This window comes from Dyella sp. SG609, from assembly GCF_012275375.1.
GTDB lineage: Bacteria > Pseudomonadota > Gammaproteobacteria > Xanthomonadales > Rhodanobacteraceae > Dyella_D > Dyella_D marensis.
In genome coordinates this window covers 57672-113856 of the sequence record NZ_JAAZQJ010000010.1, presented here as the reverse complement: position 1 = coordinate 113856, position 56185 = coordinate 57672, and the positions used below count along the sequence as shown (strand labels likewise).

51 protein-coding genes and 3 tRNA genes (1 of these 54 running past the window's edge) are annotated in these 56185 nt (G+C 67.0%); 16 read left to right on the top strand and 38 right to left on the bottom strand.

Annotated elements, in window-relative coordinates:
• Positions 1–609 precede the first annotated feature (609 nt).
• The 5 genes from FHW85_RS17255 to FHW85_RS17235 all read right to left on the bottom strand — a co-directional run bounded on the left by FHW85_RS17255 (position 610) and on the right by FHW85_RS17235 (position 5370).
• The gene (locus FHW85_RS17255; RefSeq protein WP_167252179.1) at positions 610–1212 is read right to left on the bottom strand and encodes a response regulator transcription factor; all 603 of its coding nucleotides are present in this window, start codon (positions 1210–1212) and stop codon (positions 610–612) included.
• Positions 1209–2369, bottom strand: coding sequence for a sensor histidine kinase (locus FHW85_RS17250; RefSeq protein ID WP_168649063.1), 1161 nt, complete (start codon positions 2367–2369; stop codon positions 1209–1211). Before FHW85_RS17250 ends, FHW85_RS17255 begins: the two co-directional genes overlap by 4 nt.
• Complete coding sequence (locus tag FHW85_RS17245) at positions 2369–3556, bottom strand: sensor histidine kinase (protein WP_167252181.1); 1188 nt, start codon at positions 3554–3556, stop codon at positions 2369–2371. The genes FHW85_RS17250 and FHW85_RS17245 overlap by 1 nt, the downstream gene beginning before the upstream one ends.
• 93 nt (positions 3557–3649) lie before the next feature.
• Entirely contained in the window at positions 3650–4444 is a 795-nt protein-coding gene (locus FHW85_RS17240; RefSeq protein ID WP_168649062.1) for an ABC transporter permease, read from the bottom strand.
• On the bottom strand, positions 4444–5370 hold the full coding sequence (locus FHW85_RS17235) for an ABC transporter ATP-binding protein (RefSeq protein ID WP_168649061.1): 927 nt from the start codon (positions 5368–5370) through the stop codon (positions 4444–4446). The genes FHW85_RS17240 and FHW85_RS17235 overlap by 1 nt, the downstream gene beginning before the upstream one ends.
• Positions 5371–5668: 298 nt before the next feature.
• Between FHW85_RS17235 and FHW85_RS17230 the strand changes: the two genes are divergently transcribed.
• The 4 genes from FHW85_RS17230 to FHW85_RS17215 all read left to right on the top strand — a co-directional run bounded on the left by FHW85_RS17230 (position 5669) and on the right by FHW85_RS17215 (position 11740).
• Positions 5669–7165, top strand: a complete 1497-nt coding sequence (locus tag FHW85_RS17230; RefSeq protein ID WP_167252184.1) for an aminotransferase class III-fold pyridoxal phosphate-dependent enzyme — start codon at positions 5669–5671, stop codon at positions 7163–7165.
• Between the two features lie 116 nt (positions 7166–7281).
• Positions 7282–7617, top strand: a complete 336-nt coding sequence (locus FHW85_RS17225) for a PsiF family protein (RefSeq protein WP_168649060.1) — start codon at positions 7282–7284, stop codon at positions 7615–7617.
• Between the two features lie 123 nt (positions 7618–7740).
• A complete protein-coding gene (gene upp / locus FHW85_RS17220) occupies positions 7741–8382 on the top strand; it encodes a uracil phosphoribosyltransferase (protein WP_167252186.1) in 642 nt (213 codons plus the stop codon).
• Between the two features lie 541 nt (positions 8383–8923).
• Positions 8924–11740 carry a lamin tail domain-containing protein gene (locus FHW85_RS17215; protein WP_168649059.1) on the top strand — a complete coding sequence of 939 codons (2817 nt, stop codon included), beginning with the start codon at positions 8924–8926 and terminating at the stop codon, positions 11738–11740.
• A 337-nt stretch (positions 11741–12077) separates the two neighbouring features.
• Here the strand turns inward: FHW85_RS17215 and pip are convergent, their stop codons facing one another.
• The gene (gene pip, locus FHW85_RS17210; protein WP_168649058.1) at positions 12078–13034 is read right to left on the bottom strand and encodes a prolyl aminopeptidase; all 957 of its coding nucleotides are present in this window, start codon (positions 13032–13034) and stop codon (positions 12078–12080) included.
• 45 nt (positions 13035–13079) lie between these two features.
• Positions 13080–14462, bottom strand: a complete 1383-nt coding sequence (locus FHW85_RS17205; RefSeq protein WP_168649057.1) for an FAD-binding oxidoreductase — start codon at positions 14460–14462, stop codon at positions 13080–13082.
• Between the two features lie 209 nt (positions 14463–14671).
• Between FHW85_RS17205 and serA the strand changes: the two genes are divergently transcribed.
• Together serA and FHW85_RS17195 are read left to right on the top strand one after the other, a co-directional pair.
• A complete protein-coding gene (serA, locus tag FHW85_RS17200; RefSeq protein ID WP_167252190.1) occupies positions 14672–15904 on the top strand; it encodes a phosphoglycerate dehydrogenase in 1233 nt (410 codons plus the stop codon).
• Positions 15905–16004: 100 nt separating this feature from the next.
• Positions 16005–17012, top strand: a complete 1008-nt coding sequence (locus tag FHW85_RS17195) for an NAD(P)H-quinone oxidoreductase (RefSeq protein ID WP_246866803.1) — start codon at positions 16005–16007, stop codon at positions 17010–17012.
• Here the strand turns inward: FHW85_RS17195 and FHW85_RS17190 are convergent.
• Complete coding sequence (locus tag FHW85_RS17190) at positions 17009–17764, bottom strand: hypothetical protein (protein ID WP_168649056.1); 756 nt, start codon at positions 17762–17764, stop codon at positions 17009–17011. The two genes, FHW85_RS17195 and FHW85_RS17190, sit on opposite strands and share 4 nt — an antisense overlap.
• Before the next feature lie 144 nt (positions 17765–17908).
• Here FHW85_RS17190 and FHW85_RS17185 point away from each other — a divergent pair, with 144 nt between their 5' ends.
• A complete protein-coding gene (locus FHW85_RS17185) occupies positions 17909–18223 on the top strand; it encodes a UBP-type zinc finger domain-containing protein (RefSeq protein WP_167252192.1) in 315 nt (104 codons plus the stop codon).
• An 80-nt stretch (positions 18224–18303) separates the two neighbouring features.
• Here FHW85_RS17185 and FHW85_RS17180 read toward each other — a convergent pair.
• The 9 genes from FHW85_RS17180 to thrS form a co-directional block, all read right to left on the bottom strand.
• A tRNA-Pro gene (locus FHW85_RS17180) sits at positions 18304–18380 on the bottom strand.
• Positions 18381–18446: 66 nt separating this feature from the next.
• Positions 18447–18803 (bottom strand): MerR family transcriptional regulator, encoded by a 357-nt coding sequence (locus tag FHW85_RS17175; RefSeq protein ID WP_026635112.1) that lies wholly within the window; start codon positions 18801–18803, stop codon positions 18447–18449.
• Complete coding sequence (gene ihfA / locus FHW85_RS17170) at positions 18784–19083, bottom strand: integration host factor subunit alpha (protein WP_026635111.1); 300 nt, start codon at positions 19081–19083, stop codon at positions 18784–18786. Before ihfA ends, FHW85_RS17175 begins: the two co-directional genes overlap by 20 nt.
• Before the next feature lies 1 nt (position 19084).
• Positions 19085–21475, bottom strand: a complete 2391-nt coding sequence (pheT, locus tag FHW85_RS17165) for a phenylalanine--tRNA ligase subunit beta (RefSeq protein ID WP_168649055.1) — start codon at positions 21473–21475, stop codon at positions 19085–19087.
• A 21-nt stretch (positions 21476–21496) separates the two neighbouring features.
• A complete protein-coding gene (pheS, locus tag FHW85_RS17160; protein ID WP_168649054.1) occupies positions 21497–22492 on the bottom strand; it encodes a phenylalanine--tRNA ligase subunit alpha in 996 nt (331 codons plus the stop codon).
• 146 nt (positions 22493–22638) lie between these two features.
• Positions 22639–22998, bottom strand: a complete 360-nt coding sequence (gene rplT, locus FHW85_RS17155; protein WP_026635108.1) for a 50S ribosomal protein L20 — start codon at positions 22996–22998, stop codon at positions 22639–22641.
• 16 nt (positions 22999–23014) lie between these two features.
• Positions 23015–23212, bottom strand: coding sequence for a 50S ribosomal protein L35 (gene rpmI, locus FHW85_RS17150; protein ID WP_167252195.1), 198 nt, complete (start codon positions 23210–23212; stop codon positions 23015–23017).
• 229 nt (positions 23213–23441) lie between these two features.
• Positions 23442–23966 (bottom strand): translation initiation factor IF-3, encoded by a 525-nt coding sequence (gene infC / locus FHW85_RS17145; RefSeq protein ID WP_343203554.1) that lies wholly within the window; start codon positions 23964–23966, stop codon positions 23442–23444.
• Positions 23967–24008: 42 nt separating this feature from the next.
• On the bottom strand, positions 24009–25910 hold the full coding sequence (gene thrS, locus FHW85_RS17140) for a threonine--tRNA ligase (protein WP_167252196.1): 1902 nt from the start codon (positions 25908–25910) through the stop codon (positions 24009–24011).
• A 319-nt stretch (positions 25911–26229) separates the two neighbouring features.
• Between thrS and FHW85_RS17135 the strand changes: the two genes are divergently transcribed.
• Positions 26230–27240 (top strand): NAD-dependent epimerase, encoded by a 1011-nt coding sequence (locus FHW85_RS17135; RefSeq protein WP_168649053.1) that lies wholly within the window; start codon positions 26230–26232, stop codon positions 27238–27240.
• Positions 27241–27261: 21 nt separating this feature from the next.
• Here the strand turns inward: FHW85_RS17135 and FHW85_RS17130 are convergent, their stop codons facing one another.
• The 5 genes from FHW85_RS17130 to uvrB form a co-directional block, all read right to left on the bottom strand.
• Positions 27262–27708: a CopD family protein gene (locus FHW85_RS17130; protein WP_168649052.1), complete on the bottom strand. Its 447-nt coding sequence runs from the start codon at positions 27706–27708 to the stop codon at positions 27262–27264.
• 55 nt (positions 27709–27763) lie between these two features.
• Positions 27764–27976, bottom strand: coding sequence for a hypothetical protein (locus tag FHW85_RS17125; protein ID WP_168649051.1), 213 nt, complete (start codon positions 27974–27976; stop codon positions 27764–27766).
• The gene (locus FHW85_RS17120) at positions 27961–29556 is read right to left on the bottom strand and encodes a hypothetical protein (RefSeq protein WP_168649050.1); all 1596 of its coding nucleotides are present in this window, start codon (positions 29554–29556) and stop codon (positions 27961–27963) included. The genes FHW85_RS17125 and FHW85_RS17120 overlap by 16 nt, the downstream gene beginning before the upstream one ends.
• A 209-nt stretch (positions 29557–29765) precedes the next feature.
• Positions 29766–29840, bottom strand: a tRNA-Val gene (locus FHW85_RS17115).
• Positions 29841–29925: 85 nt separating this feature from the next.
• The gene (uvrB, locus tag FHW85_RS17110; protein WP_168649049.1) at positions 29926–31947 is read right to left on the bottom strand and encodes an excinuclease ABC subunit UvrB; all 2022 of its coding nucleotides are present in this window, start codon (positions 31945–31947) and stop codon (positions 29926–29928) included.
• A gap of 151 nt (positions 31948–32098) precedes the next feature.
• Between uvrB and FHW85_RS17105 the strand changes: the two genes are divergently transcribed.
• Both FHW85_RS17105 and FHW85_RS17100 read left to right on the top strand, forming a co-directional pair.
• The gene (locus FHW85_RS17105) at positions 32099–32650 is read left to right on the top strand and encodes a GspH/FimT family pseudopilin (RefSeq protein WP_168649048.1); all 552 of its coding nucleotides are present in this window, start codon (positions 32099–32101) and stop codon (positions 32648–32650) included.
• Positions 32651–32693: 43 nt separating this feature from the next.
• A complete protein-coding gene (locus FHW85_RS17100; protein ID WP_168649047.1) occupies positions 32694–33095 on the top strand; it encodes a hypothetical protein in 402 nt (133 codons plus the stop codon).
• 233 nt (positions 33096–33328) lie between these two features.
• Here the strand turns inward: FHW85_RS17100 and FHW85_RS17095 are convergent, their stop codons facing one another.
• The 8 genes from FHW85_RS17095 to grxD form a co-directional block, all read right to left on the bottom strand.
• Complete coding sequence (locus FHW85_RS17095) at positions 33329–34315, bottom strand: alpha/beta hydrolase (protein ID WP_246866802.1); 987 nt, start codon at positions 34313–34315, stop codon at positions 33329–33331.
• Between the two features lie 173 nt (positions 34316–34488).
• Positions 34489–34565 (bottom strand) — tRNA-Asn (locus tag FHW85_RS17090).
• A 74-nt stretch (positions 34566–34639) separates the two neighbouring features.
• Complete coding sequence (gene ppnN, locus FHW85_RS17085; protein WP_167252205.1) at positions 34640–36040, bottom strand: nucleotide 5'-monophosphate nucleosidase PpnN; 1401 nt, start codon at positions 36038–36040, stop codon at positions 34640–34642.
• A 170-nt stretch (positions 36041–36210) separates the two neighbouring features.
• Positions 36211–39561, bottom strand: coding sequence for a carboxypeptidase regulatory-like domain-containing protein (locus FHW85_RS17080; protein ID WP_168649046.1), 3351 nt, complete (start codon positions 39559–39561; stop codon positions 36211–36213).
• Between the two features lie 435 nt (positions 39562–39996).
• A complete protein-coding gene (locus FHW85_RS17075) occupies positions 39997–41709 on the bottom strand; it encodes a lysophospholipid acyltransferase family protein (RefSeq protein ID WP_167252207.1) in 1713 nt (570 codons plus the stop codon).
• Between the two features lie 131 nt (positions 41710–41840).
• Positions 41841–42440, bottom strand: coding sequence for a YhgN family NAAT transporter (locus FHW85_RS17070; RefSeq protein WP_167252208.1), 600 nt, complete (start codon positions 42438–42440; stop codon positions 41841–41843).
• Positions 42441–42481: 41 nt separating this feature from the next.
• On the bottom strand, positions 42482–43249 hold the full coding sequence (locus FHW85_RS17065) for an SDR family NAD(P)-dependent oxidoreductase (RefSeq protein WP_168649045.1): 768 nt from the start codon (positions 43247–43249) through the stop codon (positions 42482–42484).
• A complete protein-coding gene (grxD, locus tag FHW85_RS17060) occupies positions 43246–43572 on the bottom strand; it encodes a Grx4 family monothiol glutaredoxin (protein WP_026633449.1) in 327 nt (108 codons plus the stop codon). Before grxD ends, FHW85_RS17065 begins: the two co-directional genes overlap by 4 nt.
• A gap of 117 nt (positions 43573–43689) precedes the next feature.
• Here grxD and sodB point away from each other — a divergent pair, with 117 nt between their 5' ends.
• Positions 43690–44268 carry a superoxide dismutase [Fe] gene (gene sodB, locus FHW85_RS17055; RefSeq protein WP_167252210.1) on the top strand — a complete coding sequence of 193 codons (579 nt, stop codon included), beginning with the start codon at positions 43690–43692 and terminating at the stop codon, positions 44266–44268.
• Between the two features lie 73 nt (positions 44269–44341).
• Here sodB and FHW85_RS17050 read toward each other — a convergent pair whose 3' ends face one another.
• Entirely contained in the window at positions 44342–45496 is a 1155-nt protein-coding gene (locus FHW85_RS17050; RefSeq protein WP_168649044.1) for a 5-(carboxyamino)imidazole ribonucleotide synthase, read from the bottom strand.
• Positions 45493–45996: a 5-(carboxyamino)imidazole ribonucleotide mutase gene (gene purE, locus FHW85_RS17045; RefSeq protein ID WP_167252212.1), complete on the bottom strand. Its 504-nt coding sequence runs from the start codon at positions 45994–45996 to the stop codon at positions 45493–45495. Before purE ends, FHW85_RS17050 begins: the two co-directional genes overlap by 4 nt.
• A gap of 62 nt (positions 45997–46058) precedes the next feature.
• On the opposite strand from purE, the gene FHW85_RS17040 reads away from it, so the two are divergent.
• The 4 genes from FHW85_RS17040 to FHW85_RS17025 all read left to right on the top strand — a co-directional run bounded on the left by FHW85_RS17040 (position 46059) and on the right by FHW85_RS17025 (position 50151).
• Positions 46059–46331 (top strand): Trm112 family protein, encoded by a 273-nt coding sequence (locus FHW85_RS17040; protein ID WP_167252213.1) that lies wholly within the window; start codon positions 46059–46061, stop codon positions 46329–46331.
• A 153-nt stretch (positions 46332–46484) separates the two neighbouring features.
• The gene (locus tag FHW85_RS17035) at positions 46485–48758 is read left to right on the top strand and encodes a DUF1631 domain-containing protein (protein WP_168649043.1); all 2274 of its coding nucleotides are present in this window, start codon (positions 46485–46487) and stop codon (positions 48756–48758) included.
• 38 nt (positions 48759–48796) lie between these two features.
• On the top strand, positions 48797–49654 hold the full coding sequence (nadC, locus tag FHW85_RS17030) for a carboxylating nicotinate-nucleotide diphosphorylase (RefSeq protein WP_167252215.1): 858 nt from the start codon (positions 48797–48799) through the stop codon (positions 49652–49654).
• An 86-nt stretch (positions 49655–49740) separates the two neighbouring features.
• Positions 49741–50151 carry a DUF3301 domain-containing protein gene (locus FHW85_RS17025; RefSeq protein WP_167252216.1) on the top strand — a complete coding sequence of 137 codons (411 nt, stop codon included), beginning with the start codon at positions 49741–49743 and terminating at the stop codon, positions 50149–50151.
• Positions 50152–50200: 49 nt separating this feature from the next.
• Here the strand turns inward: FHW85_RS17025 and FHW85_RS17020 are convergent, their stop codons facing one another.
• The 5 genes from FHW85_RS17020 to petA all read right to left on the bottom strand — a co-directional run bounded on the left by FHW85_RS17020 (position 50201) and on the right by petA (position 54035).
• On the bottom strand, positions 50201–50626 hold the full coding sequence (locus tag FHW85_RS17020; protein WP_167252217.1) for a ClpXP protease specificity-enhancing factor: 426 nt from the start codon (positions 50624–50626) through the stop codon (positions 50201–50203).
• Between the two features lie 53 nt (positions 50627–50679).
• Positions 50680–51303, bottom strand: coding sequence for a glutathione S-transferase N-terminal domain-containing protein (locus FHW85_RS17015; protein WP_167252218.1), 624 nt, complete (start codon positions 51301–51303; stop codon positions 50680–50682).
• Positions 51304–51374: 71 nt separating this feature from the next.
• Positions 51375–52112 carry a cytochrome c1 gene (locus FHW85_RS17010; RefSeq protein WP_168649042.1) on the bottom strand — a complete coding sequence of 246 codons (738 nt, stop codon included), beginning with the start codon at positions 52110–52112 and terminating at the stop codon, positions 51375–51377.
• 13 nt (positions 52113–52125) lie between these two features.
• A complete protein-coding gene (locus tag FHW85_RS17005; protein WP_168649041.1) occupies positions 52126–53430 on the bottom strand; it encodes a cytochrome bc complex cytochrome b subunit in 1305 nt (434 codons plus the stop codon).
• Positions 53430–54035, bottom strand: coding sequence for a ubiquinol-cytochrome c reductase iron-sulfur subunit (gene petA / locus FHW85_RS17000; protein ID WP_168649040.1), 606 nt, complete (start codon positions 54033–54035; stop codon positions 53430–53432). The genes FHW85_RS17005 and petA overlap by 1 nt, the downstream gene beginning before the upstream one ends.
• A 181-nt stretch (positions 54036–54216) precedes the next feature.
• On the opposite strand from petA, the gene FHW85_RS16995 reads away from it, so the two are divergent.
• The gene (locus FHW85_RS16995) at positions 54217–55404 is read left to right on the top strand and encodes a trypsin-like peptidase domain-containing protein (protein WP_167252222.1); all 1188 of its coding nucleotides are present in this window, start codon (positions 54217–54219) and stop codon (positions 55402–55404) included.
• A gap of 4 nt (positions 55405–55408) precedes the next feature.
• Here FHW85_RS16995 and FHW85_RS16990 read toward each other — a convergent pair whose 3' ends face one another.
• Positions 55409–56185, bottom strand: partial view of a lytic transglycosylase domain-containing protein gene (locus tag FHW85_RS16990; RefSeq protein ID WP_246866801.1) — the 3' portion only. Its footprint extends 288 nt past the window's final position; the window shows 777 of its 1065 coding nt (coding positions 289–1065); its start codon lies off the right edge, out of view; the stop codon is at positions 55409–55411.

The following is a 56185-nucleotide window of genomic DNA, read 5'->3' as shown; positions in this document are numbered from 1 at the left end:
GGCATAGCCGCGCGCACCGGACGGGGCTTGGAACCCGTACCGCTGGAGCCTGTCGTGGCGATGCTTCGTATGGCCGGCTGTCGCCAACCGGTCATGCGTGTGGGTGCCACGCACCCGAATGCTGTTGAGACCTTGCCGATCACCCGTCCGCCCGTGCCGAAGCATCAAGGCACAGCGCATCCTGAGCGCCGCTCGCGGCCGCCCCTGCCTCGGCCGGGGCGCGGCCGGATGCTTCAGGGCGGAAGTGGTCTTCCGATGATCAGTGCCGTCATCACCTTTCGGTGCATGAACGCTTCCTTGCGAACGCCGAAAACAAAACGCCCCCGGGTATGGACCCGAGGGCGTTCGCCTTGCCTCGGGAGATCGGGGTGACCGATCTCCGCGCAAGCGTGGGATCAGTCGGTGTGGATGAAACGGCCTTCCTTCGTCCGCACGCACGGCAGCGCGCCGCGGCGATCGCGCGAGGGCAGCTGGCGGTGAATGACGTGGAACGACATGGTTTGATCCTGGCCTTTTCAGTTAATGCTTGTCGCCGGTATTGGCGAGGCGCGAACATTACGCGAGCAAGATTATTCGTGCAAGCACTTTTTTAATGCGTACGAATAATTCTTACAGCCAGCCTTTCTGGCGCGCGAGGCGATACGCCTCGATGCGATTGGCCACGCCTAATTTGCCGATCGCTTCGGAAAGATAATTGCGCACCGTGCCGTGCGAGAGATTCAGCTGCGCGGCGATCTCGCTCGCCGACTGCCCCTCGCCCGCCAGGCGCAGCACCTGCCGCTCGCGGTCGTTCAAGGGATCCGCTTCGGACCACGCTTCCAGCGCCAGCTGCGGATCGATCGCGCGGCCGCCGCGGTGAACCATGCGCAGCGCCTCGGCGAGGTTTTCCGCCGGCGCGTCCTTCAGCAGATAACCGGACACACCCGCATCCAGCGCGCGGCGCAGAAAGCCCGGACGCGCAAAGGTGGTCACGATGATCACCTTCATCGGCAGCTCGTGGCGCTGGATGCGCTGCGCCAGTTCCAGGCCGGTGATGCCGGGCATCTCGATATCGGTGACCAGCACGTCGGGCTTCAGGCGCTGCACTTCGCGCCACGCCGCCTCGCCGTCCGGGGCGGAACCGAGCACCTCGATATCCGATTCCAGATTCAAGAGCGCCGTCAGCGCGCCGCGCACCATCGCCTGGTCTTCGGCCAGCAGCACGCGGATCATGCGGCGCCCTCCGGCAGGCCCCGCGGGGCGGCCACGGCGGCTTTCGCCAGCGGCACGTCGATGCGCAAGGTGGTGCCGTGCCGCCGCGGCGAGTCGATCTCCAGGCTGCCGCCCAGTGACCGCACGCGCTCGCGCATGCCGCTGACGCCGTTGCCGTGCGCGGCGAGTCCGCCGCAACCGTTGTCGCTGATCTGCATCTGGAACCTTGCCTTGTCATGGACGAAACGCACGCTCGCCGCGGTGGCGCGGGCGTGGCGATGGATATTGGTGACCGCCTCGCGCAGCACCAGGGACAGCGGCGCCTCGACGGCGGCAGGCAGCGCGATGCCTTCCGGCCACTCGCCTTCGAAGCTGACGCCGGAGGCTTCCAGCATCAGCCGCGCGGAAATGATTTCCGAGGCCAGGTCGCTGCGGCGCATGCCGGTGACGGCCGCGCGCACTTCGGCCAGCGCGTGGCGCGCGACGCGCTCCACTTCGCTCATTTCCTGCTGGGCGCGCGGCGGATCTTCCAGCGCCAGGCGGCGCGCCAGCTCGGACTTGATCGCCACCAGCGACAAGGTATGGCCGAGCAGGTCGTGCAGGTCGCGGCCGATGCGTTCGCGCTCGGCCAGGGTGGCCAGGCGGCGTACTTCGATCTGCGACAGGCGCAGGTCGGCGTCCTTGCGCAGGTTGTTGATGTAGTGAAAGTTGCTGAGGCCGCCGAGCACGCCGGCCACGACCACCACCAGCATGATCCACAGCGGTGCATCCACCCATAGCCACGCCATCGTCATGGACAGCACGGTCAACAGCGCGACGCCGCGCAGCCACAGGCGGAAGTTCGGCGTGGCCGACAAGGCCGTGCAGGCGGTGATCACATAGCCGAAGCCCATGGGATTGACCATCCACAGGCCCAGCCCCATCGCCGCCATGCCCGCCACGTACCAGGACAGGCGCTGCGGCGGCCCGAAATACACGTGCAGGTGCAGATAGAGAAAGACCAGCACGCTCAGCAGCGTGGGCGCGAACCACGACCAGGCGAAGCCCAGCAGGCCCAGCGGGATCAGCGGCAGCATCACGATCCACGCCGCCTGGCCCAGCGCCGAGCGCGCGATGAATACCGGCGAGCGCAGCTGCACGTACAGCGAATCCGGCGCGGGCTGGAACGGCAGGCGCATCACACGCGCGTCGGCTGGCGCGGCGCCGTTTCCGGCGCGGCGGTGGGCAGCAGCTTCGGCTGCGGCAGGGGCACGGTGACCAGCAGCACGGTACCGCGGCCGCGCGGCGATTCGATGGTCAGATGCCCGGCCAGCGCGCGCACGCGCTCGCGCATGCCGCACAGGCCGTTGCCGTCCTCGCCCACGCCGCCGCGGCCGTCGTCGCTCACGCGCAGGCGCAAGGTGTAGGCGTCGCGTTCGAACTCGATCCGCGCCTTGCTCGCATGCGCATGCCGGGCGATATTGGTGGCCGCCTCGCGCAGGACCAGCGACAGGCCGCGCTCGATCTCCGTCGGCAGATCGGCCGGCGGCGCCACGTAATCCAGGTGCACGCGGGAGGACTCCAGCAGCAGGCGCGCCGAGGCCAGTTCCGCGGCCAGGTCGGTGGCGCGGATGCCGGTGACCGCTGAGCGCACTTCGGCCAGGGCATGGCGCGCGACGCGCTCGGCTTCCGCTACTTCGCGCTTGGCCGCGTCCGCATCGCGGTCGAACAGCTTGCGCGACAGCTCCAGCTTCAGCGTGATCAGCGAAAGCGTATGCCCGAGCAGGTCGTGCAGGTCGCGGCCGATGCGCTCGCGTTCGGCGGTGGCGGCCAGCCGGCGCACTTCTTCCTGCGACAGCTTGAGCGCTGCGTCCTTCTCGTGCGCGATGCGTTCGACGTGGGTGATGATGGCGATGATGATGGTCATGCACGGCACCGACACCAGCGCCTGCCACGGATAACCCACGGTGCTGGCCACCGCGACATAGACCACGTTGACCAGCATCAGGCGCAGCAGCAGCGGCCCCACCCGCTTGGCGCTGGCCATGCTGTACGACACGCAGCCGTAGATGAAATACGCCATGCCGCTGGGGTACCACGGCGCCAGCGCGATGCTCATCGCCACCAGCCCGAGCGCGTAGCGCGGGGCGACCCGGCGCGAGGCGAGCATCGACTTGGCGAACATCAGCAGGAACAGCGGATACGACAGCAGGGTCAGCAGCACCCACCGGAGGTCGTAGTGGCTGCCCATGGCCGGCGTGATGAACACCCACACCGACCACAGCAGGTGCACGCCCTCGGCCCACACCGACTTGCCCTGGCGCTGGATCGCGGCGACGCGCGAATCCGGCGCCGGCGTCAGCCAGGAGCGGAGCAGTTGGAGCATGGCGGTGACCCTCCCCGCAGGTCGCGTGACAACGAACGTCTTCATGGCATCCGGCTGCGCAACCGGCGGTTGCGCAGCCCTTCGCATGCTACTTCAACCGTGGCGCCGCAGGCGGCGCACGGCGATGGCCAGGAACACCGCCGTGAAGGCCGCCAGCGCCGCCACGTGCGGCCACACCGGTTCCTGCCCCAGCCCTACCACGTTCAGCGCCACCTGGTTGAGGTGATACGGCGGCAGCACCAGCGCGATCTGCTGCACCGCCTTGGGCATCAGCGACAGCGGAAACCACAGGCCCGACATGAAAGCCATCGGCAGGTAGATCAGGTTGACGATGCCAGGCCCGCCGGTGCCCTTGATGAACATGCCCAGCATCAGGCCCATCGCGCAGAACGGCAGCGCGCCGAACAGGTTGGTGGCGAACAGCCCGGCCGTCTGCGCCGCCGACAGCTGCACATGGGCCACCAGCGTGGCCAGCAGCACCAGGATGCAGGACACCACCGCCGCCGCGAAAATCGACATCACCACCTTGCCCAGCAGATACGCGCCCGGCGGCATCGGCAAGGCGCGCTTCAAGGTCAGCAGACCGTTGTCGCGCTCCATCGACAAGGCCACGCCGAAGCCGAACAGGCCAGGCGACATCACGCCGAAGGTGCCATATGCGGCGAGCAGATAGCGCGGTGCATCGGGACCGTTGGCGCGGCCGATCAGAATGCCGAACATCAGATAGAACGCGGTGGGCAGGATCAGGGTCGGGATCATGAAGCCCGGGTTGCGCAGATAGCGCAGGCATTCGGCGCGCGCTTCCTGCAGGTAGGCGCCGAGCACCCGGCTGAAACCCATCTCGCGCGAGGCGGATGCGGCAGGCATGGCGGAAGAGACGGCGTTCATCAGGCGGCCTCGCGGTTGTCTTCGGTGGGCGCCTCGGCGGCGCGAGTCAGCTCGGTAAAGGCTTCGGCCAGGCCGGCGCGCTGGACTTCCAGTTCGCCCAGCTGCGCGTCGGCGTCGAGCAGGCGGCGCACCACGATCTCCGCGCTGTCGGTGGACAGCCACAGGCGTTCGCCTTCGTCGCGCGCTTCGGCCACTTCCGGCCAGGCGGCGACGTCGGCCGCGCGCAGGCGGGTGATGCAGCGGATGCGCTTGAGCGCCACGCGTGCGCGCAGGTCGTCCACGCTGCCTTCGCTCAGCACGCGTCCGCGCGCCATCACGCAGACGCGGCTGGCCAGCGCTTCGGCTTCTTCCAGGTAATGCGTGGTGAGCACCACGCCGGCGCCCTCGGCGACCAGGTGGCGCACCGCGGTCCACAGCTTCTGGCGCGCTTCCAGGTCCATGCCGACGGTGGGTTCGTCCAGGAACAGCAGCTCCGGGCGGCCGCACAGCGCGAGCGCGAACTGCACGCGGCGCTGCTGTCCGCCCGAAAGCGCGGCGTAAGGACGCTTCAGCAAGTCGGTGACGCCGGCCAGTTCCGCCGTTTCGTGCAGGTCGCGCGGCGCCGGGTAATAGCTGCCGGTCAGCCGCAGCAGCTCACCGACGCGCAAGGTCGGCGGCAGCGCCGCGCTCTGCAGCATCACGCCGATGCGGCGGCGCGCCACGAGCTGCTGCGGATCTTCGCCGAACAGTTCGACGCGGCCCGCATCGGGCCGCACCAGGCCGAGCAGCATCGAAATGGTGGTGCTCTTGCCGGCGCCGTTGGGGCCGAGCAGCGCGAAAATTTCGCCGCGATGCAGCATCAGATCCAGGCCGTCGACGGCGGTGTGATTGCCGTAGCGTTTCACCACGGACGACAGGCGTGCGATGGGTGAAGCATTCGTGTTCATGGGTTTCCCTCCTTTGCCCGGAATGCTAGGCATCGCAAGGGCTGGCGGGCATTCGCCAACGTCAGCCCGCGCACGTGACAGCCGTCATCCGGCCCCTCCCCCCGGGGTTACGGCGCTGACGAAGGCGGGTTATCCTCGGTGAATCGCTGGCGCAGAAACATGCGCGGCGCGCTCGACTGAGCGGGAGTTTCCGATCGCCGCAAGATGATCGTCATCGGCTCCCGCCAAAGCATTCATCGCGATGTTGGCAGGAAGCGCCATCCCCAACGGCGCTTGCGTACCTTGAGGAGGAGTCATCATGGGTGTGATCGATCAGCTGCGCGAATTGCGCGATTTCGGCGGCGCGCCGCAGACCACCGGCCTGGACGACGCCACCGTCGAACGCTTCGCCGCCAGCCACCCCGAACTGGCGCAGGCCATCGGCGAAGCGCTCGAACAGCATCGCGCGCTGCGCGCGGAGCTGGCCGACTTCCTCAAGCTCGACGAAGCCGAGCAGCTGCAGGTGGCGCAGGCGGGCTTCGTCAATTTCTATCCCGACGACGGCATCAACCGCTATCTGCCCGCCGCCGCGCGCGGCCCGTGGGTGGTCACGCTGAAGGGCGCGGTGATCCACGACAACGGCGGCTACGGCATGCTCGGTTTCGGCCACAACAACGAGGCGATCCGCACGGCGATGAGCCGTCCGCAGGTGATGGCCAACGTGATGACGCCGAACGTCTCGCAGATGCGCTTTGCCAAGGCGCTGGACCGCGAGCTCGGCCGCCACCGCGGCGGCAATCCGTATGCGCGCTACCTGTGCCTGAACTCCGGTTCCGAGTCCGTTTCGCTGGCCTGCCGCATCGCCGACGTCAACGCCAAGGCGATGACCGAGCCGGGCGCACGCTACGCCGGGCGCACCATCAAGCGCCTCGCGGTGAAGGGCGCCTTCCACGGCCGTACTGAGAAACCCGCGCTGTATTCGGATTCCACCCGCAAGACCTACCAGCAGCACCTGGCCAGCTATCGCCACGAGGACACGCTGATCACGGTGGCGCCGTACGACGTGGCGCAGCTGGAAGCCGCGTTCGCCGATGCCGACCGCCACGGCTGGTTCATCGAGGCGATGTTCCTGGAACCGGTGATGGGCGAAGGCGATCCCGGCCGCGCCGTGACGCCGGAGTTCTACAAGGCCGCGCGCGAACTCACCGAAGCGCACGGCTCGATGCTGCTGATCGATTCGATCCAGGCCGGCCTGCGCGCGCATGGCGTGCTGTCGCTCACCGACTATCCCGGCTTCGAGAAGCTGCCGGCGCCGGACATGGAAACCTTCTCCAAGGCGCTCAACGCCGGCCAGTATCCGCTGTCGGTGCTGGCGGTGAACGAGCGCGCCGCCGGCCTGTACCGCAAGGGCATCTACGGCAACACCATGACTGCCAACCCGCGCGCGCTGGACGTGGCGCTGGCCACGCTGCACGAGCTCAACGACGAGGTGCGCGCCAACATCCGCGAGCGCGGCAAGGAATTCGTCGACAAGCTCAACGCGCTGAAGGGCGAACTCGGCGGCCTGATCACCAAGGTGCAGGGCACCGGCCTGCTGTTCTCCTGCGAGCTGTCGGCGGAGTTCAAGTGCTACGGCGCGGGTTCGATCGAGGAATACATGCGCGAGCGCGGCGTCGGCGTGATCCACGGCGGCGTCAACTCGCTGCGCTTCACCCCGCACTTCAAGGTGACCAGCGCCGAGGTGGACCTGGTGGTCGCCCACGTGCGCCAGGCGCTGCAGCAGGGCCCACGCAAGCTGAAGGCCGAAGCGGCCTGAGCTTGCCGCATGAACGCCGGGCGCGGAGCCCGGCGTTCCCCCTCTACCCAAGCGCGGCAAGCGGCATAGACTTGCGCCCACCGGCACTCGCCGGTCCATTCCAGGAGGGTACCCGCATGTTCTTGCGTTTCAGCCTGACCGCCGCCAGCCTCGCCCTGGCCCTCGCCGTTTCCGCCACCGCTTTCGCCGCCCCGCAGGCCAAGAAGGAACTGACCCCGCAGCAGCAGCGCATGGCCGACTGCAACAAGCAGGCGACCGGCAAGAAGGGCGACGAGCGCAAGGCCTTCATGAGCAGCTGCCTGAAGGGCGAAGCCGCTGCACCGGCGAAGATGACCCAGCAGGAAAAGATGAAGGCCTGCAATGCGGATACGAAAGCCAAGACCCTGAAGGGCGACGACCGCAAAAAGTTCATGAGCTCGTGTCTGAGCGGCGGCGCCGCGGCGAGCCCGTAAAACTCCTGCACCGGTGTATCGCCGCAAGGCGCCGCTTCGAGGAAGCGGCGCCTTTGCTTTTTGGGGGAAACGAATCATTCCCGCTGCGCCATAATCCCCGCATTCCGCCAAGCAGGACGCCCCATGAAGCTCGTCGAAGTCCGCCACCCGCTCATCCAGCACAAGCTCGGCCTGATGCGCCGCGCCGGCATCAGCACCAAGGAATTCCGCGAACTCGCCTCCGAAGTCGCCGCCCTGCTCACCTACGAGGCGACCAAGGACCTGGAGACGGTGGACAAGCACATCGACGGTTGGGCGGGTCCGCTGACTGTGCATCAGATCAAGGGCAAGAAGATCACCATCGTGCCGATCCTGCGCGCGGGCCTTGGCATGCTGCCCGGCGTGCTCGACCTGATCCCCGCGGCGAAGGTGAGCGTGGTCGGCCTGCAGCGCGACGAGGAAACCCTCAAGCCCATCGCCTACTACGAAAAACTGACCGGCCGCATGGACGAACGCATCGCCCTGATCGTCGACCCCATGCTCGCCACCGCCGGCACGCTGGTCGCCACGGTAGACATGCTCAAGGCCGCCGGCTGCAAACGCATCAAAGGCCTGTTCCTGGTCGCGGCACCGGAAGGCCTGAAGCGCATCGAGGCCGCCCACCCCGACATCGAGATCTACACCGCCGCCATCGACGACCACCTCAACGAACACGGCTACATCCTGCCGGGCCTGGGCGATGCGGGCGACAAGATTTTCGGCACCAAGCAGCTGCCAGCGGGTTGAAAGGAAAACCGCGAACGCTTTTGCTCAATAAAAATCTGGGCGAGCCCCGGCCCCTCACCCTGCCCTCTCCCCGGAGGGGAGAGGGGTGTAGTGGTGAGGTAGGCAGGAACGAAGAGCCAAAGCTGGCCTCGTTCCTTGAACGTCCTCTCGGCCACGGCACGTTGAAGTACGCGTTACGTAAACGCACTGTGGTTTCGTGTAGACCCAGGTTAATCAAGTTACCGCAGCCGCCCACCGCTCCTTCTAGTCGCGTCGCGAGCCTTTGACTTGAGGCCATTTCTCTTTGGTTACTTTCTCTTTGGGCCAGCAAAGAGAAAGTGACTCGGGCGCCGGCAGGCGTCCGAAATGCCCGCTGCATAAGCGGCCAAGTCGCGACAACCACACCTAGTCGCTACTGGATCCCGGCCTACGCCGGGATGACGAGCCCCCGGGGCGCCAGCCCCACCCTCCCTACTGAGACCCCCATTAGCAATTCTGTCGCAATAAATTGCTATTTTCCCCGGAAGGATCCATCCGGATCCTTCAACAAGGGAGTGGGTCAATGGAAGCAAAGCACGCCCGGCGCGCCCTATGGGCCGCGTTGCTAGCAATCGCGTCGATCGCCACCGCCCAGGCGGCCGACCTCAGCATCAGCCAGTTCCGCGTCCGCGGCCCCGCTGGCGGCAATGACGAATTCGTCGAACTGTTCAACGCTGGCGCCACCGCGCTGGACGTCTCCGGCTACAAATTCAATGCATCGAACGCGAGCGGCACCACCGGCACGCGCCTGACCTTCCCCAGCGGCACGTCGATCGCGCCGGGCTGCCACCTGCTGCTGACCAACAGCGCGAGCGGCGGCTACTCCGGCAGCGTCGCGGGCGACCTGAAATACAGCACCGGCGTCACCGACGACGGCGGCCTGGCCCTGCTCGACGCCAGCGGCCAGCTGGTCGACCAGGTCGGCCTCTCCGCCGGCTCCGCCTACAAGGCCGGCACGCCGCTGACCTCGCTGGGCAGCACCAATGCGGACAAGGGCTACGGCCGCAAGACCAATGGCGCCGGCCTGCCGCAAAACACCGGCGACAACCAGTCCGACTTCGTGGTGGTCACGCCCACCGCGCCGCACAACGCCGCCAGCGCCTGCGCGGTGATGAACCTGTCGCTGTCGATCGCCGACTCCAGCGCCACCGTGCACGGCGCCGCCAACGTCACCATGCCGTTCACCGTCACGCTCAACCAGCCGGCCCCGGCCGGCGGCGTGAGCGTGCATGCGGCGACCCAGGACGACAGCGCCACCGTCGCCGCCGGCGATTACGAAGCCGTCGACACCACGCTGAACATCGCCGCGGGCCAGACCCAGGCCAGCTTCAACGTGGTGGTGCACGGCCGCAACACCGGCTCGCCGGACAAGGCCTTCCTGGTCAAGCTCGACCAGGTCACCGGCGGCGCCACGCTGGCGCGCGACAGCGCGATCGGCGCGATCCTGTACGACATCCCGGTCGCCGCGGAAATCTGGCAGATCCAGGGCCGCGAGCAGAGCTCGCCGCTGCTGGGCAAGTCGGTGATCACCAGCGGCAACATCGTCACCGCGGTGGGCCCGGCCGGCTTCACCATGCAGACGCCGGACAACCGCGTGGATGCCGATCCGCTCACCTCCAACGGCGTGTACGTGTTCACCTCGTCCAAGCCGGCGGTCGCCGTGGGCGACGTGGTGGACGTGGCCGCCAAGGTCGACAACTACTACCACCTGACGGAACTGAAGAACGCCACCGTCACCGTGACCGCACATGGCGCGCGGCTGCCGAAGGCGGTGATCTTCGGTGCGCGCACGCCGTCGTCCGATCCGAACCAGCTGTCCTGCGGCGCCACCAACTTCCAGTGCTTCGTGGGCATGCGCGTGGTGATCGAGGACGGCATGATCAACACGGGCAACAAGCGCTTCAGCACTGAGCCGTTCGCCGAGGTGAGCATCACCGCCAACGGCAAGCGTTCGCTGCGCCAGCCGGGCGTGCGCTTCGGCGTGCCGGTGCCGGCCGGCGTCAGCCTGCCCAACTGGAGCGGCAATCCGGAAGTGTTCAAGATGAACACCGACGACTTCGGCGCCGTGCCGGTCAACACCCCGTTCGTCGCCGGCACCACCTTCCGTGCCGAGGGCATCATCTCGTACGACTTCGGCGCCTACACCTTCATCCCGATCAGGATCGAAGTGAAGCGCGCCGCGCCGATGCCGCGCCCCGTGCTGCCGAAGCCGCCGTTCGCGCTGCGCATCGGCGCGTTCAACATGGAGCGCTTCTGCGACAGCGAGTTCAACACCACCTTCACCTGCAGCGGCGACAGCAAGGAGCCGACGCCGGACCAGGTGGCGCTGAAGACCCGCCGCCTGTCGGCCTATGTCGGCAGCGTGCTGAAGCTGCCGGACGTGCTGTCCACCGAAGAGGTGAAGAGCCTGGCGGTGCTGCAGGGCCTGGCCAAGCAGCTGGGCGACGACTATCCGGTGAAGTACGACGCCTACCTGCTGCCGGGCCATGACCCCAGCGGCATCAACGTCGGCTTCCTGGTGCGCGCCGACCGCGGCATTCGCGTGCAGTCGGTGCGCCAGCTCGGCGCGGACGAAACCTGGAACGACAACGGCAGCACCGCGTTCGTCCACGACCATCCGCCGCTGCTGCTGACGGCCGAAGTGCGCGGCATGCGCTTCCACGTGATCTCGGCGCACCCGAAGGCCCGCACCAATGTGGACAAGGACAACGCCACCGCCGTGCGCGATCGCCTGAAGCGCTACACGCAGGCGGTATCGCTGGCCAAGCAGGTGCAGGAACTGCAGACCCGCTATCCCTCGCAGCCGCTGCTGGTGGTGGGCGACTTCAACGCCTACCAGTTCAGCGATGGCTGGGTGGACGTGGTCGGCCTGATCTCGGGCAAGTACAAGGACAGCGAGAACCAGCTGAAGCTGGGCCAGAACATCGTGCGCCCGGCGCTGTGGAACGCGGTGGAATCGGTGCCGGAGAACGATCGCTACTCGTTCCTGTTCACCGAGAACTTCGGCGAGATCCAGGGCTATACGCAGGCCGGCAGCGGCAACTCCGGCCGCGAAGTGCCGACCGTGCAGGTGCTCGACCATGCCCTGCTGAACCGCGCCGCGCAGTTCCGCTTCCTGCACATGCAGTACGGCCGCGCCGACCTCGACGCACCCGCGCAGACCGAAGCCGACGCCGCGAACGCCCCGGACTGGACCAAGGCGATCGGCGCCTCGGACCACGACGGCTTCGTGCTCGACCTGTTCGCGCCGGCGATGTTCGATCCGCATGGCGATCACGATCATGGCCACGATGGCCACGATGGCCACGACGGCCACGACGGCCACGGCAAGCAGCACTGAAAATGCAGGTTGGGGTGAGCCACAGGCGAACCCCAGCGATGCGATACGCGTGACGGTGGTCGATGTTGGGGTTCGCTGCGCTCACCCCAACCTATGCCGCCGGCAATAACGGAAAGGCCACGCCCGGCGAAGGGCGTGGCCTTTTTCTTTTGTGGCCGACAGAATGGCCAACCGCACACGTGGCTTCCGCCCTACCTACCGCCGTCATTCCGGCGCAGGCCGGAATCCAGTAGCGACGCGCTCGGGCAAGCGTGAGCGCCCAAAAAGCGCCTTTAAAGTTTCGCGACAATCAAACGGTATCGTTACTGGATTCCGGCCTGCGCCGGAATGACGAGCATTAGTGGCGGAAGCGGTCGGTCGCCTCCAGCAGCTCATGCGCGATCCCCGGCTCCAGCGCCGAATGCCCCGCGTCCGCCACCACGCGCAGGTCCGCTTCCGGCCACGCACGGTGCAGGTCCCAGGCGCTGCGCATCGGGCACACCACGTCGTAGCGGCCCTGCACGATCACCGCGGGAATCTTGCGGATGCGCTCGACGTTGCGCAGCAGCTGGTCGTCGTGCTCGAAGAAACCGCCATGCACGAAGTAATGGCATTCGATGCGCGCGAACGCCAGCGCGAATTCGTCCTCGCCGCTGGATTCGATATGCGCCGGGTCCTGGTACAGATGGCTGGTGGCCGCTTCCCACACCGACCAGGCGCGCGCCGCTTCCACGCGCACCTTCGGATCGGCGCTGGTCAGGCGGCGATGGTAGGCGCTCATCAGGTCGCCGCGCTCGGCTTCGGGAATCGCTTCCAGATAGCTTTCCCAGGCATCCGGGAACAGCGCGTCGCAGCCCTTCTGGTAGAACCACTCCAGCTCCCAGCGCCGCAGCATGAAGATGCCGCGCAGCACCAGCTCGGTGACCTTGTCCGGATGCGTCTGCGCATAGGCCAGCGCCAGCGTCGAACCCCAGGAGCCGCCGAACACCTGCCAGCGATCGATGCCCAGATGCTCGCGTATGCGCTCGATATCGGCCACCAGATGCCAGGTGGTGTTGTCGGTCAGCTCCGCATGCGGCGTGGACTGGCCGCAGCCGCGCTGGTCGAACAGCACGATGCGGTAGGCCTTGGGATCGAAGAAGCGGCGGTAATTGGGATTGATGCCGCCGCCGGGGCCGCCATGCAGGAACACCACCGGCTTGCCGTTCGGGTTGCCGCACTGCTCGTAGTACAGCGTGTGCAGCTCCGACACCTTGAGCATGCCGCTGTCGAACGGCTCGATCTCGGGGTACAGCTGGCGGCGTGGCTGGGTCATGCGGGCATCTCCGGCGATTCAAAGCGCCGAGGATACCGCAAGCCCCTAAAACAGCTTGCCGGGGTTGAGGATGCCGCTCGGATCGAACACCTGCTTCACGCCCCGCATCAGCGCGATTTCCGCCGCGCTGCGCGTGCTCTCCAGATACGCCTTCTTCACCAGGCCGATGCCGTGTTCGGCCGAGATGCTGCCGCCATGGCGCTTGAGCGCTTCGGCCAGCAGCTTGGTCACCTGCTCGCACTGGGCGATGAACTCGGCATCGGCCAGGCCTTCGGGCTTGAGCACATTGATATGCAGGTTGCCGTCGCCGATATGGCCGAACCACACCACCTCGAAGTGCGGATAGGCCTGCCCCAGCAGGGCCTGGATCTCGTCCAGGAAAGCCGGCAGCGCGCCGATGCGCAGGGAGATGTCGTTCTTGTAGGGCTTGTGCGGCGCCAGGCTTTCGGTGATGCCTTCGCGCAGGCGCCACAGCGCGGCGGCCTGGGCCTCGCTCTGCGCGATCGCGCCGTCGGCGATCCAGCCCTCGTTGACGCCGTGCTCGAACGCGGCCAGGGCGGCGTCCTGCGCGGCTTCGTCGGCGGCGTCGAATTCGGTGACCACGTAGAACGGATGCTCGCCGTCGAGCGCGGGCTGCGCGCCGTGCGCCAGCACGTGGCGCAGCGCGACGTCGGTGAAGAATTCGAAAGCCTGCAGCTTCAGCCGCGCGCGGAACAACGCGAACACCTGCATCAGCGCGGCCATGTCCGGCAGCGCCAGCAGCATCACCTGCGAAGGCGGAGGCGGCTCGGCCAGGCGCAGGGTGGCTTCCACCACGATGCCCAGCGTGCCCTCGGAGCCGATGGTGAGATGGCGCAGATCGTAGCCGCTGGAATTCTTGATCAGGCCGCGATTGAGTTCGAGCAGCTCGCCGTTGCCGGCGATCACCTTCAGGCCCGCGATCCATTCGCGCGTATTGCCGTAGCGGATCACCCGGATACCGCCGGCATTGGTGGCGATATTGCCGCCGATGGAGCAGGAGCCGCGCGCGGCGAAGTCGACCGGATAGATCAGCCCGTGCGTGCGTGCGGCGTCGTGCACGGCCTGCAGCGCGATGCCGGCCTGCACGGTGAGAGTGCGGTCGATCGGGTCGAAGCCGAGCACGCGGTTCATGCGCTCCAGGCTCAGCACCAGCTCGCCCTTCGCGGCCACCGCGCCACCGGAAAGGCCAGTGCGCCCGCCCGAGGGCACCAGCGCCACGCCATGCTCGTTGGCCCAGCGCACCACGGCCTGGGCCTCTTCCACCGTGGCCGGCAGGGCGATGGCCAGCGGGGCCGGCGTCCAGCGGCGGGTCCAGTCGCGGCCGTAGTGCTCCAGATCGGCCGGCTCCGTGAGCAGGCGCAATTCGGGCAGGCGGGCGGCCAGGTCGGCGAGAGCGGATGCGGTCATGGCGACTCCGTAAACGAGTCACCCAGCCTGCCAGCCGCAGCCGTTGCGGTCCAGTGCTGCGCTGCCGCATAGTGTGGCTTTGGCGGGAATCGGGAATAGGGAATCGGGAATAGTAAAAGCAGCGCCCTACGAGCTTGTCGCGCCGCGCTTTTACCATTCCCTATTCCCTATTCCCTATTCCCGTACCCCCCATACATGCCCGGCGGCCCATGAAAACCTCGTATCCGAAAGCAGACATCAAGGTCCTCCTGCTCGAAGGCGTCAGCCAGAGCGCCGTGGACGTGTTCCGCCGCGCCGGCTACAGCCAGATCGAATTCCACGAGAAGTCGCTGCCGGAAGCGGAACTGAAAGCGCGCATCGCCGAGGCGCATATCGTCGGCATCCGTTCGCGCAGCCACCTCACCGCCGACGTGCTGGAACAGGCGCGCCGGCTGATCGCGGTGGGCTGCTTCTGCATCGGCACCAACCAGGTGGACCTGGAAACCGCGCGGGTGCAGGGCGTGCCGGTGTTCAACGCACCCTACTCCAATACGCGCAGCGTGGCCGAGCTGGTGATCGCCGAGGCGATCATGCTGTTGCGCGGGATCCCGCAGAAGAATGCGCTGTGCCACCGCGGCGGCTGGACCAAGTCCGCGGCCGGCAGCTTCGAGGCGCGCGACAAGGTGCTGGGCATCGTCGGCTACGGCCATATCGGCACGCAGATCGGCGTGCTGGCCGAATCGCTGGGCATGCGCGTGATCTTCCACGACATCGAGACCAAGCTGTCGCTGGGCAACGCGCGCGCCGCCGGCAGCCTGGACGACCTGCTGGAACGCGCCGACGTGGTGACCCTGCACGTGCCGGAAACGCCGTCGACCAAGCTGATGATCGGCGCCACGGAGCTTGCCAAGATGCGCAAGGGTTCGGTGCTGATCAATGCCTCGCGCGGCACCGTGGTAGACATCGACGCGCTCGCCGCCGCGCTGCGCAGCGGCCATATCGCCGGCGCCGCGGTGGACGTATTCCCGGTGGAACCCAAGGGCAACGACGATCCGTTCGTGTCGCCGCTGGTGGGCATGGACAACGTGATCCTCACCCCGCATATCGGCGGCAGCACGCTGGAGGCGCAGGACAATATCGGCATCGAAGTGGCCAGCAAGCTGGTGCGCTACAGCGACAACGGATCGACCCTGTCGGCGGTGAACTTCCCCGAAGTGACCTTGCCGGAGCACCCGAACAGCCGCCGCCTGCTGCATATCCACCGCAATGTGCCGGGCGTGCTGTCGCGCATCAACGAATTGTTCTCCGCCGGCAACATCAATATCGACGCGCAGTTCCTGCAGACCGATCCGCAGGTGGGCTACGTGGTGATCGACGTGTCGGCCGACGAAGCGCAGGCCGGTGCGCTCAAGGACCGGCTGGCGGAGATTCCGGGCACCTTGCGCAGCCGCGTGCTGTACTGACGCGCGGGCATGTCCCGCTGAACGGAAGACGCGCCGCCTTACGCGTCTTTCACCGCCCGCCGGGTAAACGAAGCGGACCCCGTGGAAGGATGCGCGCGCCATGAGCAAGGTCTTCCTGCCGGACCGGATGATCGAGATCGGCATCGACACGCCCGGTCCGCCGGACGTGCTGCAACCGCGCACCGTGCCCCTGCCCGAACCGACGCGCGACGAAGTGCTGGTGCGGGTGCAGGCGGCGGGCGTGAACCGTCCCGACGTGATCCAGCGCCAGGGCCGCTATCCGATGCCGCCGGGCGCGCATCCCACGCCGGGGTTGGAGATTGCCGGCGAGATCGTGGCGCTGGGCGCCGACGTGCAGGGCTTCGCCCTCGGCGACCGCGTGTGCGGGCTGACCAACGGCGGCGGCTACGCCGAGTACTGCGTGCTGCCGGCGGGACAAGCCCTGCCGATTCCCGACGGCATCGACTCGATCCACGCCGCGGCCATTCCGGAAACCTTCTTCACCGTGTGGGCCAACCTGTTCCGCATCGGCCGCGCGGTGCCGGGCGAGCGGGTGCTGATCCATGGCGGCACCAGCGGCATCGGCACCACCGCGCTGATGCTGTGCCGCGAGTTCGGCATCGTCGCCTTCGCCACCGCCGGCAGCGAGCACAAATGCGCGGTGGTGCGGCATCTGGGCGCCGAGGCGATCAACTATCGCGAAGAGAACTTCGCGCTGGCCGTGCTGAGCAAGACCGACGGGCATGGCGCGGATGTGATCCTGGACATCATGGGCGGCTCGTATTTCGAGCGGAACGTGGCCGCGCTGGCACGCGACGGGCGGCTGGTGGTGATCGGCTTCCTCGGCGGCATCCACGCGGAACAGGTCGACCTGCAGGCGCTGGTGCTCAAGCGTGCCACCGTCACCGGCTCCACCATGCGTGCGCGCAATGGCGCGGAGAAAGCGGAGATCGCCAACGACCTGCGCGCGCATGTGTGGCCGGTGCTGGCCGCCGGCCGCTGCCTGCCGATGGTGCACGAGGTGTTTCCGCTGGTGCGCGCGGAGGATGCGCACCGGCTGATGGAAAGCGGCGAGCACGTCGGCAAGATCGTGCTGAAGGTGGCCTAGTCCAGCATGGCGTGCAGCAGCGCCAGCCAGCCCGCGGGGGCCGCGAACGCCAGGTACAGCGCCAGCCCCTGCCCCGCCATCACGCACGGCAGGCCGATCGCATAAGCCCGATGGATGCGGCCTTCGACGATAAGGTCGCGCAGCAGGCCCAGCCCGATCAGCAGGTCCACCCAGGCGTACCAGGTATTGGCCGGCACCAGGGCGCGCGGGAAACGCGCGAATGCGGCCACGGTCAGCGCGCAGGTGGCGATCAGCATCAGCCGGCGGTGGAACTCCGGTTGCCGCCGCCAGCGCACCGCCAGGCCGAAGGCCAGCGCGAAGGTCAGCATGTCGTTGAAGGAGATGGCCAGAAAGGCGTCGTGCACCGCTCCCTGGCGCGCATGCCACTGGCGCATCGCCAGTGCGGTGGCTAGGCCCAGCACCGGCAGCAGCGTGCCCAGGCCCGCGCCGAACAGGCCCAGCCGCCGGTGCAGGCGTATCGCGTGCCCGCTCACCAGCCCGGCCTGCACCAGAAACAGCAGCACCCAGCCCGCGAACACCAGCACGTGGACGTGCAGGATCCACGGCAGCGGCTGCGCCGGGTGCAGCAGCCGCTCGCTCAGGCCGCGGCCGAAGCCGTAGCCCACCACCAGCAGCACCAGCCAGGCCATGCCGAAGTAGAACCAGCGTTCCAGCGCGCGGCGCAGCCGGTAGAGCTGGCTGTCGCCGAAACCGACGGGTGCATGCGCGGGGATGGGTGCGAGCGTCTTCATGTAGCCTCTCGATGGGCGGGGATTCCCGCACCCTCGCCAGGCGGCGCGTTCGAGTCCTGAAACACGCCTGAAAAAGCCTTGAAGAACTCTGAAAGCGCATGGCGCGGCCGATCGCAAGCGCCTGCCCACCCCAAGGAGAGCGCGATGAAAGCCAGCTGCAGCCATCTCGACGGCATCCGCGACGTCACCCCCAGTGCCGCCGGTTGCGAGGAATGCCTGAAGACCGGCAGCCCGTGGGTCCATCTGCGCATCTGCCGCAGCTGCGGCCACGTGGGCTGCTGCGACGACTCGCCCAACCGGCACGCCACCAAGCATTACCGCGCGACGGGGCATCCCATCATCGAGGGCTACGATCCGCCGGAGGGCTGGGGCTGGTGCTACGTGGATGACGTGATGTTCGATCTCTCGGACCGGAAGACGCCGCATCCGGGGCCGATACCGCGTTTCGTCGACGAATAAAAAAGAAAAGGCGCCCAAGGGCGCCGACATACCCAAAAAGAAAGGCGCCCAAGGGCGCCTTTCGCATCCATCACCGTAATTGGTCGGGGCGGCCGGATTCGAACCGACGACCCTTTGCCCCCCAGGCAAATGCGCTACCAGGCTGCGCTACGCCCCGACGCTACGGCAAGTGGGTAAGTCTAGCAGCTAGGGCAGGACTTGCGAAAGCTTGCAGCCTGCGCGCTCAGCGGCGCAGCAGGCTCAGCACTTCTTCCAGCTCCATGCGCACCTGGCGCACGATCTGATGCGAAATGCTCGACTCCATGCGCGCCTGCGGGCCTTCCAGACGGGCGCGGGCGCCGGTGATGGTGAAGCCTTCGTCGTACAGCAGGGCGCGGATCTGCCGGATCATCAGCACGTCGTGGCGCTGGTAGTAGCGGCGGTTGCCGCGGCGCTTGACCGGGTTGAGCGCGGGGAACTCCTGTTCCCAGTACCGCAGCACATGCGGCTTCACCCCGCACAGCTCGCTGACCTCACCGATGGTGAAGTAGCGCTTGGCCGGGATGGCCGGGAGCTCGGTGTTATTCCCTTGGTCCAGCATAGCTCTCCACTCTCACCTTGAGTTTCTGCCCCGGCCGGAACGTCACCACGCGGCGGGCGGAGATCGGGATCTCCTCGCCGGTCTTGGGGTTGCGTCCCGGGCGCTGGTTCTTCTGCCGCAGGTCGAAATTGCCGAACCCCGACAGCTTCACCTGCTCGCCCTTTTCCAGCGCTTCGCGGACCACCTCGAAATAGGCGTCCACGAATTCTTTCGCCTCACGCTTGTTGAGGCCCACCTCGAGAAAGAGGCGCTCGGCCATCTCCGCCTTGGTCAGCGCCATGTCATCCTCGCCATCTTGCCTTGCATGAAGTCTCCAACGCAGCAAACGCCTCGCGCACGAAGCGGTCTGCGTCGTCGTCAGTAAGCGTGCGTGAAGCGTCCTGCAAAATCAAGCCCATAGCGAGACTCTTTCGGCCAGTCTCGACGCCTTTGCCGGCGTAGCGGTCGAACAGGCGCAGCTCCGCCAGCGCCCCGCCGACGGCCGCGCGGACGCTCTGCTCGACCTGCGCCCAGCTCACTTCCTCGGGCAGGTCCACGGCGATATCGCGGCGCACCGAAGGGAAACGCGGCACGGCGGCGGCCTTGGGCAGGCGGCGGGCGAGCAGCGGTTCCAGGGCCAGTTCCAGCACGTGCACGTCCGGCCCCAGGTCCAGCGCCTTGGCCAGCTGCGGATGCAGCGCGCCGAGGTAGCCGACGGTCTGGCCGTCGCGCGCCACGCGGGCGCCGCGCCCCGGATGCAGCCAGCCCGGCAGGCCGTCGGCATGCACCGACCAGCGCTGCGGCTCGCCGCCCCAGGCCACGATGGCGTCGAGTTCGCCCTTGAGATCGTGGAAATCCAGCGGCCGGCTCGCCTCGCCCCACTGCTCCGCGCGGGCGGAGCCGCAGGCGGCGATGGCCAGGCTGGGCGTCTCCACCGGCGGATCGCCGGCGGCGAACACGCGCGCCACCTCGAACAGGCGCACCCGCTCCTGCTGGCGCGCGCGGTTGTGGCGCAGCGCTTCGACCAGGCCCGGCAGCAGCGAGGGGCGCATCACCGCAAGGTCCGCCGAGAGCGGATTGGCCAGCGGCACCAGCCGCTCCGTCATGCCCCAGCGCTGCAGCACGTCGCTGCCGATGAAGGAGAGGTTGACCGCCTCGTAGTAATCGCGCGCCGCCAGCTGCTCGCGCAGGGCCAGCTCGCCCAGGCGCGCTTCCGGCTCCACCGCCAGGGTCAGCGCGCCGGCGGGCGTATGGGTCGGGATGTTTTCGTAGCCGTGGATGCGCGCGACCTCTTCGATCAGGTCCTCTTCGCGCTCGATGTCGAAACGGCGGCTGGGCGCGGTGACGCGCCAGCCGTCGGCCTGCGGCTCCACCTGCATGCCGAGCGCGGTGAAGATGCGGGCGACTTCGTCGTCGGCCACGGCCAGCCCGAGCACCCGCCCCAGCCGGGCGCGGCGCAGCAGGATCGGCTCCGGCGCGCGCAGATGTTGCGGCAAGGTAACGTCGACCAGTGGCCCGGCCACGCCGCCGGCGATGTCGAGAATCAACCGGGTCGCGTACTCGACCGCGACGCCCGGCAACTGCGGATCGACGCCGCGCTCGAAACGATGCCCGGCATCCGTATGCATGCCCAGCTTGCGGCTGCGGCCGATGATCGCCGAGGGAATCCAGTGCGCCGCCTCGAGGAACACGCTGCGGGTCGCCTCCGTGACGCGCGTGTCCTGGCCGCCCATGATGCCGCCGAGCGCCACCGCCCGCGCGGCCCTGCCGCCGCGGCTGTCGGACACCACCAGGAAATCGTCGTCCAGCTCGACCGTGCGGCCATCCAGCAGGGCCAGCGGCTCGCCCGCGCGCGCCGGGCGCACCACGATCTCGCCTTCCAGCTTGGCCTTGTCGAACGCATGCATCGGCTGGCCAAGTTCCAGCATGACGTACTGCGTGACATCCACCAGGAAGCTGATCGGACGCAGGCCGCTGCGGCGCAGCCGCTCGGCCATCCACACCGGGGTCGGGACCGACGCATCGACGTTATCGATGACGCGCCCTGCGAAACGCGGAACGCGCTCACCCGCCTCCAGCGCGACCTTCATCGCGGCATCGCTCTGGGCCGGCACGGGCCTGGCATCGAGTTCGATCACCCCTCCGTTCAGCGCAGCCGCCACATCGAAGGCGATGCCGCGCACGCTGAAGCAGTCGGCGCGGTTGGGCGTGAGCTTGATCTCGATGGTGGCGTCCGGCAGGCCCAGATAGGCAGCCAGCGGCGTGCCCACCGGCGCATCGGCGGGAAGCTCGAGCAGGCCCGACGCGTCCGGATCGATGCCCAGCTCCTTGGCCGAGCACAGCATGCCGAACGACTCCACCCCGCGCAGCTTCGCTGCCTTGATCGCGATGCCGCCGGGCAGCTGTGCGCCGACCATCGCCAGCGGGGCGACCAGACCGGCGCGCGCATTCGGCGCGCCACAGACGATCTGGACGACGCCGTTGCCCGTGTCGACCTCGCACACCTGCAGGCGGTCGGCCTCGGGATGTTTCTGCGCGCTGACGATGCGCGCGACGATCACGCCGTCCAGCGATTCACCCAGCGCGGCGACGTCCTCGACTTCCAGGCCGATCGCCGTCAGCGTCGCCGCGAGCTCGTCGCGCGATGCGTTCGTCGGCACATGGTGGCGCAACCAGTTTTCCGAAAATTTCATGCGTATCGATTCCCGCGGCGATTAGGCGAATTGCTTGAGGAAGCGCAGATCGTTCTCGAAGAACGCGCGCAGGTCGGACACGCCATAGCGCAGCATGGCGAAGCGTTCCACGCCCAGGCCGAAGGCGAAGCCGGTGTAGCGCTCCGGATCGATGCCGCAGTTCTTCAGCACGTTCGGATGCACCATGCCGCAGCCCAGCACCTCCAGCCAGCGGGTGGAGCCGTCGTCCGCGTCCCAGCGGATGTCCACTTCGGCCGAGGGCTCGGTGAAGGGGAAGTAGCTGGGGCGGAAGCGCATCTCGAAATCGCGCTCGAAGAAGGCGCGGATGAATTCGGCCAGGGTGCCTTTGAGGTCGGCGAAGCTGGAAGTCTCGTCGACCAGCAGGCCTTCGATCTGATGGAACATCGGCGAATGGGTCTGGTCCGAATCGCTGCGGTAGACCTTGCCCGGCGCGATCACGCGGATCGGCGGCTGGCGCCCCTGCATCGAACGGATCTGCACCGGCGAGGTATGCGTGCGCAGCAGGCGCCCGTCGCCGAAATAGAAGGTGTCGTGCATGGCGCGCGCCGGATGGTGCGGCGGGAAGTTCAGCGCCTCGAAGTTGTGCCAGTCGTCCTCGATCTCCGGACCGTCGGCGCGCTGGTAGCCCAGCCGGCCGAAGATCGCCGAGATGCGCTCCAGCGCACGGGTGATCGGATGGATGCCGCCGCGCTCGCCGTCGCGGCCCGGCAGGGTGATGTCGAGCTTCTCGGAGGCCAGGCGGCGGTCCAGCTCGGCCTGCTCCAGCACCTGCTTGCGCGCGCCGAGGGCGTCGGCGAGGCGCTCCTTGATGCGGTTGACCTCGGCGCCGCGCGCCTTCTTTTCTTCCGGCGGCAGCGCGCCCAGCGTCTTCAGCGCGGCGGTGACGATGCCGCTCTTGCCCAGCAGGCCCACGCGCAGCGCTTCAAGCGCATCGAGCGTGTCGGCGGCTGCGATCTCGGCCTGGGCTTGCGCGGCCCGGGTGTCCAGGTCGTCCATCGGTGCGGTTCCTGTGTTCGGCAGGGACAAACGAAAACGGGGAGGAGGCGTTAAGGCCTCCTCCCCGCGGATGTTCGCTCTTCATGGAAGAGTGCGGCCATGGATGGCCGCTCCTTGATCTTCGCGATCAAGGATGAGCGCACAAATTATGCCGCCAGACTGGCCTTCGCTTTTTCCGCGATGGCACCAAAAGCCTTGATGTCGTGCACGGCGATGTCCGCCAGGACCTTGCGGTCGACGGTGATGCCGGCCTTGCTCAGGCCATTGATCAGGCGGCTGTAGGACAGGCCGAACTGACGGGCGGCAGCATTGATACGCACGATCCACAGGGCGCGGAACTGGCGCTTCTTCTGCTTGCGGCCGATATAGGCGTACTGACCGGCCTTGATGACGGCCTGGTTAGCTACGCGGAAGACCTTGCGGCGGGCGTTGTAGTAGCCCTTCGCGCGGCCGATGATCTTCTTGTGACGACGACGGGCGGTAACGCCACGCTTTACACGAGCCATGGTTCAGTCCTCCGCCTTAGACGTACGGCAACATGCGAGCGACGGCCTTCGTGTCGCAAGCTTTGACGTGATTGGTGGCGCGCAGGTTGCGCTTACGCTTGGTCGACTTCTTGGTCAGGATGTGCGACTTGAAGGCGTGACCGGCCTTGAACTTGCCGGAAGCGGTCTTGCGAAAACGCTTCGCCGCCGCCCGGTTGGTCTTGATCTTGGGCATGGAATGCTCCGTATCTCGGTTTCTGACTGATCTGGCGGCAACCCGGGGGCTGCGCTTTCCGTCCTGCCACGATCGGTTCACGACCCGTCCCGGTGGGTCGAACCGGCGATTGTACGGGGATCGGGGGCGGTTTGCCAGTGGTGCGGTGCAGCGGGTTCCCGGCCCCCGGCCGGGCCGGGAAACGCAAACGGCGGCCCAGGGCCGCCGTTGCGGGAGATCGGACCGGGGCTTACTTCTTCTTCGGGCCGATCATCATGACCATCTGGCGGCCTTCCAGGCGGGGGAAGGACTCCACCACGCCGTTCTCGCCGACGTCTTCCTGGATCTTCTTGGCCAGGTTCTGGCCCAGGTCCTGGTGCGACATCTCGCGGCCGCGGAAGCGGATGGTGACCTTGACCTTGTCGCCCTCCTCCAGGAACCGAAGCATGTTGCGCAGCTTGATCTGGTAGTCGCCCACGTCCGTGACCGGACGGAACTTCACTTCCTTGATCTCGACCTGCTTCTGCTTCTTCTTGGCCGCCTGGGCCTTCTTCTGGGCTTCGAACTTGAACTTGCCGTAATCCATGATGCGGCAGACCGGCGGGTCGCCGTTGGGCTGGATCTCGACCAGGTCCATCCCGGCCTCTTCAGCCAAGCGCAAGGCCTCGTCACGCGTGAGGATGCCCAGCTGCTCCGAATCCGCACCGATCACGCGTACGCGCGGGACGCGGATCTCATGGTTGCGGCGATTGCCCTTATTGTCGGTGGTAGCGATACCACTATCCTCCAGAAGAATTGTCGATTGGCCGGGCGGCGGTCAGCGCCGCGTCTCGGCCTCCAGGCGCTCGATGAAGGCGGCCAGCGGCATGCTGCCCAGGTCTTCACCGGCACGGGTACGCACGGAAACAGCCCCCGATTCCTTCTCACGGTCACCGACCACGAGCAGGTACGGGACCTTTTGCAACGTATGTTCGCGGATTTTATAACCGACCTTTTCGTTGCGCAAATCCGCCTTGACTCTGAAACCTTTCTCGACAAGGGCTTGCGTGATTTCGCGCACGTAGTCGGCCTGGGCGTCGGTGATGCTGAACACCTGGGCCTGGACCGGGGCCAGCCAGGGCGGCAGGTGGCCGGCGTGGTGCTCGATCAGGATGCCGATGAAGCGCTCCATCGAGCCCACGATGGCCCGGTGCAGCATCACCGGGTGCCGGCGCTGGCTGTGCTCGTCCACGTACTCGGCTCCCAGGCGCTCCGGCATCATGAAATCGACCTGCATGGTGCCGACCTGCCAGCCGCGGCCGATCGAGTCCTTCATGTGGTACTCGATCTTGGGGCCATAGAAGGCGCCCTCGCCCGGCAGCTCCTGCCACTCCACGCCGGCCGCGCGCAGGGCCGCGCGCAGGGCGTCCTCGGCGCGGTCCCATACGGCGTCGGTGCCGATGCGCTTGTCCGGGCGCAGGGCGATCTTGAGCGCGATGTCCTCGAAGCCGAAGTCCCCGTACACCTTCATCGCCTGCTGGTGGAAGGCCGTGACCTCGGATTCGATCTGATCTTCCGTGCAGAAGATGTGGCCGTCGTCCTGGGTGAAGGCGCGCACGCGCATGATCCCGTGCAGCGCGCCGGAGGGCTCGTTGCGGTGGCAGCCGCCGAATTCGCCGTAGCGCACCGGCAGGTCGCGGTAGCTGTGCAGGCTGGTGTTGAAGATCTGCACGTGGCCCGGGCAGTTCATCGGCTTCAGCGCATAGGTGCGCTTCTCCGACTCGGTGAAGAACATGTTTTCCTGGTAGTTGTCCCAGTGGCCGGACTTCTTCCACAGGCTCACGTCCATGATCTGCGGGCCGCGCACTTCCTGGTAGCCGCTGGAGCGGTACACGCCGCGCACGTACTGCTCCACCGCCTGCCAGATGGCCCAGCCGTTGGGATGCCAGAACACCATGCCGGGCGCTTCTTCCTGCTGGTGGAAGAGGTCCAGCGCCTTGCCGATCTTGCGGTGGTCGCGCTTCTCGGCTTCTTCCAGCTGGTGCAGGTAGGCCTTCAGGTCCTTGTCGTTGAGCCAGGACGTGCCGTACACGCGGGTCAGCATCGCGTTGTTGGAATCGCCGCGCCAATAGGCGCCGGCCACCTTCATCAGCTTGAACGCGCGCAGCTTGCCGGTGTTGGGCACGTGCGGGCCGCGGCACAGGTCGGTGAATTCGCCCTGCGTGTACAGCGAGAGTTCCTCATTGGCGGGAATGCTCTCGATGATCTCGGCCTTGTATTCCTCGCCGATGCCGCGGAAGAACGACACCGCGTCGTCGCGCGATTTCACGCTGCGCGTCACCGGCAGCGCTTCCTGCACGATCTTGTGCATTTCCTCTTCGATCTTGGCCAGGTCGTCCGGCGTGAAGGGCCGCTCGTAGGCGAAGTCGTAATAGAAGCCGTTGTCGATCACGGGGCCGATGGTGACCTGCGCGCCGGGATACAGGCGCTGCACGGCCTGGGCCAGCAGGTGGGCGGTGGAGTGGCGCAGGATGTCCAGCGCCTCGGGGCTTTTCTCGGTGACGATCTCGAGGCGGGCGTCATGCTCGATCGGGAAGCTGGCGTCGACCAGCTTGCCGTCCACCTTGCCGGCCAGGGTGGCCTTGGCCAGGCCGGCGCCGATGGAGGCAGCCACGTCCTGCACCGTGACGGGGTGGTCGAAGGGGCGCTTGCTGCCGTCGGGTAGCGTGATTTCGATCATGGGAAACACCTGTGCAGTGCCCGATCAACGGGCGTGCTTTATTTGAAGAGTCCGGCCATGGATGGCCGGTTTTGCCTTTGCCCGCCCGGACGGCGGGCAAAAATAAAGAGCGCCACGGCGCCCTTTGTGGATTCACAAGGCGTGGCGGGATTCAGAGTTGGCGCTGGGTAGTTGCCATGTCGCACGCTCGGCCGGCACTTTTGGCGCGGGCCACCTTGGTTTCCGTTCGATAGGAAGGACGAAACGCTAGTTTAGCGCCGTTCCTGTGTCAATTCAGCGCCGATAGAATTTGTGGGCATCTTTTTCAGAGTAAAGCCCCATGCGCATCCTGGTCACCGGCACCGCCGGCTTCGTCGGCTCCGCCCTCGCCGAGCGCCTGCTCGCCCGCGGCGACGAGGTGTACGGCATCGACAACCACAACGACTACTACGACCCGGCCCTGAAGGAAGCCCGCCTGGCCCGCTTCGCCGCGCATCCGGGCTACACGCACCTGCGCGCCGACCTGGCCGACGGCGAGGCCATCGAGCAGGCCTTCGCCAGCTTCCAGCCGCAGCGCGTGGTGAATCTGGCCGCGCAGGCCGGCGTGCGCTATTCGCTGAAGAACCCGCAGTCGTACGTGCGCAGCAACCTGGTCGGCTTCACCCACATCCTGGAGGCCTGCCGGCATCACGGCGTGGAACACCTGGTCTACGCCTCGTCCAGCTCGGTCTACGGCGCCAACCGCAAGCTGCCATTCTCGGTGGAAGACCCGGTCGACCATCCGGTCAGCCTGTATGCGGCCAGCAAGAAAGCCAACGAGCTGATGGCGCACACCTACAGCCACCTGTTCGGCCTGCCCACCACCGGCCTGCGCTTCTTCACCGTGTATGGCCCCTGGGGCCGGCCGGACATGTCGCCGATGCTGTTCGCCGACCGCATCAGCCGCGGCGAGCCGATCGACGTGTTCAACTTCGGCAACCACAGCCGCGACTTCACCTATATCGACGACATCGTCGAAGGCGTGATCCGCACGCTGGACCACGTCGCCCGGCCCGACCCGGCCTATGACGCGGAGCAGCCGAATCCCGGCAGTTCCTCAGCGCCGTATCGCGTCTACAACATCGGCAACGACCAGCCCGTGCAGCTGCTGCGCTTTATCGAGCTGATGGAACAGCACCTCGGCCGCAGCGTGGAAAAACGCCTGCTGCCGATGCAACCGGGCGACGTGCCGGACACCTGGGCGGATGTCTCCGCGCTGCGCCGCGACGTGGGCTATGCGCCGAGCACCACGATCGAGGAAGGCGTGCGCCGCTTCGTCGCGTGGTACCGCCAATACCACGGGCTCGCCTGAGCCCGCGGCATCGGCGCGATATCAGAACGGCTTGGCGATCACCAGGAAGATGATCAGCAGCAGCACCAGCACCGGCAGCTCGTTCATGATGCGCAGGGTGCGCGCGCCGGGCAGCGCGCCGCCCTTGGCGCTGCGCTTCACCAGCCGGCCGCTCCATACGTAATAGCCCAGCAGCAGCAGCACCAGCGTCAGCTTGGCCTCCAGCCAGTGAGCCGCGCCGAAGTTCGGCAGCGTGCCTGGAAACAGCCGCCAGCCCTGCCACAGCGTGGCGCCGAACAGCAGCGCCATGCCGAACATGCTGTGCCCGAAGCGGTACAGCCGCAGCCCCATCAGTTCCAGCCGGGCTTTTATCGCCGGCTCGCTGCCGGCCTCGGCGATGTTCACGAGGATCCGCGGCAGATAGAAGATCGAGGCCACCCAGGCCATCACGAACAGCAGATGCAGGCTCTTGATCCACAGATAGGTCATGGCGATTCGCTCGGCGGGGGCAACCGCGCGATGGTACGTCGATCCATGCCGGCCGTCAGTGCGTGCGGCTGCAAGTCACATCGTTCGCAGGTCGATCGCCCGCGGGCGCGGCGTCGAGCACCGGCTCCACTGCGCCCGGGGCAATTACCCGGACCATAATCAGCCGTCCGCTGGCGCCGCTGCGCACGCGCACAAACCCGTCGCCCTTCTCCATCGCCGTATCAACGATTTCCGGGCAGGACGCCGGGCCGCTCAGGCGATCAGCCATAGCGTGGGCGTGATCGCCACCAGGCGGATTTTCTCGCCGTCCGCCAGGGCTACCGAAGTGGAACCGGAAATGCTGTCGCCTGGCGCGGCATAGACGACGATCGCCGTGCCGGCATGATTCCAGATGACCCATTCCTCTCCAACCCGGCCGGCATTGGCCGGAAGCGCCACGCCTGCATTGGCTTCGCCCGCCGCGATGAAACTGTAGGGCGTGGCGAGAGCCAGCGCCGTCGCCTGATCGGTGCCCGCGGCAACCAGCGCATAGCCCGCCTCCTGGCGAACCGACGGCGCCTGGATCGGCTGGCGGTACCGCCACAATCCATTGGCCGTGTCCTGGTCCAGCTGCAACGCGGGCGCGGTGGCGCCACCGCCCTGGTTCTGGTTGATCAGATACATGCCTGCACCGGCCATATCGTTGGGCCCGACCACGGTCGACGGCGAATTGACCGCGATGCCGAAACCACCCTCGGCCGTACTGCCGATGGCGCGGTTGTCCTGCACCTTCGAACGGGCTCCATAGACCTGGATATAGGCGGTTGAACCGATCGCGCTGGCCAGGATCGTATTGTCCGTGACATCCGCGGTATCGCCGTAGCCGAAATCATCGAGGCCAACGAGGATGGGCGCCGTGGCCGCCGGCATGCGCGACAAGGTGTTGCCGCGAATCTCCACCACCGTTGAACGCAGCACGACGATGCCGCCCCAGGTGGCGCCCCGCGGAACGCCAAAAACGCCTTCGGCCTGGTCGATCAGATTGTTGGTGATCTTGATATGCGTGCAGCTGGAGCTTTCGTTGAGCGGCGCCACATAGATTCCGCCCGCGGGGCAGTTGAAGAATCGGCAGCCGTCGATCAGCAGGCTGTCCGCCACCAGCCCAAGCGTCACGTGGGTGTCCGTGGCGTTGAAATTGACGCCCGCATTGACGTCGTAGCCCGTGCAGTTGAGCACCGAAATACGCTTCGAGCCCTCCCAGAAATCGTAGGCGCAGTTGCTGATCGCCTGGCACCAGCCATCCCGCACGATCACGTCGCAGCAACCCATGTTCGAGACCACGTCCGCCATATTCGTGCAGTACGAACCGATGACCTGCAGGTTGCCGAACATGCGCGCACCGATGAAATGGCCATCCCACGCGAAAGGAGGCGTGCATCGCGGGTTGATGAAGGTGGCGTGCCTGTCGGTGATGGCGTCGGCCTGCCAATTGACGTTCATGAAAATGGCATAGCCCCAATTCCGGCCGTGAAGCCGCAAGCGCTGGAACCAGTCCAGCGGCACGGGAACGATGGAAGCGCCGTGATCGAACTCGATCACGATGTCGCCGGGATAGAACAGCGTTTTCGAAACCAGGCAAGTCCCCACGAAACGCAAGCGTGAAGTGCCGGAGGCCAGGGCGCGGTTGATCGCTTCGGTGTCGTCGTGTTTGCCGTCGCAGACCGCGCCGAAGTCCTTGATGGTGACGACGTCGCCCAGTTTGTCCTGGACCGTGCGTGCCTTCGCGTCGGGCAGCGCCGTTTGGTGGCCCACGAGCGCCGATCCGCCCGCTGCCGCCAGATCGTCCTGAAGCGACTTGCCGATACTCATGGCGATACCCCTGTCCTATGTTTTATGGGCGGCGGAGGCCCGCCTCGCGGACGGCCTGCCATGGCGCAGCCACACCGAAACCGGCGGGATTCGCCGGACAGTCTTGCGGATGAACCGTGATGGCGAGGTCTGCCGGGCCCGGCACGCGGGCAAAGAAAAAGCCGGAACCCCAGGAGAGCCAAGCTCTTGAGAATTCCGGCTTTTGAAGATGGTGGGCGGTACAAGGATCGAACTTGTGACCCCTTCCATGTCAAGGAAGTGCTCTACCGCTGAGCTAACCGCCCACAGCCGCACCGCAGGACGGCGCGAGCCGCGTAGCATACACGAGCCGCCGGACAGCCACAACTGCCGCCACCCTCCACCGGGGACTCAGCGCAAAGCCTTCTCGCGCAGCTGGTGGATCTGGTCGCGCAGGCGGGCGGCGTCCTCGAACTCCAGGTTCTCGGCGTGCTTGTACATCTGCGCCTCCAGCTTCTTGATCATGGCGCTGGCCTGGTCGGCGCTGAGCGCCTTGTAGTCCGCGCCCTGCTCCGCCACCGCGGCGGCCTTCGCGCCCTTGGCGCCGCGGCCGCGGGTGGGCACGGCGCTGCGCGCGCCTTCCATGATGTCGGCGATGCGGCGCACCACCGACTGCGGCACGATGCCGTGTTCCTCGTTGTAGGCCACCTGCTTTTCGCGGCGGCGCGCCGTCTCGTCCATCGCCACCTGCATGGAGCGGGTGATGTTGTCGGCGTAGAGGATGGCCTTGCCGCGCACGTTGCGCGCGGCGCGGCCGATGGTCTGGATCAGCGAGCCGCTGGAACGCAGGAAGCCTTCCTTGTCGGCATCCAGGATCGCCACCAGCGACACCTCCGGCATGTCCAGGCCTTCGCGCAGCAGATTGATGCCGACCAGCACATCGAACTCGCCCAGGCGCAGGTCGCGGATGATTTCCACGCGCTCCACCGTTTCGATGTCCGAATGCAGGTAGCGCACCTTGATCTTGTGCTCGCTCAGGTATTCGGTGAGGTTCTCGGCCATGCGCTTGGTCAGCGTGGTGACCAGCACGCGGTCGCCCATCGCCACGCGCTCGTGGATCTGGCTCAGCAGGTCGTCCACCTGGGTGCGCACTGGACGCACTTCCACTTCCGGGTCGATCAGGCCGGTCGGACGCACCACCAGCTCCACCACCGAGTCGTCGGACTTCTCCAGCTCGTACTTACCGGGCGTGGCCGACACATAAATGGTGCGCGGCGCGCGGCGCTCCCATTCCTCGAAGCGCAAGGGACGGTTGTCCATCGCCGAGGGCAGGCGGAAACCGAATTCCACCAGGGTTTCCTTGCGCGAGCGGTCGCCTTTGTACATGGCGCCGAGCTGCGGGATGGTCACGTGCGATTCGTCGACCACCAGCAGCGCATCCGCCGGGAGGTAATCGAACAAAGTCGGCGGCGGCTCGCCGGGGCCGCGGCGGGTGAGATGGCGCGAGTAGTTCTCGATACCCTGGCAGTAGCCGACCTCGGCCATCATCTCCAGGTCGAAGCGCGTGCGCTGGTCCAGGCGCTGCGCCTCGACCAGCTTGTTTTCCTTGTACAGGTATTCCAGGCGGTCCTTCAGCTCGACCTTGATGGTCTCGATCGCGTTGAGCACGCTCTCGCGCGTGCTGGCGTAATGCGTACGCGGATAGACCGTGTAGCGCGGCACCTTGCGGATGGTCTCGCCGGTGAGCGGATCGAACAGCGAGAGGTTTTCCACCTCGCCGTCGAACAGCTCGATGCGCAGCGCCTCGGTTTCCGATTCGGCCGGGAACACGTCGATGATCTCGCCGCGCACGCGGTAGGTGCCGCGGCGCAGCTCCAGCTCGTTGCGGGTGTACTGCAGCTCGGTCAGCTGGCGGATCAGCGCGCGCTGCTCGATGCGCTCGCCGCGCGCCAGGATCAGCCGCAGCGAGAGGTAATCCTCCGGATCGCCCAGGCCGTAGATCGCCGACACGGTGGCGACGATCAGCGAGTCCTTGCGCGACAGCAGCGCCTTGGTCGCGGCCAGGCGCATCTGCTCGATATGGTCGTTGATCGAGGCGTCCTTCTCGATGAAGGTGTCGGACGCGACCACATAGGCTTCCGGCTGGTAGTAATCGTAGTAGCTGACAAAGTACTCCACCGCGTTGTGCGGGAAGAACTCCTTGAACTCGCCATACAGCTGCGCGGCGAGCGTCTTGTTGTGCGCCATGACGATGGTCGGGCGCTGCACCTGCTGGATCACATTGGCGATGGTGAAGGTCTTGCCGGAGCCGGTCACGCCCAGCAGGGTCTGCGCGGCGAGACCCGCGTCGAAGCCTTCCACCAGGCGCTGGATGGCCTGGGGCTGGTCGCCGGCGGGCTGATAGGGGGAGACGAGTTCGAAACGGTCGGTCATGGAAGTCACATGCGGTCGTTTCCGGACATTTTAAATTGCTCCTGCTGACAGGGTTTGTCAGCAGGTTCTGACAGGATGCGGCGTGAAGGGCCGGCAGGCAGGTGCCGGGCGTCGGCCTAGCATGGGCCTTGGTTTCCAGGGAGTTCCGAGCATGCCAGGGCTGCCGCCACGCCATCTGCCGCCGCGGGGAGTGACGCTGATCGAGCAGTTGTTCGTGCTTGCGGTCGCCGCGGTCCTGGCCTGCATCGGCCTGCCTTCGCTGCGGCGCCTGCAGGCCAACACCGAACTGCGCAGTGCGCAGACCGGGCTGATCGCCCTGCTTAACCACACCCGGGCGCTGGCCGTGCAGACCGGCCGGGTCGCGCTCGCCTGCCCCACCCGCGACGGCGACCGCTGCAGCGACGAAGCGGGCTGGGATGGAGGCTGGCTGATCGGCCTGCGCGGAGACCGGCCGGGCCAGCTCGAAGGGCCGCCGAAAGTCCGCCGCGCCAGCCCTTCCGGCCAGCTGAGCATCCGCAGCCCGCAAGGCCGCCGCAGCGTGCAGTTCCAGGCCGATGGTTCGGCGGGCGGCAGCAATATCAGCTTGCTGATCTGCCATCGCGGCATCGACGGCCGGGCGTTGAGCGTGAAGGTGTCGAATGCGGGGCGCGTGCGTGGTGGCAAGGCCACGCCGGCGGAATTGCACCAGTGCGCGGGCGCATAAAGCCAGCGGCTATGATGCGGCTTTACTTGGACGAAGGAAGGACATGAACCTCTCGCATCGCACCTGGTTGGCCGCAGCCCTGACCGCAAGTCTGGCTGGCTGCCATCACGGCCCCACGGCACCGTCCGCCGATGGCGGCACGCTCAAGGAAGGGCTGACGGCCTACGCCAGGCACGCAACCATTGGATGCAAAGCGAAGGAGGACCTGGAGACAGCGGCGGGCTTTGCCAAGCAAGGCGACAAGGCCGGGTTCTTCAACTACATCAATGGACGCTGCGCCGCTTTCGACAAGCCCGAGGCGGTGAAGATCGCCCGCATCGAGCAGGGCACGAGCGAGCAGCTGGTGCTGGTGAAGGGGCTCGATGAGCCTTCCGATCCTTCTCAGCCGAGCGAGCTCTGGATGCGCAACACGTCGTTGACGGTGAACAAGCAAGTCCAGCCTTAGGACCAGCCGGGCGATCTTCGCCGGCGGGCTTGCGGCGATCCGGATGCAAAAGGACTTGCCACGAGGCAAGTCCTTTTGTCCGGCGACCGATGGCAGCGTACGGCCACAGTGCCCGCCCGAAGCAGCCCGCGCTACTTGCCGCGGGTCAACGGCAGCACACTCTCGCGCAGCACCTTGTACTCGGCGTCCACCACTTCCTGGTTCGGATCGTGCCCGGAATGCTCCAGCAAGACTCAGCCCTTGTGCGGCGCGGTGATCGACTCGTAATACCGACGCGCCATCTCCGGCGGCGCCAGCAGATCGTGCGCGCCTTCGATGAAGTAAACCGGGATGGCGAAGTCCGTGCCCAGCTTGGGCAGGTCGACCTGCGACAGCATGCCGTCGCCGTGCATGCCGACAAAGTTGAGGAAGGAATAGTCCTCGTCGGCTTCGTAATCCGCTTCCGCCTTGGGCGTGGTGTAGGCAGGCGCGCGATGCCAGCTGTCCGGTGGCGGCAGCGTGACCTTCGCCTCGTACTTGCGGATGATCCGCCGCACCTTTCCGAAGCTGCGCGGATCGGTCCACGGAGGCGTTCCGACCTGTTCGAGTACGGCCAGTGATTCCTTGTCGTTCGCGCTGGTCGCCAATGCAAGGAGCTTCTTGTAGCTCTCGCCCTGGGTTTCCACGGAATTGACGACCTGGGACGTGCCCACATAGGCGTAGAACAATTCCGGATGCGCCTTGGCCATATGCACGGCGAGGATCGAACCCCACGAACTGCCCCATAGAATGACCTTCCGCTTGCCGTAGCGCTTGGCGAGATAAGCGGCCAGCTCGTTGCCGTCCTGGGCCATGCGCTCGATGCTGAGCTTTTCATCCGGCGCCGGAGGACTGCGCCCAAAGGTCATGCCGGAACCGCGCTGGTCCCACTGCACGACGATGAAGTCGCGCTGCCCGGCACCGTAGACGCTGTCGGAAATGCCGCTGAGCGGATTGCCAGGTCCACCACTGATGAAGAGCAGCACGGGACTGGCGCAGCTATCGCCCTTCGCCGTCACCCACTGCTCGATGCCGCCGATGACGACGAAGCCTTCGTCGTCGACCTTGGCCGGCTTGCCCTGGCACGAAGGCGAAAGGCTCACCTTCTGCTGCGAGCCCTTGCCCGCCACCTCGGTACAACCCGCCTGCGGCACCCACGCCAACACCGCCAGCCCTATGGCCAGCACACTCCACTTCGTCATCGTCTACTTCCCCTGTAATGGCTGATATGCCAGCTCAGCGGGAATATACCGTGCGGCGCAAGGCAGGCGCGGCGCACCGGGGCATCAGCGCGAGCCAAGCCAGAGCTTGTTTGGATCTATCGATCGCAGACAAAAACAAAGGGCCGCGATTGCTCGCGGCCCTTTGCGGTATATGGCGCCCGATGTTGGACTCGAACCAACGACCCCCTGATTAACAGTCAAGTGCTCTAACCGGCTGAGCTAATCGGGCGGGGTGAGTCGCGTAGTTTGAAGTCAGCTGTCCGGGCTGTCAAGCCTGACAGCCCGGGGCTGGAAACTTCCTGCTCAGTGGGAAAGCACGCGATAGCACGGCACGTAGGCCGCGCCGCCGGGCAGCTTCATGCGGTGCTGCACGACGAAGGCCTGCAGCAGTTCGTCCAGGGCGCGCATGATGTCGGCCTCGCCGTCGATGTCGAAGGGGCCGTGCTGTTCGATCGCGCGCACGCCCTCCTCCTTCACGTTGCCGGCGACGATGCCGGAGAAGGCGCGGCGCAGGTCGGCGGCCAGTTCGTGGCGCGGGCGGTCGCGGTGGATGGCCAGGCCGCGCATCGCCTCGTGGGTGGGGCGGAACGGGATCTGGAACGAGTACGGGATGCTCAGCGCCCAGTTGAAGAAGAACGCGTCCTTGTTGTCCAGGCGGTGGTTACGCACCTTGTCGATGCCGCGCACCATGGCGTGCGCCACGGCGGCCGGGTTGTCGACGATGATCTGGTAGTGCTGCGCCACGCTGTCGCCCAGGGTGAGGCGGAGGAACTTGTCGATCTGCTCGAAATACGCAGCCGACTGGCGCGGGCCGGTGAACACCAGCGGGAACGGAATGCCGGCGTTGTCCGGATGCAGCAGGATGCCCAGCAGGTAGAGGATTTCCTCCGCCGTGCCCACGCCGCCCGGGAACACGATGATGCCGTGGCCGATGCGGACGAAGGCCTCCAGGCGCTTCTCGATGTCCGGCATGATCACCAGGTTGTTGACGATCGGGTTCGGCGATTCGGCCGCGATGATGCCCGGCTCGGTCACGCCGATATAGCGGTTGCCGCGGCGGCGCTGCTTGGCATGCGCGATGGCGGCGCCCTTCATCGGGCCCTTCATGGCACCCGGGCCGCAGCCGGTGCAGATGTCCAGGCCGCGCAGGCCGAGCTGGTAGCCCACCTGCTTGGTGTATTCGTACTCGTCGCGCGAGATCGAATGGCCGCCCCAGCACACCACCAGGTTCGGGTCGATCTGCGGCTTGAGGATGCGCGCGTTGCGCAGGATCTCGAACACCGCGTGGGTGATGCCGACGGTGTCGTCCAGGTCGAAGCCGCCCTGCTCCAGCTGGGTGGACACGTAGACGATGTCGCGCACCACGGCCACCAGCAGCTCGTTGATGCCGCGGATGATCTGCCCGTCCACGAAGGCCTGGGCCGGCGCGTGCTGCAGCTCGATCTTGATGCCGCGGTCCTGCTGCAGCACCTGGATGTCGAAATCGGGGAACTGCTCGAACATCGAGCGCGGGTCGTCGCTGATGTTGCCCGAGGTCAGCACCGCCAGCGCGCAGCGGCGCAGCAGTGCGTGCATGCCCGAACCGCTGGCGTCGCGCAGGCGCGCCACCTCGTTGCGGGACAGGATGTCCAGGCCGCCGGCGGGCGAAATGCGCGCGCTGACGGTGGCCTGCTTGCCGGACTTGCCGGCGTGAACGTCGTTCATCGAATCTCCTTCGGCCGCGGAACCGCGGCTACACACCGCCCAAGCTGGGGCGGCCGGCTAGCTTGGCCCCGGCGAACCGGGCCGGTCAACCTCCCCCCATAAAAAAACCGGCGCCCCGAGGGACGCCGGTTTTCTGTCTGCAACGAGCAGCTTGGCTTGAAACGTCCGGCTTAGAACGTGTAGCGCAGGCTGAGCATGGCGGACCAGCGCGAGGCCGGGTTGACCTTGGTCGCGCTGTTGTCGGTGGAGCTGTCGTAGATCGTCTTCTGGCCCGGCTGGTAGTTGCCGTTCGGGTCGGTCGGCAGGGTGTAGATGTACTTGCCGGTGGCCTTGTCGACGCCCGCGAAGTTCGCCAGCGTGCGGGTGTAGGGGAAGCCGACGTAGTTCTGCTGGCCCCACTTGTCGTTCACCAGGTTCAGGACGTTGTAGATGTCCAGGCGGATCTCGCCCTTGTTTCCCTTGAAGATGCCCGGCACTTCCTGGCTGAAGCTCAGGTCGAGCTGGTTGACCCAGGCCGACTTGGCGGCGTTGCGGCCGGCGATCTTGCCCTGGTGGTCGCGCAGGTAGTCGTCGCTCTTGATGAACGCGTAGAACTGCTGCTCCAGCTTCGCGGCCTGGGCCGGGGTCGGCGCCGAGATGATCACCTGGCCCGGGTTCGGGATGAAGACCAGGTCGCTGCGCGAGTAGGAGTCGCCATTGGCGTCGTTGCCGAACACCCAGCTGTAGGGCACGCCCTTGTGGCCGTCGTAGAACAGGCTGACGGTGGTGGCGTAGTTGCCGAAGAAGTTGTGCGACCAGGCCACCGAAGCATTCACGCGCAGCGGCACGTTGGTGTTCGAGGTCGAGGCGACGTCTTCGTTCGGGTTGGTCCAGGCGCTGTTGCTGAAGTTTGAGGTGGCCTGGCTGGAGGTGCCCGGGTTCACTTCGGTGGCGTGCGAGCCGGTGACGCTCAGGCTGGCGGCCCAGCTGTCGGAGAACGGCTTGCTCAGCGACAGGGTCAGCGACTCGGCCTTGCCCTTGCTGGTGTTGGTCAGGTAGGTCACGCCCTGGGCGAAGCGGGCGTCGGAACGGATGCGCGAGTTGTTGACGATCGCGCCGCCGGTCACCGTGCCGTTCGGGTTGGTGCCGCAGTTGGCGCCGGTACCGCCGCCGACCGACTGCGCACCGCCGATGCAGCCGTAGTACGTGAAGCGGCCATCCGGCAGCACGCCCGACGGGGCGCCGATGTTGAGGTTCTGGTACAGGATGCCGTTACGCGTCTCCAGGCGCTGGTATTCCGCGGTGGCGATCACGCCCCACCACGGCAGCTCGCGGTCGATCGCCAGCGAAGCCTTCCACACGCTCGGCAGCTGGAAGTTCGGATCGATCGAGTCCACCGCCATCTGCGGGGTGACGCCGGCGCCCGAGGTGTTCTGCTGCAGCGGGTTGGAGCTGAACGGCGGGCACGGCACGTTGTTGTTGTTGCCGAAGCGGCACAGGCCCGAGGTCTGGCGGTCGTACTGGTAGGTGACGATGTTGATGCCGTTGTTCTGGTACGGGTTCGTCATCCACACGGTCGGCGGGCTGGACTGGAACAGGCCCACGCCGCCACGCAGCTGGGTCTTCAGCTCGGTGTCGAAGGTGTAGTTGAACGAGAAGCGCGGCTGCACCAGGGTGCTGCCATTGATGGTGCCGGCATTGCTGAAGCCGAAGCGCTGCTGGAACGTGGCGTTGTACAGCGGCTTGTCGTCGGTCATGTAGTGATTGACGCGGAAGCCGTACTGCACCGACAGGTTGTTGTTGACCTGCCAGGTGTCCTGCAGGAACACGTCGCGCTCGCGCAGTTCCCACTTCGCCGCGATGCCGTTGATGTCGTAGCCCGGCGCCGGCTGGTACAGGCTGTAGCTGGAGTACAGGCCCTGCTCGATGGCCGGGATGCTGTTGAAGGTGTACGCGCCGAACTCGGTGCGGCCGAACAGGTTGTAGATGCGGTTGCGGCTGTAGTCGATGCCGCCCTTCACCGTGTGGTCGCCCAGGTACAGCGTGCCGGCCCAGAAGCCGCCCAGGTTCTTCACCTTGGCCGCGTTGTAGTGGCTGAACTGGTCTTCGCCCAGGTTCACCGTCGGGGCGGAGGTGCTGGTGACGTTGCTCGCGCGCACGGTGATCTGCGGCTGCTGGGTCGACACCGTGCGGTGCAGGTAGAAGTCGCTGTACGAGAGCTTGGTCTCGGACGAGAAGATGTCGCTCCAGTCGTCGAAGAACTGCAGCGTGTAGTTCTTGTTGTCGGTGGCGACGTTGTACCAGTAGCTGCTCAGGCCGATCGAGTTGGTGCTGTTGCCCTGCGGGTTCGGCTTGAATTCCTTGGTGCGCTGGTAGGCGAAGCTGGCACGGTGGTGGTCCGTGATGTTCCAGTCCAGCTTGGCCAGGTAGCGCTTGTCGTCCAGGGTGCCGGCATTGGCGCCGAGGCTGCCCGGAGTCAGGCCGAGGCGGGTCGCGGCATTGGTGATGCGCGCCAGGTCGCTGGGCGAGATCTTGTTGCTGGTGGAGCCGCCGGTCAGCGTGCTGTCGAGGCCGTTGGCGGCGCCCGAGCTCAGGCCGGTGACCTTTTCCTTTTCGTAGCTGGCGAAGAAGAACAGCTTGTCCTTGATGATCGGACCGCCGAAGGTCACACCCGCCTTCCAGTTGGTGTCGAACTCGGTGTAGTCGCGGTTCTTCTGCAGCCAGCCGGCCTTGCCGACCATGTCGTCGGTGTTCTTGTAGGTGTAGTACACCGAGCCGTGGAAATCGTTGGTGCCGCTCTTGGTGACGGCATTGATTTCGGCGCCGACGGAGTCGGAGGTCACGTCATAGTTGGCGGTGGAGATCGAGTATTCCTCGATGGTGTCCATCGCGATCGGCGAACCGACGGTCGGCAGGCCGCTGCCGTTCAGGCCGAAGGGGTCGCCCACGCCGAGGCCGTCGACCTTGATGCTGTTGAGGCGGGCGTTCTGGCCGTTGGCCGAGATGGCGCCGGTGACGTGGTCCACGTTCACGCGCGGATCGAGGCGGGCGATGTCGGCGATGTTGCCGCTCGGCGCCGGGGTCATCTTGAGCTGGCGCTGCGACACGTTGGTCGACAGGCCCTTGTTCTCGGAGGTGAAGAGCTGCGAACCGGCCGTGGCGGAAACGGTCACGCCCTCCAGGTTCTTGGCGGCGACGGCGGCGCCGACGGTCAGGTTCACCGCGGTGTCCTGCGACAGCTGCAGGAAGACGTTGTCCTGCTCGGTGGTCTGGCCGTCCTTGGTCACCTTGACGTCGAACGGACCGCCCACGCGCAGGCCCGAGGAGGCGTAGCGGCCATTGGCGTCGGTGGTGACGGTCTTGGTGGTGCCCGACGGCTCGTGCACGATCTGCACGGTGGCGCCGGCAACCGGCTGGCCATTGCCATCGAGCACGCGGCCGCTGATGGAGGAGGACGTGTCCTGGGCGATCGCCGGCACCGACATGGCGAGCATCGACGCGATCGCAAACGGCAGGACCTTGGCACGAATTCGGCTATTCACTGTGATTGACCCCTTGGGCGCGCAACTTAAAAAAACTGACGAGCGGAAACCAAAAATGCCGATGCCCGGCTCCAGCCAGGCAGTGATTCCACGCAGATTGGTTTCCCCGGAATGTTTTGTAGCTGTCCGAAGCTTTGCTTGGTGCTGCTTTCTTGTGGCGAGACCGCCCCGCCTGCCAACAAAGTGTTAAACGGACTTTAACGGCATTCTATGACACTTATGTAACGGTTTCACGTTCTTTTTATCTCTGCGCCGCCCCATACCACTGCAGTGGAGTGCGACACAAGTGACGATAAAACAGTTACTTGACCACGGAGGTACTTAAACCACCAGCCTTCGTCCCCTGGGGTCCGGCACGGCCGCGGCACATGACGGACCAACGAAAGCTTAAGTCAGGCTAGCAGCCTGACTTGGGCTACGGCATAAGAACTTTCCCTAGGATTTACCCAGGTAACGCGCCCGCTTGGCGGGCTTCAAGGTGGCCAGGTCCAGCATGACCAGGCCATCGACGCAGCCCGAGAAGCTCGGGTCTTCGCCGAAATCGAGGAACTGCACGCCTTCCGGCTCCACCAGGTCCACGTACTGGCGGTACAGCACCGGCAGGCTGACACCCAGCGCATCCAGATGGTGCTTGAGCTTGCCCAGGCCGGCGGCCGGATCCAGGCCTTCCAGCGCAGCGCGCACCAGGTCGATCACCGCCGGCGAAATCACGAACGGCTGGCGCGCGGCGGCCAGGCCGGTCACGCCGAAATAATGCTGGTGCGCCGCGGCGATCCACTCGCGCGCTTCGCGCGGCAGGCTCACCGACATGCTGACCGGGCCGAACAGGTAGCGCAGGTCCGCGTGGCGCTGCAGGTACAGGCCGATGCCCTGCCACAGCTGGTCCAGCGCGCGCGAACGCCAGTAAGCCGGCGCGATGAAGCTGCGGCCCAGCTCCAGGCCCTGTGCCAGGCGCGATTCCAGCGCCGGCGAATAATTGAACAGGCTGGAGGTGTAGAGACCCTTCATGCCGCGCTCGGCGATGATCTTGCCGCCGTGGCCGAAGCGGTACGAGCCGACGATGCGCAGCGCCTTCGGATCCCACAGCACCAGATGCTCGTAATGCGGGTCGTAGACGTCCAGGTCGCGCCGCGCGCCGGTGCCTTCGCCGACCCGGCGGAAGGTGAGCTCGCGCAGGCGGCCGATCTCGCGCAGCGCCGCGCTGTCGGTGGCGCCCTGCAGCAGCAGCACCTGCTTGCCGTCGTTGAGGTCGGCGAGTTTTTCGGCGCGCGCGGCGAGATCCGCCACCACGCGCTCGGTCGGTTCCGGATGCGCGATCGGCGCCTGCCCGCCGAAGATCAGCCCGCGATGGCGGCCCACGCGGTACACGTGGCGGCGCATCAGCTTGGCGGCGCGCTGGGTCGAGCCCTCGCTGCGCTGTTCGAGTTCGTCCGCGCTCACCAGGGCGCCGACGCTGAAGCCGATGCGGCGCTTGATCGGCGCCACCGCTTCGCGCGGCAGCATCGCGGTGCTCAGCGGCTTGGCCAGCATGGACAGGCCATAGAACATGGTGGAATTGCGCGCGGCCACGTGGATCGGCAGCACCGGCGTCTTGCTGCGGAAGGCCAGGCGCGCGAAACCGTCGGACCAGCGCCCGTCGCGCACGCCGTCCGGGCGCATCCGCGAGACTTCGCCGGCCGGGAACACGATCAGCGCTTCGCCGCGGTCCATCGCGCGGAAAATTTCGCGCATGCGCGACGCCGCGCCCTTGCCGAACACGTCGACGTGCAGCATCAGGCGATTGAGCTGCGGGATCGAAGCCAGCCAGTCGTTGCCGAGGATCTTGACGTCGCTGCGCACCGAGCCGACCAGGTGCAGCAGGGTCAGCGCATCGACCATGCCCAGCGGATGATTGGCCACCACCAGCACGCCACCCTCGACCGGGATGTTCTCGCGCTCGCGCGGATTGACGTAGTAGTTCGCCCCCAGCACTTCCAGCGACTTCTCCACGAAGTCGAAACCCTCGGCTTCGCCGATGGCCGTGAGGACACGATTGAAACCGCCTTCATCGGCGAGGCGGCCCAGCAGGCCCGCCGCCGAACGCAGCAGACCGGGATGCTGAGCCAGCCATGGCAGACGTTCAGTGAGGGTCTGTTCGACGCTTAGCATGATCGTCTCCTTAACGACTTCGCCCATGCTCGCCGCGGATTATGACAGCAAGGTGATCCCGGGAGGGCAAGCCGTTCGGCACGGGTGTTTGTATCGAGGGAATCGTACCGAGCAAATCTGCCCGGATCGTTTCAAACGGCGAGATGCAGATACGCCGCCAGCCCGCCCAGGAACATCTGCACCGACAGCGCGATCAGCAGCATGCCCATCACCCGCTCCAGCGCGGTGAGCACGCTCTCGCCGAGCCAGCGGAACAGATAAGTGGAGCACAGCAGGATGACCGCGGTCGCCAGCCAGGCGCCGAGCAGCGCGATCGCCCAGTCGGCGGTGCGGCCGGGCTGCGTATTGGTGAGCAGCAGCAGCGCGGCCATCGCCGACGGGCCGGCCACGCCAGGGATCGCCATCGGCACGATGAAGGGTTCGCCTTCGCCGGATTTGCCGAAGATGCCGCCGCCGTCCGCCGGCGGAAACACCATGCGGATGCCGATCAGGAACAGCACGATGCCGCCGGCGATGCTGATCGATTCCTGCCGCAGCTGCAGCAGCTTGAGCAGATGCTGGCCGCCGATCAGGAAACCCAGCAGCACGCCCAGCGCGATCAGCAGCTCGCGCACCATCACGCGGCGCCGGCGCTTGGGCGCCACATCCTTGAGCAGGCTGAGGAAGATCGGGATGTTGCCCAGCGGATCCATGATCAGGAACAGCAGGATCGCCGCCGACAGCGTGGTCATCTGCGTTTCCATTTCAGCTCCCCTGTACTGCGCACATGCGTTCAATCATGGCGCAGGTCGAGCATGCCGCCGCGCGCCGCCGCGCCCTGCGGGCTGAGCAGATAAACCGCCGCTTCCGCGGTGGCATCCGGCAGCGGCAGCTTGCTGGTGTCTTCGCCGAAGTAGGCCTGGCGGCGCAGCGCGGTGCGCATCGGCGCCGGCAGCAGCGCGTGCGCGCGCAGCGGCGTGTGCTCGGTTTCCTGGTGCAGGATCTCGACGAAGCGCTCGGTCGCGGCTTTCGACACGCCGTACGCGCCCCAGTGCGCCTTGCGCACCAGCTCGGGGTTGTCCAGCACGAACACCACGGCGCTGTCGGACGCGGCGGTGAGCAGCGGCATGCAGGCCTGGGTCAGCGCGAACGGCGCGGACACATTCACGTGCAGCGCGCGCAGCCATTCGTCCGGCTTGTGCATGCCGATGGGCGTGAGGCCGTCGAAACTGGCGGCGGCATGCACGATGCCGTCGAGGCGGCCGAAGTCGCGTTCGAGGCCGTCGGCGACGGCCTGGTAGTCGTTCGGCGTGGCGGCTTCGAGGTCCAGTGGATGGATCACCGGCTCGGGCAACTGCACGGCCACCATCGCGTCGTAGAGCTGTTCGAGCTGGCGCTTGCGCCGGCCGGTGAGCACCACGGTGGCACCCGCGCGCGCCGCGGCATGCGCCACCGCGCTGCCCAGGCCGCCGTAGGCGCCGGTGACCAGGATCACGCGATGCGCCAGCGAACCCGGCTGCACCGACCAGCCGGCGGGAAGGCGAACACTGGCCAGCGTCATGCCTGCGACGCCCCGCTGACGTCGAGCACCATGCGCGCCAGCTCGCCGGAGGCCTTGAGGTCTTCGACGATGTCGCAGCCGCCGATCAGCTCGCCCTGGATGAACAGCTGCGGGAACGTGGGCCAGTTGGCGTAGTGCGGCAGCGCGGCGCGCACTTCCGGATCGGCCAGCACGTTGACGGCATGCACCTCGGCACCCGCCTCCTTCAACGCCTGCGCGGCGCGGCTGGAGAAGCCGCACATCGGGAACTGCGGCGTGCCCTTCATGAAGAGCACGATGGGGTGCTCGGCGAGCACGGCCTTGATTCGCTCGTTAACGTCCATAGCTCGGGGATTCATCATTACAATGCGGCAAGATCGGTAGTGTATCAGTCGCGCACCGGCCCGCCGTCCCGCGGCGCCCGCCGCGACTTTCCTTAGCCAACCGCCCAGGAGCCTCCCATGGCGTTCGAACTCCCCCCCCTGCCCTACGAAAAGAATGCGCTCGAGCCGCACATCTCCGCCGAGACGCTGGAGTACCACTACGGCAAGCACCACCAGGCCTACGTGACCAACCTCAACAACCTGATCAAGGGCACGGAGTTCGAGAACGCCTCGCTGGAAGACATCATCAAGAAGTCGTCCGGCGGCGTATTCAACAATGCCGCCCAGGTGTGGAACCACACCTTCTACTGGAACAGCCTCAGCCCCAAGGGCGGCAACGAGCCCAGCGGCAAGCTGGCCGACGCCATCAACAAGGCCTTCGGCTCGTTCGAGAAGTTCAAGGAGGAGTTCTCCAAGTCGGCGGTCGGCAACTTCGGTTCCGGCTGGACCTGGCTGGTGCAGCGTCCGGACGGCTCGCTCGGCATCGTCAACACCTCCAATGCCGCCACGCCGATCACCGGCAGCGACAAGCCGCTGCTGACCTGCGACGTGTGGGAACACGCCTACTACGTGGACTACCGCAACGCCCGCCCGAAGTACGTGGAAGCGTTCTGGAACCTGGTGAACTGGGACTTCGCGGCCAAGAACCTGGCCTGATCCTTCCAGGGTTCGCATAAAAAAACGGAGCCGGCGACGGCTCCGTTTTTTGTGGTGCCTGCCGCGCGGCCGGTCAGCCCAGCACGCGCACCGCGGGCTCCGCCTGCGCGTCGCGCTCCAGCGCGCCGGCCAGGTCGGCCAGCCGCTGCGCCATCGACTGCGCATCCGTCGCGCACACCGTTGCATGCCCCACCTTGCGGCCCGGGCGCGGCTGCTTGCCGTAGTCGTGCCAGTGGCCATCGACCGCGCGCAGCACCGGCGCGGCGTCGGGCAGCTCGCCGATCCAGTTGAACATCGCCGACAGGCCGCGCGCGCCGGTGTCGCCCAGCGGCAGGCCGAGCACGGCCCGCACGTGGTTCTCGAACTGGCTGGTGATGGCGCCCTCGATGGTCCAGTGGCCGGAGTTGTGCACGCGCGGCGCCATCTCGTTGCCGAGCAGCTGGCCGTCCTTGACGAACAGTTCCAGCGCGAACACGCCCACGTATTCCAGCCGCTCGGCCAGCGTGCGGGCCAGCGCGGTGGCACGCTGCTGCAGGCCGCCGACGGCGGGCGCCGGGGCCAGGCTGAGCGAGAGCACGCCGTCGGTGTGCCAGTTCTGGGTCAGCGGCCAGGTGCGGAAATCGCCGTCGCGGCCACGCACCGCCACCACCGAGAGCTCGCGCTCGAACGGCACGAAGGCTTCCAGGATCAGGCCATGCGCGGCGGCCTGCGCGCCCAGCGCGGCCCAGGCCGCGTCGGCGTCGGCCGTGCTGCGCAGGCGGAACTGGCCCTTGCCGTCGTAGCCGAGGCGGCGCGTCTTGAGGATGGCCGGCGCGCCGACCGTGGCCAGGGCGCGATCGAGATCGGCGCGGGTGTCGACCGCCATGAAGGCCGGCGTGTCCAGGCCGCACTCGCGGAACAGGGTCTTCTCGGCCAGCCGGTCCTGCGCCACCGCCAGCGCGCGCGGAGCGGGAAACACCGCCACGCGCTCGGCCAGCCAGTGCGCGGTTTCGGCCGGCACGTTCTCGAAATCGAAGGTGACCACGTCGACCTGGCGCGCGAAGCCTTCCAGCGCGGCGTAGTCGGTCCAGTCCGCCGCCAGCAGCGGCGCGACCTGGGCGGCGCAGGCGTCGGGCGCGCTGTCCACCACCAGGGTCTTCACGCCCAGCGGCGCCGCCGCCAGGGCCAGCATGCGCGCCAGCTGGCCGCCGCCGAGGATGCCCAGCACGGGTTGGCGGCGCGCGCTCATTGGCGGGGGTCCGGGTTGTCCAGCACGGTCTGCGTCTGGCGGGCGCGGAAGGCGTCCAGCGCGGCGGCGAGTTCCGCGTCGTGCAGCGCCAGCACGGATGCGGCGAGCAGCCCGGCATTGGTGGCGCCGGCGCGGCCGATGGCCAGGGTGCCGACCGGGATGCCGGCCGGCATCTGCGCGATGGAAAGCAGGGAGTCCATGCCGTTCAAGGCCTTGGACTGCACCGGCACGCCCAGCACCGGCAGCCGCGTCTTGGCCGCGAGCATGCCCGGCAGATGGGCGGCGCCGCCGGCGCCGGCGATGATCACCTGGATGCCGCGGCCCGGGGCCTCTTCGGCGTACTGGAACAGCAGGTCCGGCGTGCGGTGCGCGGAGACCACGCGCACTTCGTGCGGCACGCCCAGCTCGGTCAGCACGCTGGCCGCATGCTCCATGGTTTCCCAGTCGGAACGGGAGCCCATCACTACGCCCACCAGCGGCGCCTTGCCTGTCGAAGTCATGGTCCGGCCATCCAAAAGGGGCTATTGTACGGACCTTTCCGCGTCACCACACGACTCCCTACATGGACAAGCGCCTGCTCGACATCCTCTGCTGTCCGGTCAGCAAGACCCCGGTGCGGCCGCTCGGCAAAAGCGAGCTGGACGCCCTCAACGCCGCCATCGCCCAGGGCCAGGTCGACAACGTGGCCGGCGCCCGGGTGGAGGCCTCCCTGCAGGAAGGCCTGATCACGGTCGACCGCAAGGTCATCTACCGCATCGACGAAGGCATCCCCGTGATGCTGCCCGAAGAGGGCATCGGCACCACCCAGCTGCGGGATTTCCCCGCGGCGGCCTGAGCCAGGCCGGATGGTGGGTTGCGGGACGGCGGCAATGTCCCCAGATGCGAACCTGAGCATGACATGACAGTGATCTTTCGCGTATCGTTTCCGGTCATGCGGTCGGCGTAGCCGCCTCGGAACGACGGCAGCACATCACACAGGGGTGTGGCGATGAACAACGCCAGTGAGCCATCGAACATCGTCAGTCTCAGTCAGCGCCTGGATCCTTCCAGCGAGCGCGGCGGTGCCCTGTTGAATACGGTCCGCGACATCGCCTCGCGCCGCCTGCAGCTGCTGGTCAACGGCATGTTCGAGCATGTCGACGACGCCCTGTTCGACCTGGCCGAGAAAGCCGAGAACAACGCCGCCCAGATGCACTACTTCGACGGCATGCGCGAAGTGCGCAAGCGCCGTCCCGCGGTGGAGCGCGCCTTCCTGGCCGCGGTCACCCGCGCCATCGCCGATTTCGCCACCCAGCAGCGCGCCAACGCCAACCCCGCCGCCGGCGTGCCGCTGCCGATCGGCTCGGTCGAGCTGACCCTGGTCGCCGACAACGAACTGGAAGAATCGCTCGCCATTACCAGCATGATCGGCAAGAACGAGACGCGCCTGACCCGCGACCTGTACGCGGTGAACCAGCGCCTGTCGGTCATCTACGGCGGCATCCGCGTCGAGGATGCGAACAACCCGGTCGCCCCGGCCTCGCTCACCCAGGCCTTCCGCCTGGCGATGCGCGAGCTGTCGGCGGAAATGCGCGTCAAGCTGATCATCTTCAAGCTGTTCGACCGCTACGTGCTGGCCGCGCTCGACGAGCTTTACCAGGAAATCAACACCGAGCTGGTGCGCGCCGGCGTGCTGCCGCAGCTGCGCCACGAAGTGCAGCGCAGCGGCGGTGCGGCGGCTCCGTCCGGCGTCGCCGCGGCCGCGGCTGCCCAGGGCGCCGCGCAGATCGGCGACGTGCCGCTGGCCGACGACGCCACCTCCACCGAGTTGCTGCAGACCCTGCGCACGCTGTTCAGCGCCCGCCGCGGCGGCATGCCGGAAAACCTCCCGGTCGGCGGCCCGCTGCAGGTGCCCACGGTCAATGAACTGATCGGCGCGCTCAGCGTGCTGCAGAGCCAGGCCGCCACCGTGGGCAGCCCGCTGCCGCTGCGCGGCGGTACGTCCACCACGGCGGTGATGCAGGAAGTCGCCCACCTCAAGGAACAGCTGCTCACGCAGATCGGCTCCTTGCGCGGCGAGCGTCCCGGCCAGGTCGCCACCATGGACGAGGACACCATCGACCTCGTCGGCATGCTGTTCGAGTTCATCCTCGAGGACCGCAACCTGCCCGCCGAGATGCAGGTGCTGCTGGCGCGCCTGCAGATCCCGTACCTGAAGGCCGCGATCCTCGACCGCCGGCTGTTCGCCCATCGCCAGCATCCGGCCCGCCGCCTGCTGGACAGCCTGGCCGACGTCGCCAAGGGCTGGTCGCCCGAGTCCGATCGCGACCACCGCCTGCACGACAAGGTCAAGACCATCGTCGATGCCCTGCTGCAGGAGTTCGACGACGACCTGACCATCTTCGACCGGCTCAACCTCGACCTGCAGGATTTCCAGGACCAGAGCCGCCGCCGCTCCGAACTGGCCGAGCAGCGCGTGGCCGAGTCCACCCGCGGCCGCGAGAAGCTGGAGCAGGCGCGCCGCCGCGCCGCCAAGGAAATCCTCACGCGCATCGGCGACCATTCGCTGCCGCCGCTGATCCACGGCATCCTGTCGCGCGCCTGGGCCAACTACATGGTGCTGACGATCCTGCGCCAGGGCGAGGAATCCTCGGAGTTCCGCGACTCGCTGCGTTTCGTCAACGACTTCATCGCCAGCACGCGCCCCGCGCGTTCGCTGGACGACCGCCGCATCCTGCGCCAGATGCTGCCCGGCATCGAGCGTTCGCTGCGCCGCGGCCTGGCCAACGTGGCCTTCCAGGAAAGCGACATCGAGCGCCTGCTGGCCCAGTTGCACACCTACTACCGCCACCAGCTCGGCGAGTCGATCCCGGCGGCCGAGGTGCAGGCGGCGGAAGAATCCGCGGCGCTGCCGATCCCGGACAACATCCAGCCGATCACCGAGACCGAAGCCGCGCTGCAGGCCGAGGAAACCGTGCCCGAAGCGGAAGAAGACACGCCGGAACTGCGCATGGTGCACGAGCTGAAGCCGGGCATCTGGCTGGAGTTCGCCACCGAAGGCGACACCATCGAGCGCGCCAAGCTGTCCTGGGTCAGCCCGATGAGCGGCCGCTATCTGTTCGTCAACCGGCGCGGCCTGAAAGTGGCCGACTACGCACCGTACGAACTGGCCCGCGAGATCATCGCCGGCCGTGCGCGCGTGCTCGAATCCACCGCGCTGTTCGATCGCGCGCTCGACGCCATCGTGGGCCGCCTCAGCCAACCGGCCACCGCGGCGCCCTGATAACATCGGGCTGATCACATCAGCCTGATGATATCGGCATGCCCTCATCCCCTTCGCTAGTCCCGCCGCCGGCCGAACTCGTGCTGGCCGATGTCGAACGCGCCTTTGCCGAAGACATCGGCAGCGGCGACGCCACCGCGCAACTGCTGCCCGCCGACGCGAACGCGAAGGCCACGCTCACCTGCCGCGAAGACGCGGTGATCGCCGGCACCGCATGGTTCGACGCCTGCTTCAGGCACCTCGACCCGTCCGTGCGCATCGACTGGCAAGCCAGCGACGGCACGCGCGTGGCGCCGGGCTCGGTGATCTGCCGGCTCGAAGGCAAGGCGCGCGCGCTGGTGAGCGCGGAGCGCTCGGCGCTCAACTTCCTGCAGCTGCTTTCCGGCACGGCCACGGCCACCGCCACCTACGTGCAAGCGGTCGCCGGCACCCGGGTGCGCGTGCTGGATACGCGCAAGACCGTGCCCGGCCTGCGCATCGCGCAGAAATATGCGGTGCGCTGCGGCGGCGGCCATAACCATCGCGTGGGGCTGTACGACGCGATCCTGGTCAAGGAAAACCACATCATCGCCGCGGGCGGCATCGCCCAGGCGGTGGAAGCGGCGCGGCGGCTGCATCCTAAGCTGCTGCTCGAAGTGGAAGTGGAGAACCTGGACGAACTGCAGCAGGCGATCGACGCCGGCGTCGACCGCATCATGATCGACAACTTCACCCCGCCGCTGATGCGCGAAGCCGTGGCCATCGCCGCCGGCCGTGTGCCGCTGGAGATCTCCGGCAACGTGGACCTCGCCACCATCCGCACCTATGCGGAAACCGGCGTGGATTTCATTTCGGTGGGTGCGCTGACCAAGCACGTGCGCGCCGTCGACCTGTCGCTGCGCCTGCAGCTGGACTAAGCCTGCAGGCGTGGCGCGCCAGGCGCCACGCTTTCCCACCCAAGTGGACCTTGCGGGCGGCCCCAGCCGACCACACACTGGCGTGCATGGGCCGATTCGACGACATGTTCCTGCTGCTGCTCCTGGCAAGCATCATCGTGGCATGGCTGAAACTCAGCCGCCTGCGCGAGATCGCCACGGCCGAAGCGCGCCGCCAGTGCGAGCGCCACGGGCTGCAGCTGCTGGACGAAACCGTGGGGCTGCGCAGCGTCCGCCTGCGCAAGCTCAATGGCATGCGCGTGTTCGAACGCTGCTATGCGTTCGAGGTGAGCATCGACGGCGACGACCGCGAACCCGGCCGCCTGTGGATGGCGCTGGGCCGGCTGACCGGCCTGAGCCTGCCGACCATCGAGACGCGCATCCCCGAGCATGACGGCGACGCGCCGGAGACGGACAACGTCGTGCCTCTGCGTCCACGCCTGGACGGCAGGAAGTCAGGCGATACCCGGCTGCATTGATCGATCGGGCGTGGCGGCGGCTGTCGCCGCCACGGCTCACGTCAGCGGCTCATTTCACGACACGCAGGAACGGCGCACCCTTGCGGGGTTTCTCGCCAGTATCCGGACCGCTATCCGGCGGCGGCGTGTCGTCCGACGGCGGTTCCGGCGGCGGCTGGTCGCCGCCTTCGTCGGCGGGAAACATCATGCCCTGCCCGTTCTCCTGCGCGTACAGCGCCAGCACGGCGTGCACCGGGATCAGGATGGAATGGCTCACGCCGGAGAAGCGCGCCTGGAAACTGATCCACTCGTTGCCGAGATCCAGGTTGGCGACGGCGCGCATCGCCAGGTTCAGCACCACCTGCCCGTTCTTGACCACCTGCGGCGGCACGCGCACGCCTTCGCGCGCGGCGTCGACGAGGATGTAGGGGGTGAGGTTGTTGTCGGTGATCCAATCGTAGATCGCCCGCAACAGGTACGGGCGATTGGAACTCATCGGTACATGCGGATCGTTACTGCTCATCGATCTTTACTGCTCTTCTTTGATCTTCAAGGCCGCATGGCCTTTTCGTCGGTGGTCATACTGCGCGCAAAGCCCTGGCTATGGAATAGGCGTTCGCCGTAGTCCAGGATCGGCTTGCCTTCGCGGCCCAGGTCCACGCCCAGCCAGGGCAGCCGCCACACCACCGGCGCCACCAGGCAATCGGCCAGGCTCATTTCCGGGTTGAGGAAGAACTTGGATGCCTTGAACAGCGGCAGCGAGGCCAGCAGGTGTTCGCGCAGCCGCTTGCGCGCGGCGTCGGCAGGGCGGCCGCCGGCGCGGATGGTGTCCACTTCGGGCAGCCAGTCCAGCTCGATGCGCAGCGAAGCCAGGCGCAGGCGCGCGCGCGACAGCGGATCGATCGGCATCAAGGGCGGATGGGGATAGCGCTCGTCCAGGTACTCGCAGATGACCGAGGTGCCATAGAGCGTGAGGTCGCGGTCGACCAGGGTGGGCGTGGAAGCGTAGGGGTTGAGGTCGAGCAGATCCTCCGGCGGCTTGCCGGGATCGACGATCACTCTTTCGTAGCTGACGCCCTTGGCCGCGAGCACCAGGCGGGTGCGGTGGCACTGGATGTCATCCGCGGTCGAGTACAAGGCCAGTACGGATCGCGAACGTGCGCTTTGAACCATGCGCGGTCTCCCCATCGACTAAGCGCATGCGGCGGCCTAGGCCGCCGCATGCTGGGCCAAGGAGCGACGTCTCAGTGGACGTCCTTCCAGTATTCCTTCTTCAGCGCATACGCCAGCAGGGTGAACCCGGCCAGGAACAGCAGCACCCAGATGCCGTAGTGCTGGCGCTGCAGGGCCGCCGGCTCCGCGGCGTATTCCAGGAAGGTGGTGAGGTCGCGCGTGGCCTGCTGGTATTCGGCCGGGCTCAGCTTGCCCGGGCGCGAGAGCTCCAGCTTCTCGACCGCTTCCTCACCGTCGACCTTGTGCATCACCGCGGTCTGCAGGCCCTGCAGTTCCCACAGCGGATTGGGCATGGAGGCGTTCGGGAACACCGTGTTGTTCCAGCCCACCGGACGGGTCGGGTCCAGGTAGAAGGAGTTGAGGTAGCCGTACACCCAGTCGGCGCCCTTGGCGCGCACTTCCAGCGAGAGATCCGGCGGCGCCTTGCCGAAGAAGGTGGCGGCCGAATCCTCGGGCATGTGCGAGATCACCGGATCGCCGAACTTCGCGCCGGTCATGTTGAGGTTGCCCATCACGTCCTGCTCGCTCAGGCCCAGGTCCTGGGCGATGCGCGAGTAGCGCACGAACTTCAGCGAGTGGCAGCCGACGCAGTAGTTGAAGAACAGCTTGGCGCCGCGCTGCAGCGCCGCCTGGTCGTGCACGTTGGTGCCGGCCGAGGGCAGGCCGCCCTCTTCCGAGGCCACGGCCGAGGTGGTGCTGCCCAGCAGGAGGCCGGCGGCAAGGGCGATCGACGAGAGAGTGCGCATCATCAGGGATTGCCGCTTAGTCATGGTCATACACCACCCGCTCCGGGACCGGCTTGGTCTTCTCGCGGCCGCCGCGCGTGTAGACCCACATGAACACGAAGAAGCCGAAGTAGACGATGGTCCACAGGCGGCCGAACGAGTTCTCCCAGAACGTCACGTCGACATTGCCGAACCAGGCCGGGATCACCTCGGCCACCACGCCCGCGCCCACCGCGCCCAGCGCGATGAAGGACAGCACGAACAGGCCCAGCGCCACCTTGAAGCCGGTGCCGCGGTAGCGGATCGAGCGCACCTTGCCGGCATCGATCCACGGCAGCAGGAACAGCAGCACGATCGCGCCGAACATGCCCAGCACGCCCCAGATGGCGGTGCTGAACAGCGACGGGATCATGCGCAGGATCGCGTAGAAGGGCGTGAAGTACCACACCGGCTTGATGTGGGTCGGCGTCACCAGGTTGTTCGCCGGCACGAAGTTGTCGTGCTCGAGGAACCAGCCGCCGAAGGTCGGCGCGAAGAAGATGATGAAGGCCGCGATGATCAGGAAGAAGCCCACGCCGACCAGGTCCTTCACCGTGTAGTACGGATGGAAGGGAATGGCGTCGGCCGGCTTGTTGGCGTCCCAGCGGTTGCCCTTCGGGCCATGCTTGACGTCGACGCCGTCCGGATTGTTGGAGCCCACCTCGTGCAGCGCGGCCAAATGCAGCACCACCAGCAGCAGCAGCACCAGCGGCAGCGCGATCACGTGCAGCGCGAAGAAGCGGTTGAGCGTGGCGTCCGCCGGCAGGTAGTCGCCCATGATCCACTCCACCAGGGAGTTGCCGACCACGGGGATGGTGCCGAACAGCGAGATGATCACCTTGGCGCCCCAGAACGACATGTTGCCCCACGGCAGCACGTAGCCCATGAAGGCCTCGGCCATCAGCACCAGGAAGATCAGCATGCCCAGCAGCCACACCAGCTCGCGCGGCTTCTGGTACGAGCCGTACATCAGGCCGCGGAACATGTGCAGGAACACCACCACGAAGAACAGCGAGGCGCCGGTGGAGTGCATGTAGCGGATCAGCCAGCCCCATTCCACGTCGCGCATGATGTACTCGACCGAGGCGAAGGCTTCCGCCGCGCTGGTCTTGTAGTTCATGGTGAGGAAGATGCCGGTGACGATCTGGTTGACCAGCACCAGCAGGGCGAGCGAACCGAAGTAGTACCAAAGATTGAAATTCTTCGGCGCGTAGTACTCGGTCATGTGCTTGCGATAGGTCGGCGCCAGATTCGGCGCGCGCTCATTGACCCAATCGCCGATGCGCGAGAACACAGTAGCCATCAGCCGGCCTCCTTCGGGTCCACGCCGATCTGGATGTGCGTGTCATCCACGAAGTGGTACGGGGGAATCAGCATGTTCTTCGGCGCCGGCACGCCGGCGTAGACGCGGCCGGCCAGGTCGTAGCGCGACTTGTGGCAGGGGCAGTAGAAGCCGCCCTTCCACTCCGGATCGAACGGCTCGGGCTTCATCACCGGGACGAAGTCGGGCACGCAGCCGAGGTGGGTGCACAGCGCCACCATCACCAGCCACTCGGGCTTGATCGAGCGGGTGCCGTTCTGCGCGTACTTGGGCTGCTGCTCGGCGGAGCTGCCGTCGGACTTGGCGTCCACCAGGCGGCCGTCCTGCCTGGGCAGGGCGTCCAGCTGCTCCTTGGTGCGATTGACCACGAAGACCGGAAGGCCGCGCCACGGATAAGTGACCTTCTGGCCCGCCTCGATCTTGCTGATGTCGACCGTGACGGGGGCACCGGCGGATTTGGCGCGAGCGCTCGGTTCCCACGACTTGATGAAGGGCACGGCTGCCGCGATGACTCCTACACCACCGACCACAGCCGTGGTCGCAGTGAGGAACCGTCGGCGGCCATGATCGACGACTTCGTTCGCCATCAGGCTCTCCGGTACTTATGCCATTGAGGTGCGACTTTGGGGGTCGCAAAAATCGCGTTAGTGTAGCGTCAGCCCCTGCCACGTACAATAAAACCGGACTGGCGTCGGCGTCGATCCGGGCGCGCTTTCCGTCCCCTCCTCCCGTCCACCGTCCAGCGTTTCGCCAAGGCCCTCCTCCCGCATGAAACAAGCCGTCGGCACGCTAGCCTTCATCGCCCGATTCGTCGTCCTGGGGCTGGCGGTCGCCTTCGTCATCGGCCTGGTGTGGCCCGGCGTGGGCGACCGGCTGCGTGCCGGCGTGGGCCTGCACAGCGCGCAGGCGCCGAGTTCCGGCGCGTCGGCCCCGACCATTCGCGGGCGTTCGCGCGGACCGGTCTCCTACGCCGACGCGGTGGCCAGGGCCGCGCCCTCGGTGGTCAATATCTACGCAAACAAGATGGTCACCGAGCAGGGCGTGCAGATGTACTCCGACCCGGTGCTGCAGCGCCTGTTCGGCGGCCGCCCCGCCATCTACAAGCGGCGCGAGCAGAGCCTGGGCTCGGGCGTGATCGTCAGCGGCCAGGGCTATGTGCTCACCAACAATCATGTGATCGCCAAGGCCGACGACATCCAGGTGCTGCTCTACGACGGCCGCGTGGCCAAGGCCCAACTGGTCGGCGCGGATGCCGAGACCGACCTTGCCGTGCTGAAGATCGACGTATCGAACCCGCCCGTCATCCCCTTCGCCGACGAGCACCCCGCGCGCACCGGCGACGTGGTGCTGGCCATCGGCAACCCGCTCGGCCTCAACCAGACCGTGACCATGGGCATCATCAGCGCGATCGGCCGCCAGCTGAGCAGCTCCAGTCCGGAAGACTTCATCCAGACCGACGCGGCGATCAACCTGGGCAACTCCGGCGGCGCGCTGGTCAATACCGACGGCGAGCTGGTCGGCATCAATACGCTGCTGATCGGCAAGGCCGCCAATGCCGAAGGCATCAGCTTCGCCATCCCCGCCAGCAGCGCGCGCAAGGTGCTGGAGCAGATCATCGACACCGGCCATGTGGTGCGCGGCTGGCTCGGCGCCGACTACAGCTTCGTGCCGGTGGCCGCCGACAGCGGCCTGCCCGCCGCGGCGCGCGGCGCGCAGGTGAGCGACGTCTATCCCGGCGGCCCCGCCGCGCAGGCCGGCATCCAGCCGCACGACATCCTGCTGCGCATCGGCAAGGACGACATCGTCGACCCGGCCGACCTGCGCCGGCGCGAGGCGGCGCTGCCGCCGGGCAGCAAAGTGGAGGTGTCGGGATTGCGCAACGGCACGCCGTTCCATACCGAAGTGACGCCGGCGCAGCGGCCGCCGCTGACGGCCACCGCCTCGCTCGACAGCTGAGCGCTCAGCCGCGTCCCGGCCCCGTGGCCTGCGCCGTGGCCACCGGCGGACGCACCACCGCGCCGTAGCGCTTGCGCAAGGTGCCCACGCGTTCCACGTAGACCTGCGTTTCCGCGTACGGCGGCACGCCGCTGTAGCGCTGCACCGCGCCGGGGCCGGCGTTGTACGCGGCGGCGGCAAGGCGTTCGTCGCCGTTGAAGTTCTTCAGCAGCAGGGAGAGATAGCGCGCGCCGCCGCGGATGTTCTGGTCCGCGTCGAAGGCGTCGCGCACGCCCATGTCGCTGGCCGTGGCCGGCATCAGCTGCATCAGGCCCTGCGCGCCCTTGAGCGACAGCGCGCGCGGGTTGTAGGCGCTTTCGGCGTGGATGATCGCGCGCAGGAAAGCCTCGTCCAGGCCGAACTCGCTGCTGGCCAGGCGGATGGTGTCCGCATAGGCGGTGAGGTTGAGCTCCACGCTGTTCCAGCGGATCGGCGAGTGCAGGTTGCAGGCCACGCAGGTGGAGATATAGGTGAACAGCATGGTCACGGCGTGCGTGCCAGGGCCGGCCGGCTTCATATTGGTGTATTCGACGGTGCCGTCCGGGCGCGTCACGCGGTACACCGCGCCGCGCAGCACGCGGTCGCCTTCGGGGGCCGCCGGCGCGGCCGCCGCCACCGTGTCGCCGGCAGTCTTCGATTCGCTGTACGTCCACTGCCCCGGCTCGCCCTTGGCCGCCGCGGACGCCGGCGGCAGCGCATGGCCCGAGGTGGCCACGTCGCCGTGCACGCCGACCAGGGAGGG

Excerpts from the sequence above, each read along its gene's own strand:
- petA (WP_168649040.1), bottom strand. The coding sequence starts at position 54,035 with ATGGCGAACGAAGTCGTCGATCATGGCCGCCGACGGTTCCTCACTGCG.
- FHW85_RS17135 (WP_168649053.1), top strand. The coding sequence starts at position 26,230 with ATGCGCATCCTGGTCACCGGCACCGCCGGCTTCGTCGGCTCCGCCCTC.
- upp (WP_167252186.1), top strand. The coding sequence starts at position 7,741 with ATGAAGCTCGTCGAAGTCCGCCACCCGCTCATCCAGCACAAGCTCGGC.
- FHW85_RS17100 (WP_168649047.1), top strand. The coding sequence starts at position 32,694 with ATGAACCTCTCGCATCGCACCTGGTTGGCCGCAGCCCTGACCGCAAGT.
- FHW85_RS17040 (WP_167252213.1), top strand. The coding sequence starts at position 46,059 with ATGGACAAGCGCCTGCTCGACATCCTCTGCTGTCCGGTCAGCAAGACC.
- FHW85_RS17205 (WP_168649057.1), bottom strand. The coding sequence starts at position 14,462 with ATGACCGCATCCGCTCTCGCCGACCTGGCCGCCCGCCTGCCCGAATTG.
- FHW85_RS17250 (WP_168649063.1), bottom strand. The coding sequence starts at position 2,369 with ATGCGCCTGCCGTTCCAGCCCGCGCCGGATTCGCTGTACGTGCAGCTG.
- rpmI (WP_167252195.1), bottom strand. The coding sequence starts at position 23,212 with ATGCCCAAGATCAAGACCAACCGGGCGGCGGCGAAGCGTTTTCGCAAG.
- FHW85_RS17020 (WP_167252217.1), bottom strand. The coding sequence starts at position 50,626 with ATGAGTTCCAATCGCCCGTACCTGTTGCGGGCGATCTACGATTGGATC.
- ihfA (WP_026635111.1), bottom strand. The coding sequence starts at position 19,083 with ATGGCGCTGACCAAGGCGGAGATGGCCGAGCGCCTCTTTCTCGAGGTG.
- FHW85_RS17225 (WP_168649060.1), top strand. The coding sequence starts at position 7,282 with ATGTTCTTGCGTTTCAGCCTGACCGCCGCCAGCCTCGCCCTGGCCCTC.
- FHW85_RS17050 (WP_168649044.1), bottom strand. The coding sequence starts at position 45,496 with ATGAGCGCGCGCCGCCAACCCGTGCTGGGCATCCTCGGCGGCGGCCAG.
- FHW85_RS17070 (WP_167252208.1), bottom strand. The coding sequence starts at position 42,440 with ATGACCACGCTGTCGGCGGCGATCCTGCTGTTCCTGATCATGGATCCG.
- pip (WP_168649058.1), bottom strand. The coding sequence starts at position 13,034 with ATGACCCAGCCACGCCGCCAGCTGTACCCCGAGATCGAGCCGTTCGAC.
- FHW85_RS17130 (WP_168649052.1), bottom strand. The coding sequence starts at position 27,708 with ATGACCTATCTGTGGATCAAGAGCCTGCATCTGCTGTTCGTGATGGCC.
- thrS (WP_167252196.1), bottom strand. The coding sequence starts at position 25,910 with ATGATCGAAATCACGCTACCCGACGGCAGCAAGCGCCCCTTCGACCAC.
- FHW85_RS17105 (WP_168649048.1), top strand. The coding sequence starts at position 32,099 with ATGCCAGGGCTGCCGCCACGCCATCTGCCGCCGCGGGGAGTGACGCTG.
- FHW85_RS17230 (WP_167252184.1), top strand. The coding sequence starts at position 5,669 with ATGGGTGTGATCGATCAGCTGCGCGAATTGCGCGATTTCGGCGGCGCG.
- FHW85_RS17095 (WP_246866802.1), bottom strand. The coding sequence starts at position 34,315 with ATGACGAAGTGGAGTGTGCTGGCCATAGGGCTGGCGGTGTTGGCGTGG.
- FHW85_RS17120 (WP_168649050.1), bottom strand. The coding sequence starts at position 29,556 with ATGAGTATCGGCAAGTCGCTTCAGGACGATCTGGCGGCAGCGGGCGGA.
- FHW85_RS17255 (WP_167252179.1), bottom strand. The coding sequence starts at position 1,212 with ATGATCCGCGTGCTGCTGGCCGAAGACCAGGCGATGGTGCGCGGCGCG.
- FHW85_RS17015 (WP_167252218.1), bottom strand. The coding sequence starts at position 51,303 with ATGGTTCAAAGCGCACGTTCGCGATCCGTACTGGCCTTGTACTCGACC.
- FHW85_RS17005 (WP_168649041.1), bottom strand. The coding sequence starts at position 53,430 with ATGGCTACTGTGTTCTCGCGCATCGGCGATTGGGTCAATGAGCGCGCG.
- pheT (WP_168649055.1), bottom strand. The coding sequence starts at position 21,475 with ATGAAATTTTCGGAAAACTGGTTGCGCCACCATGTGCCGACGAACGCA.
- ppnN (WP_167252205.1), bottom strand. The coding sequence starts at position 36,040 with ATGAACGACGTTCACGCCGGCAAGTCCGGCAAGCAGGCCACCGTCAGC.
- FHW85_RS17190 (WP_168649056.1), bottom strand. The coding sequence starts at position 17,764 with ATGAAGACGCTCGCACCCATCCCCGCGCATGCACCCGTCGGTTTCGGC.
- pheS (WP_168649054.1), bottom strand. The coding sequence starts at position 22,492 with ATGGACGACCTGGACACCCGGGCCGCGCAAGCCCAGGCCGAGATCGCA.
- FHW85_RS17215 (WP_168649059.1), top strand. The coding sequence starts at position 8,924 with ATGGAAGCAAAGCACGCCCGGCGCGCCCTATGGGCCGCGTTGCTAGCA.
- FHW85_RS16995 (WP_167252222.1), top strand. The coding sequence starts at position 54,217 with ATGAAACAAGCCGTCGGCACGCTAGCCTTCATCGCCCGATTCGTCGTC.
- FHW85_RS17245 (WP_167252181.1), bottom strand. The coding sequence starts at position 3,556 with ATGCTCCAACTGCTCCGCTCCTGGCTGACGCCGGCGCCGGATTCGCGC.
- FHW85_RS17010 (WP_168649042.1), bottom strand. The coding sequence starts at position 52,112 with ATGATGCGCACTCTCTCGTCGATCGCCCTTGCCGCCGGCCTCCTGCTG.
- FHW85_RS17035 (WP_168649043.1), top strand. The coding sequence starts at position 46,485 with ATGAACAACGCCAGTGAGCCATCGAACATCGTCAGTCTCAGTCAGCGC.
- uvrB (WP_168649049.1), bottom strand. The coding sequence starts at position 31,947 with ATGACCGACCGTTTCGAACTCGTCTCCCCCTATCAGCCCGCCGGCGAC.
- nadC (WP_167252215.1), top strand. The coding sequence starts at position 48,797 with ATGCCCTCATCCCCTTCGCTAGTCCCGCCGCCGGCCGAACTCGTGCTG.
- FHW85_RS17025 (WP_167252216.1), top strand. The coding sequence starts at position 49,741 with ATGGGCCGATTCGACGACATGTTCCTGCTGCTGCTCCTGGCAAGCATC.
- FHW85_RS17175 (WP_026635112.1), bottom strand. The coding sequence starts at position 18,803 with ATGCTGGACCAAGGGAATAACACCGAGCTCCCGGCCATCCCGGCCAAG.
- rplT (WP_026635108.1), bottom strand. The coding sequence starts at position 22,998 with ATGGCTCGTGTAAAGCGTGGCGTTACCGCCCGTCGTCGTCACAAGAAG.
- FHW85_RS17075 (WP_167252207.1), bottom strand. The coding sequence starts at position 41,709 with ATGCTAAGCGTCGAACAGACCCTCACTGAACGTCTGCCATGGCTGGCT.
- FHW85_RS17185 (WP_167252192.1), top strand. The coding sequence starts at position 17,909 with ATGAAAGCCAGCTGCAGCCATCTCGACGGCATCCGCGACGTCACCCCC.
- FHW85_RS17235 (WP_168649061.1), bottom strand. The coding sequence starts at position 5,370 with ATGAACACGAATGCTTCACCCATCGCACGCCTGTCGTCCGTGGTGAAA.
- purE (WP_167252212.1), bottom strand. The coding sequence starts at position 45,996 with ATGACTTCGACAGGCAAGGCGCCGCTGGTGGGCGTAGTGATGGGCTCC.
- FHW85_RS17065 (WP_168649045.1), bottom strand. The coding sequence starts at position 43,249 with ATGACGCTGGCCAGTGTTCGCCTTCCCGCCGGCTGGTCGGTGCAGCCG.
- FHW85_RS17240 (WP_168649062.1), bottom strand. The coding sequence starts at position 4,444 with ATGAACGCCGTCTCTTCCGCCATGCCTGCCGCATCCGCCTCGCGCGAG.
- FHW85_RS17195 (WP_246866803.1), top strand. The coding sequence starts at position 16,005 with ATGAGCAAGGTCTTCCTGCCGGACCGGATGATCGAGATCGGCATCGAC.
- grxD (WP_026633449.1), bottom strand. The coding sequence starts at position 43,572 with ATGGACGTTAACGAGCGAATCAAGGCCGTGCTCGCCGAGCACCCCATC.
- sodB (WP_167252210.1), top strand. The coding sequence starts at position 43,690 with ATGGCGTTCGAACTCCCCCCCCTGCCCTACGAAAAGAATGCGCTCGAG.
- serA (WP_167252190.1), top strand. The coding sequence starts at position 14,672 with ATGAAAACCTCGTATCCGAAAGCAGACATCAAGGTCCTCCTGCTCGAA.
- FHW85_RS17125 (WP_168649051.1), bottom strand. The coding sequence starts at position 27,976 with ATGGCTGATCGCCTGAGCGGCCCGGCGTCCTGCCCGGAAATCGTTGAT.